Source organism: Castellaniella sp., from assembly GCF_049651205.1.
Taxonomy (GTDB): domain Bacteria; phylum Pseudomonadota; class Gammaproteobacteria; order Burkholderiales; family Burkholderiaceae_B; genus Castellaniella.
This window is the reverse complement of sequence record NZ_JBASBR010000018.1, coordinates 1-57,671: the sequence shown is the minus strand read 5'-3', so window position 1 is coordinate 57,671 and position 57,671 is coordinate 1. Positions and strand designations below refer to the sequence as shown.

49 protein-coding genes, 1 tRNA gene and 1 other RNA gene (1 of these 51 running past the window's edge) are annotated in these 57,671 nt (G+C 60.2%); 14 read left to right on the top strand and 37 right to left on the bottom strand.

Features of this window, described 5'->3' with window-relative positions:
- The 3 genes from WA928_RS11720 to WA928_RS11710 form a co-directional block, all read right to left on the bottom strand.
- Nucleotides 1-10, bottom strand: partial view of a sulfite exporter TauE/SafE family protein gene (locus tag WA928_RS11720; protein WP_417276284.1) — the 5' portion only. 782 nt of this gene lie to the left of the window's left edge; the window shows 10 of its 792 coding nt (coding positions 1-10); it begins with the start codon at nt 8-10; the stop codon falls past the left edge of the window.
- Between the two features lie 6 nt (nt 11-16).
- A complete protein-coding gene (gene cysI / locus WA928_RS11715; protein ID WP_417276283.1) occupies nt 17-1,732 on the bottom strand; it encodes an assimilatory sulfite reductase (NADPH) hemoprotein subunit in 1,716 nt (571 codons plus the stop codon).
- 68 nt (nt 1,733-1,800) lie between these two features.
- Nucleotides 1,801-3,654, bottom strand: a complete 1,854-nt coding sequence (locus tag WA928_RS11710) for an assimilatory sulfite reductase (NADPH) flavoprotein subunit (RefSeq protein WP_424303721.1) — start codon at nt 3,652-3,654, stop codon at nt 1,801-1,803.
- 374 nt (nt 3,655-4,028) lie between these two features.
- On the opposite strand from WA928_RS11710, the gene cysG reads away from it, so the two are divergent.
- The 4 genes from cysG to WA928_RS11690 are packed head-to-tail and all read left to right on the top strand — an operon-like array spanning nt 4,029 to nt 8,551.
- A complete protein-coding gene (gene cysG / locus WA928_RS11705) occupies nt 4,029-5,468 on the top strand; it encodes a siroheme synthase CysG (protein ID WP_424303718.1) in 1,440 nt (479 codons plus the stop codon).
- Nucleotides 5,469-5,503: 35 nt separating this feature from the next.
- Nucleotides 5,504-6,298 (top strand): phosphoadenylyl-sulfate reductase, encoded by a 795-nt coding sequence (locus WA928_RS11700; RefSeq protein ID WP_424304034.1) that lies wholly within the window; start codon nt 5,504-5,506, stop codon nt 6,296-6,298.
- Nucleotides 6,299-6,302: 4 nt separating this feature from the next.
- Complete coding sequence (gene cysD, locus WA928_RS11695) at nt 6,303-7,217, top strand: sulfate adenylyltransferase subunit CysD (protein WP_424303715.1); 915 nt, start codon at nt 6,303-6,305, stop codon at nt 7,215-7,217.
- Between the two features lie 2 nt (nt 7,218-7,219).
- The gene (locus WA928_RS11690; protein ID WP_417276278.1) at nt 7,220-8,551 is read left to right on the top strand and encodes a sulfate adenylyltransferase subunit 1; all 1,332 of its coding nucleotides are present in this window, start codon (nt 7,220-7,222) and stop codon (nt 8,549-8,551) included.
- A 61-nt stretch (nt 8,552-8,612) separates the two neighbouring features.
- On the opposite strand, the gene WA928_RS11685 is transcribed toward WA928_RS11690, so the two are convergent.
- Nucleotides 8,613-8,688, bottom strand: a tRNA-Lys gene (locus tag WA928_RS11685).
- A gap of 71 nt (nt 8,689-8,759) precedes the next feature.
- Here WA928_RS11685 and WA928_RS11680 point away from each other — a divergent pair.
- The gene (locus WA928_RS11680; protein ID WP_417276277.1) at nt 8,760-9,557 is read left to right on the top strand and encodes a metallophosphoesterase; all 798 of its coding nucleotides are present in this window, start codon (nt 8,760-8,762) and stop codon (nt 9,555-9,557) included.
- 3 nt (nt 9,558-9,560) lie between these two features.
- Here WA928_RS11680 and WA928_RS11675 read toward each other — a convergent pair whose 3' ends face one another.
- Nucleotides 9,561-11,750, bottom strand: a complete 2,190-nt coding sequence (locus WA928_RS11675) for a glycoside hydrolase family 31 protein (RefSeq protein WP_424303712.1) — start codon at nt 11,748-11,750, stop codon at nt 9,561-9,563.
- Nucleotides 11,751-11,885: 135 nt separating this feature from the next.
- Entirely contained in the window at nt 11,886-13,745 is a 1,860-nt protein-coding gene (gene mnmD, locus WA928_RS11670) for a tRNA (5-methylaminomethyl-2-thiouridine)(34)-methyltransferase MnmD (protein WP_424303709.1), read from the bottom strand.
- Between the two features lie 98 nt (nt 13,746-13,843).
- Here mnmD and WA928_RS11665 point away from each other — a divergent pair, with 98 nt between their 5' ends.
- From WA928_RS11665 to mgtE, 4 genes are all read left to right on the top strand, one after another.
- Complete coding sequence (locus tag WA928_RS11665; protein WP_424303706.1) at nt 13,844-14,683, top strand: inositol monophosphatase family protein; 840 nt, start codon at nt 13,844-13,846, stop codon at nt 14,681-14,683.
- Complete coding sequence (locus tag WA928_RS11660; RefSeq protein ID WP_424303703.1) at nt 14,680-15,879, top strand: M20 aminoacylase family protein; 1,200 nt, start codon at nt 14,680-14,682, stop codon at nt 15,877-15,879. Before WA928_RS11665 ends, WA928_RS11660 begins: the two co-directional genes overlap by 4 nt.
- 136 nt (nt 15,880-16,015) lie before the next feature.
- Nucleotides 16,016-16,408: an acyl-CoA thioesterase gene (locus WA928_RS11655; protein ID WP_417276272.1), complete on the top strand. Its 393-nt coding sequence runs from the start codon at nt 16,016-16,018 to the stop codon at nt 16,406-16,408.
- Between the two features lie 7 nt (nt 16,409-16,415).
- Nucleotides 16,416-17,900: a magnesium transporter gene (gene mgtE, locus WA928_RS11650; protein ID WP_417276271.1), complete on the top strand. Its 1,485-nt coding sequence runs from the start codon at nt 16,416-16,418 to the stop codon at nt 17,898-17,900.
- 19 nt (nt 17,901-17,919) lie between these two features.
- On the opposite strand, the gene WA928_RS11645 is transcribed toward mgtE, so the two are convergent.
- From WA928_RS11645 to WA928_RS11620, 6 genes are all read right to left on the bottom strand, one after another.
- Nucleotides 17,920-19,179 carry a TRAP transporter large permease gene (locus tag WA928_RS11645; RefSeq protein ID WP_424303698.1) on the bottom strand — a complete coding sequence of 420 codons (1,260 nt, stop codon included), beginning with the start codon at nt 19,177-19,179 and terminating at the stop codon, nt 17,920-17,922.
- A complete protein-coding gene (locus WA928_RS11640; RefSeq protein WP_350383638.1) occupies nt 19,176-19,760 on the bottom strand; it encodes a TRAP transporter small permease in 585 nt (194 codons plus the stop codon). Before WA928_RS11640 ends, WA928_RS11645 begins: the two co-directional genes overlap by 4 nt.
- An 11-nt stretch (nt 19,761-19,771) precedes the next feature.
- Nucleotides 19,772-20,770 carry a TRAP transporter substrate-binding protein gene (locus tag WA928_RS11635; RefSeq protein ID WP_424303694.1) on the bottom strand — a complete coding sequence of 333 codons (999 nt, stop codon included), beginning with the start codon at nt 20,768-20,770 and terminating at the stop codon, nt 19,772-19,774.
- Between the two features lie 86 nt (nt 20,771-20,856).
- Entirely contained in the window at nt 20,857-21,852 is a 996-nt protein-coding gene (locus WA928_RS11630; protein WP_350383641.1) for a transketolase family protein, read from the bottom strand.
- Nucleotides 21,849-22,724: a transketolase gene (locus WA928_RS11625; RefSeq protein ID WP_424303691.1), complete on the bottom strand. Its 876-nt coding sequence runs from the start codon at nt 22,722-22,724 to the stop codon at nt 21,849-21,851. The genes WA928_RS11630 and WA928_RS11625 overlap by 4 nt, the downstream gene beginning before the upstream one ends.
- A 12-nt stretch (nt 22,725-22,736) precedes the next feature.
- Nucleotides 22,737-23,489 (bottom strand): SDR family NAD(P)-dependent oxidoreductase, encoded by a 753-nt coding sequence (locus tag WA928_RS11620; protein ID WP_417276267.1) that lies wholly within the window; start codon nt 23,487-23,489, stop codon nt 22,737-22,739.
- A gap of 121 nt (nt 23,490-23,610) precedes the next feature.
- On the opposite strand from WA928_RS11620, the gene WA928_RS11615 reads away from it, so the two are divergent.
- On the top strand, nt 23,611-24,510 hold the full coding sequence (locus WA928_RS11615) for a LysR substrate-binding domain-containing protein (RefSeq protein ID WP_350383648.1): 900 nt from the start codon (nt 23,611-23,613) through the stop codon (nt 24,508-24,510).
- 339 nt (nt 24,511-24,849) lie between these two features.
- Here WA928_RS11615 and secA read toward each other — a convergent pair whose 3' ends face one another.
- A complete protein-coding gene (gene secA, locus WA928_RS11610) occupies nt 24,850-27,600 on the bottom strand; it encodes a preprotein translocase subunit SecA (protein ID WP_424303686.1) in 2,751 nt (916 codons plus the stop codon).
- Nucleotides 27,601-27,702: 102 nt separating this feature from the next.
- The gene (locus tag WA928_RS11605; RefSeq protein WP_424303683.1) at nt 27,703-28,749 is read right to left on the bottom strand and encodes a M23 family metallopeptidase; all 1,047 of its coding nucleotides are present in this window, start codon (nt 28,747-28,749) and stop codon (nt 27,703-27,705) included.
- Between the two features lie 15 nt (nt 28,750-28,764).
- Here WA928_RS11605 and WA928_RS11600 point away from each other — a divergent pair, with 15 nt between their 5' ends.
- Nucleotides 28,765-29,247 carry a DciA family protein gene (locus WA928_RS11600; protein ID WP_424303680.1) on the top strand — a complete coding sequence of 161 codons (483 nt, stop codon included), beginning with the start codon at nt 28,765-28,767 and terminating at the stop codon, nt 29,245-29,247.
- A 13-nt stretch (nt 29,248-29,260) separates the two neighbouring features.
- On the opposite strand, the gene lpxC is transcribed toward WA928_RS11600, so the two are convergent.
- From lpxC to WA928_RS11520, 16 genes are all read right to left on the bottom strand, one after another.
- On the bottom strand, nt 29,261-30,184 hold the full coding sequence (gene lpxC, locus WA928_RS11595) for a UDP-3-O-acyl-N-acetylglucosamine deacetylase (protein ID WP_424303677.1): 924 nt from the start codon (nt 30,182-30,184) through the stop codon (nt 29,261-29,263).
- A 222-nt stretch (nt 30,185-30,406) separates the two neighbouring features.
- Entirely contained in the window at nt 30,407-31,576 is a 1,170-nt protein-coding gene (ftsZ, locus tag WA928_RS11590) for a cell division protein FtsZ (protein ID WP_350383657.1), read from the bottom strand.
- Between the two features lie 69 nt (nt 31,577-31,645).
- The gene (ftsA, locus tag WA928_RS11585) at nt 31,646-32,872 is read right to left on the bottom strand and encodes a cell division protein FtsA (protein ID WP_424303674.1); all 1,227 of its coding nucleotides are present in this window, start codon (nt 32,870-32,872) and stop codon (nt 31,646-31,648) included.
- Nucleotides 32,869-33,672 (bottom strand): cell division protein FtsQ/DivIB, encoded by an 804-nt coding sequence (locus tag WA928_RS11580; RefSeq protein ID WP_424303671.1) that lies wholly within the window; start codon nt 33,670-33,672, stop codon nt 32,869-32,871. Before WA928_RS11580 ends, ftsA begins: the two co-directional genes overlap by 4 nt.
- Nucleotides 33,673-33,685: 13 nt before the next feature.
- Complete coding sequence (locus tag WA928_RS11575; RefSeq protein WP_424303668.1) at nt 33,686-34,636, bottom strand: D-alanine--D-alanine ligase; 951 nt, start codon at nt 34,634-34,636, stop codon at nt 33,686-33,688.
- The gene (murC, locus tag WA928_RS11570; protein ID WP_424303665.1) at nt 34,633-36,039 is read right to left on the bottom strand and encodes a UDP-N-acetylmuramate--L-alanine ligase; all 1,407 of its coding nucleotides are present in this window, start codon (nt 36,037-36,039) and stop codon (nt 34,633-34,635) included. Before murC ends, WA928_RS11575 begins: the two co-directional genes overlap by 4 nt.
- Entirely contained in the window at nt 36,036-37,109 is a 1,074-nt protein-coding gene (murG, locus tag WA928_RS11565; protein WP_424303662.1) for an undecaprenyldiphospho-muramoylpentapeptide beta-N-acetylglucosaminyltransferase, read from the bottom strand. The genes murC and murG overlap by 4 nt, the downstream gene beginning before the upstream one ends.
- A complete protein-coding gene (ftsW, locus tag WA928_RS11560; protein WP_424303659.1) occupies nt 37,106-38,299 on the bottom strand; it encodes a putative lipid II flippase FtsW in 1,194 nt (397 codons plus the stop codon). Before ftsW ends, murG begins: the two co-directional genes overlap by 4 nt.
- Nucleotides 38,296-39,822, bottom strand: coding sequence for a UDP-N-acetylmuramoyl-L-alanine--D-glutamate ligase (gene murD, locus WA928_RS11555; RefSeq protein WP_424303656.1), 1,527 nt, complete (start codon nt 39,820-39,822; stop codon nt 38,296-38,298). The genes ftsW and murD overlap by 4 nt, the downstream gene beginning before the upstream one ends.
- Nucleotides 39,819-40,991 (bottom strand): phospho-N-acetylmuramoyl-pentapeptide-transferase, encoded by a 1,173-nt coding sequence (gene mraY / locus WA928_RS11550; protein WP_424303653.1) that lies wholly within the window; start codon nt 40,989-40,991, stop codon nt 39,819-39,821. The genes murD and mraY overlap by 4 nt, the downstream gene beginning before the upstream one ends.
- Nucleotides 40,981-43,767, bottom strand: coding sequence for a bifunctional UDP-N-acetylmuramoyl-L-alanyl-D-glutamate--2,6-diaminopimelate ligase MurE/UDP-N-acetylmuramoyl-tripeptide--D-alanyl-D-alanine ligase MurF (murF, locus tag WA928_RS11545; protein WP_424303650.1), 2,787 nt, complete (start codon nt 43,765-43,767; stop codon nt 40,981-40,983). The genes mraY and murF overlap by 11 nt, the downstream gene beginning before the upstream one ends.
- Entirely contained in the window at nt 43,764-45,500 is a 1,737-nt protein-coding gene (locus tag WA928_RS11540; protein ID WP_424303647.1) for a peptidoglycan D,D-transpeptidase FtsI family protein, read from the bottom strand. The genes murF and WA928_RS11540 overlap by 4 nt, the downstream gene beginning before the upstream one ends.
- Nucleotides 45,497-45,796 (bottom strand): cell division protein FtsL, encoded by a 300-nt coding sequence (gene ftsL, locus WA928_RS11535; protein ID WP_424303644.1) that lies wholly within the window; start codon nt 45,794-45,796, stop codon nt 45,497-45,499. Before ftsL ends, WA928_RS11540 begins: the two co-directional genes overlap by 4 nt.
- Entirely contained in the window at nt 45,793-46,851 is a 1,059-nt protein-coding gene (gene rsmH, locus WA928_RS11530; RefSeq protein ID WP_424303641.1) for a 16S rRNA (cytosine(1402)-N(4))-methyltransferase RsmH, read from the bottom strand. Before rsmH ends, ftsL begins: the two co-directional genes overlap by 4 nt.
- A 9-nt stretch (nt 46,852-46,860) precedes the next feature.
- Nucleotides 46,861-47,289, bottom strand: a complete 429-nt coding sequence (gene mraZ / locus WA928_RS11525; RefSeq protein ID WP_350383683.1) for a division/cell wall cluster transcriptional repressor MraZ — start codon at nt 47,287-47,289, stop codon at nt 46,861-46,863.
- Nucleotides 47,290-47,478: 189 nt separating this feature from the next.
- Nucleotides 47,479-47,688: a hypothetical protein gene (locus WA928_RS11520; protein ID WP_424303638.1), complete on the bottom strand. Its 210-nt coding sequence runs from the start codon at nt 47,686-47,688 to the stop codon at nt 47,479-47,481.
- On the opposite strand from WA928_RS11520, the gene WA928_RS11515 reads away from it, so the two are divergent.
- Nucleotides 47,687-49,036 carry an ABC transporter substrate-binding protein gene (locus tag WA928_RS11515; RefSeq protein ID WP_424303635.1) on the top strand — a complete coding sequence of 450 codons (1,350 nt, stop codon included), beginning with the start codon at nt 47,687-47,689 and terminating at the stop codon, nt 49,034-49,036. The genes WA928_RS11520 and WA928_RS11515 overlap by 2 nt on opposite strands.
- A 114-nt stretch (nt 49,037-49,150) precedes the next feature.
- On the opposite strand, the gene WA928_RS11510 is transcribed toward WA928_RS11515, so the two are convergent.
- From WA928_RS11510 to rnpB, 5 genes are all read right to left on the bottom strand, one after another.
- A complete protein-coding gene (locus WA928_RS11510; protein WP_424303632.1) occupies nt 49,151-50,359 on the bottom strand; it encodes a branched-chain amino acid ABC transporter permease in 1,209 nt (402 codons plus the stop codon).
- 12 nt (nt 50,360-50,371) lie between these two features.
- Complete coding sequence (locus WA928_RS11505; RefSeq protein WP_424303629.1) at nt 50,372-51,445, bottom strand: branched-chain amino acid ABC transporter permease; 1,074 nt, start codon at nt 51,443-51,445, stop codon at nt 50,372-50,374.
- A gap of 1 nt (nt 51,446) precedes the next feature.
- Nucleotides 51,447-52,154, bottom strand: coding sequence for an ABC transporter ATP-binding protein (locus WA928_RS11500; protein WP_424303626.1), 708 nt, complete (start codon nt 52,152-52,154; stop codon nt 51,447-51,449).
- Nucleotides 52,135-52,965 (bottom strand): ABC transporter ATP-binding protein, encoded by an 831-nt coding sequence (locus WA928_RS11495; RefSeq protein WP_424303623.1) that lies wholly within the window; start codon nt 52,963-52,965, stop codon nt 52,135-52,137. The genes WA928_RS11500 and WA928_RS11495 overlap by 20 nt, the downstream gene beginning before the upstream one ends.
- A 153-nt stretch (nt 52,966-53,118) precedes the next feature.
- Nucleotides 53,119-53,518: RNase P RNA component class A (gene rnpB, locus WA928_RS11490), an RNA gene on the bottom strand.
- Nucleotides 53,519-53,657: 139 nt separating this feature from the next.
- On the opposite strand from rnpB, the gene WA928_RS11485 reads away from it, so the two are divergent.
- A complete protein-coding gene (locus tag WA928_RS11485) occupies nt 53,658-55,502 on the top strand; it encodes an ATP-binding cassette domain-containing protein (RefSeq protein WP_424303620.1) in 1,845 nt (614 codons plus the stop codon).
- Between the two features lie 30 nt (nt 55,503-55,532).
- Here the strand turns inward: WA928_RS11485 and pyrC are convergent, their stop codons facing one another.
- Nucleotides 55,533-56,666, bottom strand: coding sequence for a dihydroorotase (gene pyrC / locus WA928_RS11480; RefSeq protein WP_417276245.1), 1,134 nt, complete (start codon nt 56,664-56,666; stop codon nt 55,533-55,535).
- 115 nt (nt 56,667-56,781) lie between these two features.
- On the opposite strand from pyrC, the gene WA928_RS11475 reads away from it, so the two are divergent.
- On the top strand, nt 56,782-57,054 hold the full coding sequence (locus WA928_RS11475; RefSeq protein ID WP_350383697.1) for an SWIB/MDM2 domain-containing protein: 273 nt from the start codon (nt 56,782-56,784) through the stop codon (nt 57,052-57,054).
- Nucleotides 57,055-57,109: 55 nt separating this feature from the next.
- Here WA928_RS11475 and WA928_RS11470 read toward each other — a convergent pair whose 3' ends face one another.
- Entirely contained in the window at nt 57,110-57,481 is a 372-nt protein-coding gene (locus WA928_RS11470; RefSeq protein WP_417276244.1) for a DUF4870 family protein, read from the bottom strand.
- Between the last annotated feature and the right edge of the window lie 190 nt (nt 57,482-57,671).

Below are 57,671 nucleotides of genomic sequence, written 5' to 3'. Positions count from 1 at the left end.
CGGAGACCACTTGGGTTCAGCGATAGCGGATGGTGGGTCGGCGCTTCTGGGCGATCACGATGCCGGCACGCACCACGTAGTCCCCAAAGTGCTCGTCTTTGTTACGTTCCTGGGCAAAGCGTCCAAAGACGTCATCCAGAACACTCAGAATCTCGGCTTCGTCGACATTCTCGCGGCAGAGTGTGTTCAGGCGCTCGCCCACGTGGTCAGCGCCGATACGCAAGTCATACCTGCCAATCGCCCGCCCAACCAGGCCGATCTCGCCCATATAGGGGCGCGAGCAGCCGTTTGGGCAGCCCGACAGACGGAAGTGGATGGGTTCGTCAAGAAGCCCATGCCGATCGAGCAACACCTCGAGCTTATCCAGGATCTCCGGCAGATAGCGCTCGGACTCGGCCATGGCCAGCCCGCAGGTTGGCAGACCCACGCAAGCCAGGGCATGCAGGCGCAGTGCACTTCTGGCACGCCGATAGTCATCCAGCCCGTATTGGCTGACCAGCGCATCGATGGCAGCACGCGACTCGGGAGCTACGTTGGCAAGGATCAGGTTCTGATCGCAAGTCATGCGGATCTCGCCCTGGTGAATGCGGGCGATTTCCCGCATCCCTGTCTGGCGCGCATGATCTGCCACGTCGAAAATGCGACCACTGGGGATTTGCAACGTCAGGTGCCAGCGGCCATCGTTACCCTCGATCCAGCCATAGCGATCTCCGTTGTGCTCGAAATGATAGGGGCGTGGCGGCTCGATCTTGAAGCTCAGGCGCGACTGCAGCTCATCGTGAAACCACTGCAGGCCGCGGTCATCGATGGTGTATTTCAGGCGCGCATGCTTGCGCTCGCTTCGATCGCCAAAATCTCGCTGCACGGCCACTGCATGCCAGCAAGTTTCCAGCAGGTGATCCGGCGTGACAAAACCGATCAGGTCGGCAAGCGACGGATAGGTTTTGGGGTCGCCCGCCGTGGCGCCCATGCTGCCCCCCGGCGCCAGATTGAAGCCCACCAGCTGGTCATTTTCATCCAGGATAGCGATCAGGCCAAAATCCTGGGCAAAGACGTCGATATCGTTGTAGGGCGGGATGGCGATGCCAAACTTAAACTTGCGTGGCAGATAGGCAGGCCCAAGCAAAGGTTCCTCGTCGCCTGCCCCGTCGCTGGTCTCCTGGCGGCGGTCGATCCACAGTTCCTGGTAGGCCGTGGTGTGCGGCTTGACGTGCTCCATGATCTTCTGCGCCCAGTCGTAGATCTCGGCATGGCTGGAGGACAGCTGCGGATTGACCGAGCAGATAACGTTACGCACATCATCGCCACAGGCAGCCAGCGTAGACAGGCCTGCTGCGTTGATGCCACCGATCATGTCCCGCAGATTCTCCTTGCGGATCTCGTGAAACTGAAAGGTTTGACGCGTGGTGATACGCAGGCCACCCTTGGTATAGCGGCTGGCCAGATCATCCAGGGCAAGCCACTGCTGGGGCGTCAGCACGCCGCCTGGCAGGCGCACGCGCACCATGAAGCCGTAATCGGGCTCCAGCTTCTGGCGCCGGCGTTCGTCGCGCACATCGCGATTGTCCTGTTGGTAGCTGCCGTGAAATTTGAGCAGCTTGGTATCCGGTTCGCTGATGGAGCCCGTGGTGGGATCGGCCAGCCCGCGGGCAATGGTGCCGCGCAGGAACCGGCTGTCGGCCTTGATGTGTTCCAGCGCAGAGAGTGCGGCCGATTCGGTTGCTTGTGTCATGAAAATCCTGTTTCGTAAGAGGTGTGGAGCATCAATCAGCACCACGGGTCAGGGTGTCATCCAGGCGCTCAGTACACGTCGCGCACATAACGCCCTTCGGTCAGAAGGCCTTGCAGCCATGCCGTGGCGGCTTCGCGCGATTGATGGCCGTGTTCGACGGCAAGCTCAATCAGGGCGGCGTGAACATCGGGGGCCATGTGATCTGCATCACCACAGACGTACAGGTGGGCACCACCCTGCAGCCACGCCCAGACCTCGGCACCCTGCTCGTGCAGCCGGTGCTGCACATAGACCTTTTCAGCCTGATCGCGTGAAAAGGCGACATCAAGCCGTGTCAGGACGCCTTCCTTGCGAGCCTGCAGCCATTCAACCTGGTAGAGAAAATCGCTGTGCCGATGGGTATTGCCAAAAAACAGCCAGTTGCGGCCTGAGGCCGCTGCCGTCCGACGCTGCTGCAGGAACGCGCGAAATGGCGCCACCCCTGTGCCCGGTCCAATCATGATGATGTCCTGCGCCGGATCCTGCGGCAGGCGAAAGCGCTCATTGGGCTCGATGAACACAGACACCTGATCGCCTTCTTTCAAGGCGCACAGATGGTGGCTGCCCACGCCCCATCGCGCCTGCCCATCGTGTTCGAAGTCAACATGCGCCACCGTGATGTGCACTTCGTCGTCCACCTGATCCTGGCTGCTGGCGATGGAATACAGACGCGGTGCCAGTGGCCGAAGCGCAGCCACCAGCGCCTGTGCATCCCACTGCGCCGGGTATGCCTGCAGCAGGTCGATCAACTGCCAGTTCTTGAGCAGCTGCGCCAGCTGCCCCTTCGCATCCGGTTGCAACAGTGCAAGCAGCCCGGCATCACCACTGAGTTCAGCGTGCGCGGCGATAAAGGGCCGCGTAAGGATAGTCAGCTCGCGACGATGGCTGAGCCAATCTGACAAGGTCAGGCGCTCATCGCCCTGCACCACTTCCGCCTCCGCAGACAAGCCCAGTTGCGCCAGGATGTTGTCCACCAGCTCAGAGGCCTGGGTTGGCCAGATGCCCAGCGCATCGCCCGGCTGATAGCGCAGGCCGCTGCCCTCCAATGAGAGTTCAAGGTGGCGCACATCCTTGGCGCTGTCGCTGGCCACAATCGTCTGGCTGGATAGCACCTCGGCAGAAAACGGACGTTCACGGCTCCAGCCCGTTGGCACGGGCCGCAAAAAGGTTACCGGCGCATTGCCTCGTGCGGCAGTAGCCGCCGATGATGCCTGCAGGCGCTCCCGGGCTTGCTGCAGTGCGCGCTGTACCCAGGGGTCGGCAACCGGTTTGATATCGACATCCGCATCCGCCCGATCGAACAGGCGATGCGCGCCGAGTTCAGCCAGCCGCTCATCGATCTGGCGCCCGATGCCGCAGAAATCAGCATAGCTTGAGTCGCCCAAGGCGAGCACTGCGTAATGCAGATCGGGCAGCTTCGGTGCCCGGCGTCCGGCCAAAAACTCGAAAAAGCCACGTGAATCATCGGGCGGCTCAACCGTGTCACCCACGCTGTGCGTGCTGATCACAACGTACAGGAACTGCTCTTTCTTGAGTTCACTGGTGCGGTAGGTATCGGCGCGCACCAGACGCACATTCAAGCCCCCTGCTTCCACGTCAGCCGCCAGTTTCTCGGCAATCCGCTTGGCGTTACCCGTTTGGCTGCCATAGAGAATGGTGACAGCTTGCCCAAGTTCGGGCGAGGCGGCTGCCGATTTGTCCAATGCCGGAGCAAGCGTCAAGGCACCAGTAGCGGGCCGCAGTTGCGCGGCGGTGCCGGCCAGATAACCAGACAGCCACTGAAGCGCCTGATGATCCAGATCCTGAATCAGTTGGGCGACTGCCTGCACCTTGTCTGGCGGAATCGGCAACATGGTTTGTGCGAATTCGCTCGCTGGTGTCATTTGAAACTCCATTTTGGATAATAAAAACCGTGGTGAATGCGGCGAACCAAAATGATAGACAGATAATATGGATGCGATAAAAGAATGATTCGTAATAAAAAAATAAGTAATAACCTTCTGCTTTCCTTATCGCTATATAAGCGTGCCATCCATTACCCTTGATCTTGGTAATTTATATATTCTGCATAATGGAATAACGAAACAATTGTTTTGTGCCCATAAGGCTATCCGTAGAATTGTTTGACCTGATTACCCCGATTCATGGCAACGCATTGATAATCACAAAACATTTATATTTTGTTTCTGGATATTAACGATCCAAATGATATCGAGTGACTTTCCAGCTGAACAAAACCATATTGAGTCAAATAACGATGAATCTTTTTCCCCTGTTTCTGGATTTACATGACAAGGCGGTGCTGGTCATCGGAGCCGGCCTCGTGGCCGAGCGCAAGATCGAACTACTTTCGCAGGCCGGCGCCCGAATTACAGTGCTTGCACCCGAGGCATGTGCTGCGGTGCGCGCACGCGCCCAGGCTGGGCAGATCACCTGGCACGCCAAGGCCTTCGATCCGGCATGGCTCGACGCCGTCTGGATCGTGGTCGCGGCCACACCCGACCCTGATGTAAATCAGGCTGTGGCGGCCGCAGCAGCAGCACGCCGGATCTGGTGCAATGTGGTTGACGATGCGGCGCTCTCAAGCGCCCAGGTGCCCGCCATCGTAGATCGCTCTCCCGTAACGGTAGCCATTTCCTCGGGCGGCGCAGCACCCATCATCGCCCGGCGCCTGCGCGAACGCCTGGAAGCTCTGACAGAGCCCGCCATCGGCCCTCTGGCCACACTGGCACAACGCCACCGGCGCGCGATTCGCGCCGCCTACCCGGATCTCGGCGCCCGCCGCCGCTTCTACGAAGAGCTGCTGGATGGCCCGGTGATGGCCGCACTGCGCAGAAACCGGCCAGAACGTGCAGAACGTCTGCTGAACGAGGCGCTGCAAGACCAGCCGGCCGTTCGCCCCGGGCGGGTATTACTGGTGGGTGCCGGCCCCGGAGATGCAGGCTTATTGACGCTACGCGGGCTGCGCGCCCTGAACGAAGCCGACGTCATCCTGTACGACCGGCTGGTCAGCATGGATGTGCTGGCCCTTGCGCGCCGGGATGCACAGCGCATCCTGGTCGGCAAGGCACCCGGCGGTGATCACGAAAACACCCAGCAACGCATCCATGCCCTGCTCGTGCAGCACGCGCGGCAGGGGCGCTGCGTTGTGCGGCTGAAGGGAGGCGACCCACTGATCTACGGACGTGGCGGCGAGGAGCTGGAACATTTGCGTGCACATGGCATCGCCTACGAGGTGGTGCCGGGCATCACGGCAGCCTTGGCTTGTGCGGCGTATGCAGGCATCCCGCTGACCCACCGGGATCATGCAAGCACACTCGTGCTGGAAGCCGCCCATCATAAGCAAGGAGCGCAGCGCAATGAATGCGCTGCCGCGGGCCGGTCGACCCGGGTGTATTACATGGGGGTAAAAGAGCTGCCCACCTTATCCAGGGATTTGATCGCGCAGGGGCTGAAACACACCACGCCCTGCGCACTGATTGAGAACGGGTCGCGCACCAATCAGCGTGTCCTGCACGGCAATCTGGATGATATAGCCACAGCGGCGCAGCAACAGGCGATCACCTCACCCGCACTGCTTATTGTGGGCGCCGTGGCCGCATTGGGACGCCAGCTGAGCTGGTTTGGTGAAACGATTGCATCCGAACACAGGGTTGAGGCCGAGATCTGCCCGGAGCTGGAGGTGATGGCCGCATGAACCCGCCCGAAGATATCCGCCCGCGGCCCCCGCAGATGGGCACCAACACGACTGAAAATCATCAAACAGAACCCGCGGCCGGCAAGCTGGAGGGCCCTGTCGCCGCCCGCTGGGACGATTTGCTGCTGCACTTGCAGCAGATTGCAGACACCCATCCGGATGCACTGCTGGCTTCATCCATGGGCGTGGAAGATACGCTGCTTATCCACGGATTGATGCAATTGCCCCACCGGCTGGGTGTCTTCATGCTGGATACCGGAAAGCTGCACGCAGAAACCCTGGCCATGGTCGATACCTTGCAGGCACGTTACGGCCTGCAAGTGCAAGTCATGCATCCCCAGCCTGCAGCCGTCCAGACCTACGTTGATCAGCACGGTGAATACGCCTTCTACGAAAGCGCGGCGCTGCGCAAGGAATGCTGTGCGATTCGCAAGGTTGAGCCGCTGCGCCGCGCCATCGCCGGCCATTCAGCCTGGATCACCGGCCAGCGGCGCGAACAATCCATCACCCGTGTCGATTTGCCCGAGTCTCAATGGGATGAAGCCAACGGCCTGCAGAAATTCAACCCCTTGGCGTCATGGACGACAGAAGAAGTCTGGGCGGTGGTCCGCGCCCTGGGCGTGCCCTACAACCCGCTGCATGATCGCGGTTATCCGTCGATCGGGTGTGAATGCTGTACGCGCGCCGTACGCCCCGGCGAAGATCCACGCGCAGGGCGCTGGTGGTGGGAGCAACGCCAAAGCCGCGAATGTGGCCTGCACGTTGCACCAGAGGGCGCCGATCACACCCCCACCGTTGTCCCCCGATTTTCCACCCATTTGTCTGAGTAAATCCATGACCACCACTCTTACACTGCAACAGACCCATCTGGACTGGCTCGAATCCGAAGCCATCCACATCTTGCGTGAAGTCGCGGCCGAGTGCGAACGCCCTGTCCTGCTTTTTTCGGGCGGCAAAGACTCTTGCGTCCTGTTGCGACTGGCGGAAAAAGCCTTTCGACCCGGGAAATTTCCCTTTCCACTGCTGCATGTGGATACCGGCCACAATTTCCCTGAAGTCATTACGTTTCGCGATCAATACGTGGCAGACCTGGGCGAGACGCTGGTTGTGCGTCAAGTGGAGGACTCCATCGCACGCGGCACGGTTGTACTGCATCACGAGGACGCCTCACGCAATGCGGCACAGGCAACCACGCTGCTAGAGGCCATTGCCGAATTTCGCTTTGATGCCTGCATTGGCGGCGCACGACGCGACGAAGAAAAAGCGCGGGCCAAAGAGCGCATTTTCTCGTTTCGCGACGAGTTCGGGCAGTGGGATCCCAAGAACCAGCGCCCAGAACTCTGGAACCTATACAACACCCATGTTCATCCGGGCGAAAACATCCGCGTGTTTCCGATTTCGAACTGGACCGAGCTGGACGTCTGGCAGTACATCGAGCGCGAGGAGCTGGCGCTGGCGCCGCTGTATTACAGCCACGTACGTGATGTCGTGCGGCGCAACGGTCTGCTTGCACCAGTCACACCACTGACGCCGGCACGCGACGGCGAAAAGGTGGAGTCACTCAAGGTGCGCTTTCGCACAGTGGGCGATATCTCCTGCACCTGCCCTGTGGCATCCACCGCGGCAACCCCCGCCGACATCATCGCCGAAACAGCGGTCACCACCATCACCGAACGCGGCGCAACCCGCATGGACGATCAGGTCTCTGAGGCCTCCATGGAACGACGCAAGAAACGAGGATATTTCTGAATATGGACACTCTCAACCAATACCCGGCCATCGTCCCGGACACGGATGTTCTGCGTTTTGTTACAGCGGGCTCGGTGGATGACGGCAAATCCACCCTGATCGGACGCTTGCTGCTGGATAGCAAAGGGGTGTATGCCGACCAGCTGAAATCGATCTCAGGTTCGCGATATTCGCGGGCGCCCGATCAGGCACTGGATCTGGCCTTATTGACCGACGGCCTGGAAGCCGAACGCGAACAGGGCATCACGATTGATGTGGCCTACCGCTATTTTGCAACACCGCGGCGCAAGTTTATCGTGGCCGACGCGCCAGGTCATGAGCAATACACGCGCAATATGGTGACAGGCGCATCCACAGCCGACGCAGCCCTCCTCCTGATTGATGCCACCCGGGTTACAGACGGCCAGCTTCTGGCACAAACCACACGGCACGCCACAGTGGCCCGGCTGCTTGCGCTGCGCCATCTGGTGATTGTAGTGAACAAAATGGACCAGGTGGACTGGAGCCAGGCGGTCTTCACCCGCATTCAGGCCGCCTGCCAGCATCTGGCACAGGCCCTGGGACTACCCGCCGTACGCTGCCTTCCTGTGTCGGCACTCACGGGAGACAACGTGGTGCATCCCAGTGCGCACATGCCCTGGTACGACGGCCCGGCCCTGCTGCCGCTACTGGAGTCCCTGCCTCTGGATAAACCTGCACAGTCGCAGGCCACACGCATGTTCATTCAGTGGGTCATCCGCCACAACGGCAGCACACAGCAGGCGTTTCGTGGCTATGCAGGACAACTCCAGGGGGGTAGTTTGCGCCCGGGCGATACGATTCAAGTATGGCCATCTGGTGAAACAGCACAGATTCGTGAGATCAGACTGGGCAATGCAGCGCTAGAAATCGCACGCCCTGGCGACAGCATCACCCTTGTGCTGGATCGGGAGATCGACATCTCCCGCGGTGATCTGATTACAGATGCCCAATCGCAACCGGTCTTGTCACGCGAATTTCAAGCCGATGTGTGCTGGCTGGATCGCCAGGCGCTCAGCCCCATGCGGCGCTATTGGCTCAAGCAGGGATCGCGCCTGACGCAGGCCCGTATCACGGAGGTTATGAGCCGTCGCGATATCGCCGAACTGCAGGACGGGCTTTGGCGCGGCACCCTGGGGCTGAACGATATCGGGCGGGTGCAGATCCGTACCCGCGACACCTTGGCGCTGGACGAGTATGATCACCAGCCGGCGACCGGAGCCTTCATCCTGATTGACGACGCAAGCCATCAGACAGTTGCCGCGGGGATGGTCCGCCTGACAGATCTGCAAGGGGAAAAACCCCATAGCAAATAGGCGTCAGATAGCAGTAAAAAAGGGAAATCAGCTAGTTGACAGCTGATTTCCCTGAATGCTTTGGTGGGTCGTGCGCGGCTCGAACGCGCGACCAACGGATTAAAAGTCCGGTGCTCTACCAACTGAGCTAACGACCCAAAACAAGAACGAGATTTTGACATCTTAAAAAAAAAACGTCAAGCGACGCTGTTTCTGGAGACCTCCCACCATGTCTGACCCACAAGATGTCCCAGCAATGCGGCTTCATATCCTGTCCGACCTCCATCTCAGCATGCAGGGCCTGGCACTACCCGAAACCCACGCCGATGTCACCATATTGGCGGGCGACATCGCTCGCCCCCAGGCTGCCATGACATGGGCCGGCCAGATCCAGGGCCCGGTACTGTTTGTGCCGGGCAACCATGAGTTCTATGGGGGCGATATTGTCGGCGTACGGGCCCAACTGGCCGAGGCGGCTCAACAACACCACATCCAGCTTCTCGACCAGCGCGCAGTCGTGATCAACGGCGTGCGGTTTCTGGGCACCACGCTCTGGACAGACTTCGAACTCTTTGGCACCGACCAACGCCAGCAGGCCATGGAAAAAACCGGCCAGTTCATGCGCGATTTTCAGGTGATTCGCGGCGCTGACGACCAGCGTTTTACCCCCGAAGACTCCGCCCGACTATTTCGCCAGCAATACGACTGGCTGGATCACATGCTTGACGAGCCCTTTGACGGCCCCACGGTGGTGATTACTCATCACGCGCCCAGCCTGCGCAGTGTGCACCCTCGTTTTGAAGATTCTTTGATCAGCGCCGGGTTTGTGTCTGATTGCACCGGGTTGATGGGCCGCGCCTGTTTGTGGATACACGGCCACACACACGACAGCTTCGATTACACCGTCCGGGGCACCCGGGTAGTGTGCAATCCGCGCGGCTACTGCCGGGATGGCGTCAATGAAAATCCCGAGTTCGACCCCGGACTTTGCATTGACATCCCCGTAACGGAGTCATCCAGCTCCTAAACCCTAGCGGGCTCGTGAAATCCGTACCTCGGCACCCCGCCGTTTTACCTCAAGGCCCTCGGAGGGCAGGATCCGCAGACCCTCGAGGCCCTTGATGTAGCTGGAACCCTGCATCTGCATCACGCGGATCTTGTTGCGCATCACCACCGGGTTGTGCTCGGGCATGCCAAACATCCAGACTTCCTCGAGGATACGTGCCGAGTTGATTTCTCCGGTGTGCTGGGTAACAGGCCCCAGGCACAACATATGGCCTTCACGGCCAAACACAGGCAACGCATCCAGCCCAGCCCGCAGCGTCAGGCGCGTGCCGCCTTCGTAGCGCCAACCGGTACTGAGATCCCACCAGGCATCGCCTTGGGGCAGATAGATTTCTGTGGCCTGCCCGGGTTGCATCACAGGCGCCACCAGCAGGGCCGGGCCCAGCAGGTACTGCGTATCCCAGGCATGGGCTTCGGGGTCGGCCGGGTAGGCCTGCATCATCGAGCGCTGTACCGGCAATCCTGTACGCACGGCGTCATCAATAATGCCCGCAATATATGGCAGCAAACGGTAGCGCCATTGCAACCAGTGCTGCACCAAGGCCCGGGTATCTGCATCGAAGGCATCGGGCATCAGATCCGGCCGGCCCTGAAAACTGAAATTGGCCGAGAACACGCACATAGCCAGCCAGCGCAGATAAAGCTCTGCGTTTAAACCAGAGGCCGGACGGCTGGCGCAACCCAGCGTATGGGTTTGCACAGCCACGCCGCTGTTACCCACCGCCAACGCAGCGCGCAAGGTTTGTGCGAAACCATCCCAAGTGTTATCTACCTGAGGGCCCTGTTGCCAGGCAAACCGCTGCACCCCGGGGAACAGATCGCGGCTGAGCATCACGCCCTCTTGGGGGGTGCGCGGGCCGGCCACGGCATCAAATAGCGCCTGGCGAGCCAGATGCGGGTACGCCGTGCGCAGGATGGCACCGGATTCTCCGCCACGAGCCTCGACGTCGTCGGGGAAATCAAACTGGGCCTGACACACCGGCGCCTGCAGATTGTCTTCAAGGGCCTGTGCGTAGCGTTCTGTCCAGAGACGCGCGGCATCTTTATGGGTGAGATCCAGCAAGCCAAAGGGTTGTCCGCCAGATGCGGCCGTGCCCGGGCACACCCAGGCTGAGCCGGACTCGTCGCACAGCAGCCAGCCTCGGTCTTCCCACTCGTCGAACAGGGCCGTGCCCTGCATCACGCCAGGGATCAGGCTGCCGGCCAGATGCACGTTAAGGGTTTCGGCCTCGGCCACCAGCACGCGCCAGTCGGGCACGCGATCCGACCATTCGAACACAGGCTTATCGGCCTGAAAACCGATGATGGCGGGCTCGGCCAGACGCACGGCATCCAGCGCCAAGCCTTGCGCGCGCATGCTGCGCACCTGCTGCAGGCTGGCTTCGGGGGTTTGGCCATCGGCCTGATCCATCCACACACCCATGGGCCAGAGGTCTGGCTGCCCGGCACGCCCGGTAAGGGCTGTGTACTGGTTGAGGATTTCGGAGGGATCGCCCACAAACAGGAAAATATCCAGCCCGGCCCCCTGCACCTGCAACTGGTAGTGCTCTGGGGTATCCAGCGTGTGTACCACCTGGCTGAGCGTATTGGGATAGACGCCCCAGCCCAGCGGGCTCCAGGCCAGCGGCAAGCAGCGGCTGGCCGGTGCATCCGACACCAGTTGCGCACCACGCCGATCAAGATCGTGACAGGTTTCACCCAGGCCAAATATGCCTTCGGTATCCTGCAGCTGCCAGTTGACCTGCCACAGACGCGTGGTGTCTGTGGGTGCCCCTACGGGCAGTGTCAGGGAAGCGCGCGCGATGCAGGCATCCTGAGACAAAATTTGTACGCTGTGACCGGCGCCTTCCAGCACCAGGCTGGCTTCACCCTGATTGATGCGCCAGACGCCAGGCTGCACGGCAACGCATTCGAGCTCGCCCACAGCTTCTTCGCGGGCCAGCAGCATCGCTGCGTGACGCTGAGCGCGCGCGCTGGGCTTTGCCGGGTTTAGCCAGGCCTTAGGGCCACAACGCAGGCGAAACACGCCAGGCGAGTGGGCTTCGATGCGCAAACACCAGTCTTCTGAATGGTAGGCCCATTCGACGCAGGACGAAGTCTGGGTGACAGGGCCGGTCTCGAAGAGTTGGTCCGCCAATTCGATGGTGGGCGACACAGTGTGATCCTCTGGGCAGCTTGCCCACATAAGTCTTGTAAAAGACGTTATTCTGACGGATTTGCGCCATAAAATAAAATCCTGTTGCGCGACCAGGGGTTATCCCGGGCTGCACAGGCAATATTTAACGCCCGTTTAGCGCAAACGGATCCGGTGTTGAAGCTCTCGTTCTACCGGCCAGGGCTCACTATCCAGCCTTGCCGCGATCAGATCTCCAGCCAGGGCCGACCAACTTAAACCGCGCGACCCATATCCACACGCCAGCCACACGCCGGGCATCGCCGCCACGGCATCGATGATCGGCAGATGGTCGCGTGTGGCCGCACGCCAGCCCGCCCAGCCCTGAGGCTGGCCACGCCCCAGCCAAGGAACAGACCCGGCCGGCAGCCAGCGACGCAACTGCGCCAGGATCGCGCGATGACCGGTGTCATCCACCACCGTGCTACCCGCCCGTGGGCGATAGGTACTGCCAGCCACCCCCCACCCAGCGGCGGGCGGCAGGCAGTAGCCCTTGCCTGACAGGATACAGGCCGGTACAGAATTATCATATGTTGCGTACAAACTGATCTGTCCCGCAATCGGCCGTAAACCCGACAAGACCGGCCAGGCAGACAGCAACGGGTGCGAGGCCAATAGCGCCGGCGCATGCCGCGCATTGGCCAGCACAACTTCATCCACCCGATCCAGCACGCGCTGATCTTGATCCAGCAAGCACCAGCCACCGTCAGGGTGCGCCCGCAACGCAGCGGCATCGATCGCTCGCCGGGTGACGCCTGGCTGGCTTAACAAGGCGGCAATCAGCTCTCCAGGACACACACGCAAAGCCTGATCGAACCACAGACCACCTTGTGCCAGCGGCACACCCGCCTGCCGGCTGGCTGCGGCGTCATCCAGCCAGCGCACCCAGCCTGGCGGAAACTGCAGGCACTGCATGGCGGCCTGCTGTCGTTGTGCGTCGTCCTGATTGCCCGCACACACCAACGCACCGCACTGGTTTGGCTTGGCTGGCTCGGGCAAACCCATCCACCGTGATTGAGCACGCTGCAGACCCACCCGGGACAAGCGCGAGCGGGTATCGTCATCCAGGCTGAGCGCCGGGACGAGCGCAGCGGCCCCATATTGCCGCACCTCCGGTTTGATATCCAGGGCACAGTGGGAATCCCAAACCTGTACCTCATGGCCTCTGGCCGCCAGCGCCTGAGCCACACCGGCCCCCGCCAGCCCACCTCCAATCACGGCCACGCGGCGCCTTTGGGGATCTGGCAGGGCCTGCCCCAGGCCGGGGCGCAAGGTGGCCACCGTCATGTGCCGCTTGCCGGCAAAGCCGGGTACCCTGGACACCAGAAAGCCGGCACTTTGCAAATCGCGCCGCACCTGGCCGGCTGCACACCAGGTGGCCGCCGTCGCACCCGTGCAAGCCAGGCGCCGCATCTGGCCAAACACACCGGGCGACCACATCTCGGGATTGCGGTCGGGTGCGAAACCATCCAGATAAAACGCATCCACTGCGGCCTGCGCCTGGCGCACCGTGCGCCGGATATCGCCCCAGACCAGCGTCAGGCTGACCTTGCCACCCGCCAGATCGAGGCGCTGGACACCCGGCAGGAGGGCCGGCCAGGCGTGTGCCAGTTCGTCAGCCAGATCCTGCAAGGCAGCCGGCAGGCACCGCCACACGCGACGCAAGTCTTGCGCCTCAAAGGGATGCGCCTCGAAGGCCAGATAATGCAGCCGTTGGCTGCGTTGCGGGTCGCTGCGCCATGCCTGCCAACTGGCCAGAAAATTGTGCCCCAGGCCAAAGCCGGTTTCGCAGATGGTGAATGCGACACGCCCCTGCCAGCGTCCGGGCAGATGATTGCCCCGCAGAAACACCTGCTGCGCCTGGGCCAGCGGGCCTGCCTGGCCGTGATAGACATCCCCGTAGCGTTCACTATCGGGGATACCATCGGCGGTTTGGTGCCAGACAGCGGGGATCAGAGGTTGGTAGGGGCCGGACATGCAGGGATACTTGGGAGAGGTTGCTCACGTACAATGAACCACACGCCGCATGCGGCCGATTGGCGGCCCCACAGGCGCAGTACAGGACAGAGACTCACATGTTGACAACGCATCTCTTGTCGGCTGACTACCTGGACGCTGCTGTCACAGCCGCCCACGCAGCAGCAGCCATTTTACAAACTCACGCGCTGCACCGCTCTGATCTCGTCATTGACACCAAGCAACGCAACGATCTGGTGTCACAGGCCGACCGCGAGGCCGAGCAGGCGATCATCGCCGTGCTGCGCGAGCGCACCTCCGAGGCGGGCATCATCGCCGAAGAATCCGGCGGCCAACCCGGCGAGCACGTAACCTGGTGCATCGACCCCCTGGACGGCACCACCAATTTTCTCAGCGGCATCCCCCACTATGCCGTCTCCATTGCCCTGATCGGCCATGCAGGATGCTGCCCTGACGGCGGTCACCCGCTAGCCCAGGACACCCCACTCATCGGTGTCATCTACGACCCCAACCGCCAGGAGCTCTTTTCTGCGCTGCACGGCATCGGCGCCTGGCTGAACGGCCGACGCATCCAGTGCTCCAGCACCAGGACGCTCGATCAAGCTGTATTGGCCACCGGATTTCCTTTCCGCGACTTTTCCTTCGAATCGCAATACATGCCCGGATTCATCGATGCCATGCATCAGACCCGTGGCGTGCGCCGCCTGGGGGCGGCTTCGCTGGATCTGGCCTGGACGGCCTGCGGGCGCTACGATGGATACTGGGAAATGGGTCTGGCCCCCTGGGACGTGGCCGCTGGTTGCGCCATTGTGCGTGCCGCCGGGGGCGTCTGCGAAGACATCCATCGGCAAGATCCCTGGCCCAAGGGCGGCTACGTCATGGCAAGCAACACACATCTCGCCCTGGCCCTTGACACTCTGATCAGTAAACACCTATGAAACAAGCTCTTCTCGACACGCTGAATCACTGGTTGCCCGACATGACCGACATCCGACGGTCCATCCATGCCTGGCCAGAGCTCGCCTTCCAGGAAACCCGCACTGCCGGCACTGTGGCACAATTGCTCGAATCTTGGGGCATCGACACCCACACAGGTCTGGGCGACACCGGCGTGGTGGGGCGCATCACAGGCGATGCACCCGGCCCCTCCATCGGGCTGCGCGCCGATCTCGACGCCCTGCCCATGCCCGAGAGCAACACCTTTGCCCACGCCAGCCAAAACCCTGGCGTCATGCACGCCTGCGGCCACGATGGCCACACCGCCATGCTGCTGGCAGCTGCCCGCTATCTAGCCGAAAACCGTCATTTTCCAGGCTCCGTGCACGTGATTTTTCAACCTGCCGAAGAAGCCGGTGGCGGCGCCCAGCGCATGATCCAGGACGGCCTGTTCGAGCAATTTCCCATGGATGCCGTCTTTGGCATGCACAACTGGCCGGGGATCCCAGTGGGCAGCTTCGGGCTTACCGAAGGCCCCATCATGGCCTCCAGCAACCGCTTTGACATCACCTTGCAAGGCAAGGGCGCGCATGGCGCCATGCCGCACCTGGGCATCGACCCCGTCGTCGCCGCCGCACAGCTCACCCTGGCATTTCAAACCATTCTCACCCGCAACCAGGATCCCCTTGATGCGGGCGTCATCAGCGTCACGCAGATTCACACTGGCTCGGCCGACAACGTCATCCCCGACGAAGCTGTCTTGCGCGGCACCGTCCGCACACTCAGCACCCCCGTGCTTGATCTGATCGAATCACGCATGCGTGACATCACCCAGCACTTGGCCCAGGCCATGGGCTGCACGGCACAGTTTCATTTCAGCCGCGAATACCCGCCCACCATCAACCACCCGGCCGAAACAGCCCTTAGTACACGAGTTCTCACCGAACTCGTCGGTGCCGAGTGCGTGCTGGCCGACGTACGCCCCTCCATGGGTGCCGAGGACTTCGCCTTCATGCTCCTCGAAAAACCCGGTTGCTATATCTGGATCGGCAACGGCGACGGCGACCATCGCAGCGCGGGCCATGGGCTGGGGCCTTGCACCCTGCACAACGGCAGCTACGATTTCAACGACAGCCTCATCCCGCTGGGCGCAGCCTACTGGGTGATGCTGACACACCGATATCTCACAGGCAGCTGATCCCGGCATTGCCCCGTACACGGCACCCCCCACAGATCTGCACGCCGGCCACGGGCTTCACGTAAAATACGCGCGGCAGGCCTTCACCACCCACTCACCCGGCCTGCCTGTCACCCACGCTGATACCGAGGACACCATGTCAACGACCCTGCCTCCGCACGACCACCCGGCTGTTTTGCGTGTCATGCCCATGCCTGCCGACGCCAACATCCATGGCGACGTCTTTGGCGGCTGGATCATGTCCCAGGTAGATATTGCGGGCTCCATCCCGGCAACCCGCCGGGCAGCCGGCCGGGTCGCCACTGTGGCCGTCAATGCATTTTTATTCAAGAACCCGGTTTTTGTAGGCGATTTGCTGAGCTTTTACGCCACCATCCTTAAAACCGGACGCACCTCGATCACCGTTTCCGTCGAAGTCTATGCCGAGCGTCAACGTCTGGAGGCCGAAGTGGTCAAAGTCACCGAAGCCACACTCACCTACGTAGCCACCGACGAGCAACGCCACAGCCGGCCCCTTCCTCCAATCTGAGATTCCGATGGTCGATCCCCAGGTTGCCGAGACCCCAAACCCTGTCGTGATCCCGCGCCGGCTGGATCCCGAGGACGCCCAACTGGCCCTGCAGGAACTTCAGTCCATCCTGAAGCGCCAGGAGGTGGTGGACGTACTCGCCCAGCGCCAGCATGAAGGCGAGGACGAAGACGGCTCGAACCTGCTCGAAGGCATGTTGCAGCGCCAGCACGAAGACGAAATCCGCCAGATCGTCAACGCGTTGCATCCGGCCGATATCGCCTTCATCCTCGAATCCCTGCCCATCACCCAGCGCCAGGCCATCTGGCAACTGGTCAGCCAGGAATACGACGCCGACGTTCTACTGGAAGTCGAAGACTGGGTTCGCGAGTCGCTGATCGAGTCCATGGATCATGCCGACCTCATCGCGGCTACCGGCAACATGGACGCCGACGAGATCGCCGATCTCGCCCCCGATCTGCCACCGGACGTCATCGCCGAGGTTCAAAAAGGCCTTACCGACGCCGAACGTGCCCAGCTGATTGCGGCCATGGGCTACCCCGAAGACACCGTCGGGGCCATCATGGACTTCGACATGGTGCGCGTGCGTGAAGACGTTACCCTTGAGGTCGTTTTACGCTACTTGCGGCGCCTGCACGAGCTCCCCGACCACACCGACCAAATCTTTGTGGTGGATCGCGCCGACCAGCTGCGCGGCACCCTGTCGCTATCACGCCTGCTGCTGAGCGAGCCCGAGACGCTGGTCAACGCCGTCATGGAGCCCGACGTCCTGAGCCTCAACCCCACAGACTCAGATGCCGATGCCGCCAGTGCCTTCGAGCGCTATGACCTTGTGTCCGCCCCGGTTGTAGACGAACAAGGCCGCCTGATTGGCCGTGTCACCATCGACGAAGTCGTGGACGTGCTGCAGGAAGACTCCCAAGAGCAAGAACTCTCCCGGGCAGGCCTGCAAGAAGAAGACATCTTCGCACCCGTGCTCTCGGCCCTGCGCAACCGCGCCCCCTGGCTGCTGGTCAACTTATGCACTGCCTCGATTGCATCTTTGGTGGCCTCGCGCTTCGAGGACACCGTCAGCCACATCGTGATCCTGGCATTTCTGATGTCCATCGTCGCCGGTATCGGCGGAAACTCCGGCAACCAGACCATGACCATGATCATCCGTGCCATGGCCACCGGCCGCGTCACCGGTGCCAACATCTGGCAACTGGTCAAGCGTGAGCTGCAGGTTACCTTTTTAGTGGGCGCCTGTGGCAGCCTGGTAGCCGCCACCTTTGCCTGGGTGATCTCAGACTCCTACGCCATCGCCGCCGTGATGATGGCCGCCATGGTAGGCAACATGCTGATTGGCGCCACCCTGGGCGTGCTTATCCCACTACTGCGCGACCGTTTTGGCAAAGACCCCGCAGTGGGGTCATCCGTTTTACTCACTTTCGCCACTGACTCGCTGGGGTTCTTTCTGTTTCTGGGGCTGGCCACCATCTTTTTGCTGTAGCCGCCCCAGGCCTCATGCATCAATGCAGCGTCAAGTACGGCACGTAGCTGAACAAACCCAAAATCAGCAGGGTGGCCAAATAGAACGGGATAAGTTCCCGCGAGGCCGTGATAATGGACACACGCGCAATCGTGCTGGAAATAAACAGCGTGGTACCCACCGGCGGTGTAAACAGGCCGATACTTAAATTAAGTACCATCATCAAGCCCAGTTGCAGCGTATCCAGGCCAATGGTTTGCGCCAAAGGTACAAAGATAGGGCCCAACAGCAAGATGGCTGCCGGCAAATCGATGAACATGCCAACCACCAGCATGATGCCGTTCATGGCCAGGATAATCAGCCATGGATCTTGCAAGGTTTCTACACACCAAGCCGCAAAACTTTGCGGAATCTGGGCATATGTGGCCAGCCAACCCACGGCAGACGAGCCCATGATCACCAGCATCACCACGCCGGTTGAAACTCCGGCACTGCTCACTGCGACGCGAAAGCGAGCCCAGCTCATATCCCGGTAAACAAACACCCCCATCGCCAGGGCGTATAGCGTAGCCAGCACGGAGACCTCGGTGGGTGTTGCGATCCCAAAGCGCAGCAACACCAGAATCATCACCGGCAAGGCCAGGGCCGGCAAGGCCTGCCAAAAGAGGCGACGAAACCGTGGCCAATCAAATGCAGCCGGCTGATACGGGAATCCACGAAACCGTGCCGACAAATTGCAGACCAGGACAAACACAGCGGTCAGCATCAGCCCGGGCAAGACACCAGCAAAAAACAACGAACTGATGGATTCACCCGAAACCAGCGAGTAGAGAATCAATGGAATCGACGGCGGGATCAGGACAGCGATCATGGCCGATGCCGCATTGTTGGCCGCCGTAAAGCCGGCTGGATAGCCCTCTTTTTGCTGCCAGGGAATCAGCATGGACCCCAGTGCGGTCGCATCGGCCACAGCCGATCCTGAAACACCACCAAAAACAGCAGACCCAACAACCGAAACCGAACCCAGACCACCTCGATAACGTTGAACCAGCGAGGTCGCAAAGCCAATAAGATTTTGCCCCAACTCGCCACTCATCATCAAGCTACCAGCCAGAATAAAGAAGGGCAATGCCAGCATGGGAAATGATTGCGTGGGGGCAAACATCTGCTGGGCAATCACCATGAGCGGCGGGAAATCTGACGTACCCACTGCAATACCAGAGGCCACCACCAGCACATGGCCTACTGGCACGGCAAGAAATAGCAAGGCGAAAAACACCAGACTGAGTGTCATCATCATGTCGGACTCTCCTCAGGATTAGGCTGCGGCAGGGCTTGCGTGCCATACACTGCAACACGCAGCAGGATATTAAGGCTGGCCAGACTGGTGCCGGCAGCGGCAAACATCAGGGCGTAGTACCCCCAGCTGCCGGAAATGCCCAGCAGCGGGCTGCGTTCGATCGCAACAATGTCAGCCACCTGCCAGGCCACCACAAACAGCACCCCATAGGCCACGGACACCAAAGCCTGAATACTTATCGCCAGCCACCGCCCGCCACGATCACCCACCAACTTATAGGCAAAATCAACTGCAATATGGCCACCACGCTGAGTGGCCATCACAATGCCACCGGCGATCATCCACGGAAACAATTGGGCGGGCACCTCGCTGATCCACTCAATGCCACCCGCCTCAAATACATAGCGCACGGCCACATTAACGCCTAACAGTACTAGCAAAATTACCGTGGTTGCCATAACCAGAAGCTCGCAAACCTTGGCGATCCAGGCGTTGCAGGTGGCTGAAATACCCAAAAACCAGGGTTCACCCACCCGGCCACCCCGGGTGGACAGCCCCACAAGTGAGGACTCGCGCTTCATGGCCGCGCCCATTACCCGGCTGCGGTGATGAGTTTCTTGACGAAGTCACCAAACGGCTTGGCCTGCCATTCGGCCGCGACCGGCGCGGTTGCCTTTTTGAATGCGGCACGATCCACGGGATTGACCTTAATGCTGGGATCTGCCTCGAACTGCGCCAAGTATTTTTTATCTGCCTCTTGCATCAGTCCGCGCTGCAGATCCCCCGCTTCCCGGGCAGCTTCACGCACGGCCTGCCTCTCTGCATCCTTCAGGCGCCCCTGGGCCATCCGGGACATCAGAAACGGCGTGCTCTCCCATTTATGGGCTGACAGACTGATATAAGGCGTGACTTCGTAGATTTTCGAACTGGCAATATTGGCCAACGGATTTTCCTGACCATCCACCACACCTTGCTGCAAGGCAATGTACAGTTCACTGAACGCGATCTGTTCGGTGGCTGCGCCCAATGCCTTGAAAATATCGATGGTCATGGCATCTGCTGGCGTGCGGATCTTCATCCCCGACAAATCCTTGGGCTCATGAACGGGCCGCTGGCTGTTGCTGATCTGCCGCACACCGTTATCCCACCAATCCAGCAGAACCAGACCTTTCGCCTCCATCCGTGCGGCAAGATCAGCACCAATATCCGTTTGCAGGATCTGATAGGCATGGCTCGCGCTATCAAACAGGAAAGGCAGCCCCAGCGCATTAATCTCCGGAACAACCCCGCCTGTGGCGCCCTGACTATTGATGGTGAAATCCAGCACACCGGTGCGCAGGCTGGTCAGCATCGCCACGTCGTTGCCCAGCTGTTCTGAGCCGGCCACATTGATCTTGACGCTGCCGCCAGTTTTTTCCGCTACCAAGGCCGCAAATTTTTCGGCTCCGATCGACCGGGGATTACCGGGCGCTGCGCCGTGCCCCAAAGTAAGCGTGGTAGCTGCATGGGCTTGAGACATCCACAGAGGTGTCGCAGCAATGGTGGCTGCACCACCCAAGGTATGCATGAATTGGCGTCGTGAAATTCTCATGATTGTCTCCTCACGGGTAAATTACGAATGGCTATCAGCCAAATTAAAACGGTAAAAAAGAGGGCTGCATTAAAAAGAAACGCTGATTAAAGCCAGGACTGAATGGATTTTGCAAATGCCTGACTGGATATACCGTAACGATCATGGAGTGTCGGCAAAGCGCCGGCGTCCAGAAATTGATCGGGCAAACCAATCTGATGAAACGCAGGTGCCAAGCGAGCCTTTAACAGCAAACTGGCCACAGACTCTCCGAGCCCACCGACCACAGAGTGGTTTTCTGCGACGACAACCAGACGGTCACTGCGCCGCACCTCATGCAAAATGGTGGCTTCATCCAGCGGTTTGATCGTGGGCACATGCAACACAGCCACATCAACACTGCCTTGCAACTGCTGTGCCGTCTCCAGGGCCCGCATTGTCATGAGGCCGCTGGAAATCACCAGTACATCCCGGCCATCCCGCAACAACTTGGCTTTGCCCAGCTCGAATTTGTAGTCGTACTCATCCAGCACCACCGGAACATTGCCACGCAGGAGACGCATGTAAACCGGCCCCTTATGTGCAGAGATGGCGGGCACCGCCTGCTCGATATCCAGCGCATCGCAGGGGTCCACAATAGTCAGGCCGGGGATGGCTCGCATCATGGCGACGTCCTCTGTCGCCTGATGGCTGGGGCCATAGCCCGTGGTCAAGCCCGGCAGCGCGCAGCACAGCTTCACATCCAGGTGCTCCTCGGCAATGATCTGGTGGATGAAGTCGTAAGCACGCCGGGTGGCAAAAACCGCGTAAGAAGTCACAAAGGGCTGCAGGCCTTCCTTGGCCATACCACCCGCAGCAGCAACCAACAGTTGCTCAGCCATACCCATTTGATAAAAGCGCTCTGGAAATGCAGCGGCAAACACATGCAAATCCGTGTATTTGGCCAGATCACCTGTCAAACCGACAATTTCGGGCTTTTGCCGGGCAAGCTCGACCAGTGCATGCCCAAAGGGCGCAGACTTTGTGGCCTGTCCTTCTGAGGCAATCGAGGCGATCATCGCCGACGTTTTCAGACGCGTCGGGGGGGTGGCAGTTTGATTCATGCCTGCGCTCCTTGGTGTTGGGCATCCAGGTACTCAATCGCCTGCTGCCACTCGTGTTCATCAACCCGGATAAAGTGATTTTTTTCTCTGGCTTCCAGGAAATCCACGCCACATCCCATGTGAGTGCGCAGCAAAATTACCCTTGGCTGATCACCCTCCAGATGGCGCGCCCGATCAAAGGCATCAAGCACCGCCTCAAGATCGTTGCCGTCCACCTCTTGCACATGCCAACCAAAGGCCTGCCATTTATCCGCCAGCGGCTCGAAGCCCAAAACCTTTGATGAGGGCCCATCCGCCTGCTGATTATTGATATCCACCAGATTGATCAGCCGGCCAAGACCATGGTGTGCGGCCGACAGGGCTGCCTCCCAGACTGCCCCCTCATCCAGCTCTCCGTCGGACATCGACACATAAACAAAAGCCGGGTTCTCTTTGTGCCGTAAAGCCAAAGCCATCCCTACACCAATCGCCAAGCCGTGCCCCAGCGACCCGCCTGAAATCTCCATCCCCGGGGTGTAACTGGCCATGCCTGACATCGGTAAACGACTGTCATCCGAGCCATACGTCTCAAGCTCATCCTCCGGAAGAATGCCCGCCAGAATCAGGGCTGCATAAAACCCGATCGCATAGTGGCCATGTGACAGCAGAAAGCGATCCCGCCCCTCCCACTTGGGATCATCGCGCCGGTAACTCAGTGCATGCCCATAGGCCACTGCCAACATGTCCGCAATGCCCAGCGCCTGAGCAATATAGCCCTGCCCCTGAACCTCGCCCATGCGCAGTGCATAGCGTCGAATCTGGTAGGCATCCACCGCCAGCTTGCTTAAAAGCTGCTTCCGGCTCTCCACCGGTGACAGATCAAGAGTATGCATAAATAGTTTCCTTTAACCGTGAATCAGCATGCCGCCATTGACATCAATGACTGCACCCGTCACATAAGAGGACAGATCCGACGCCAGGAAGAGATAGGCCTTGGCCACATCCAGCGCATCTCCAAGCCGATTGAGAGGAATACCCTTCAGGATCTCGGTACGCATTTCATCAGTCAGCTTGCCGCCGGTAATATCCGTCTGGATCAAGCCCGGCGTCACACAATTCACCCGGATATTGTCCGGCCCAAGTTCGCGTGCCATCGCTTTGGCCAGGCCCAGTACCCCTGCCTTGGCGGCAGAGTAATGCGGGCCACCAAAGATCCCACCGCCACGCTGCGCCGACACGGAAGACATGCAGGCAATCGAACCCGACTGACGCCGGCGCATGCCCGGAATAACTGCCTGGCTCAGGTTCAGCACCCCGCGCAGATTCACATCCATGATGCGATCCCAGCTACCCGGATCGATCTCCATAATCTTCACAGGCTGCGTAATGCCAGCATTGTTGATCAGCACATCCACCGCACCCAGCTCTGCCGTCACCGTGTGCACCGCCGTCTGGCACGCCTGCGGGCTGACCACATTGCAGGCCAGGCCCAAATGCCCCTTGCCCAGCGAATTCGCCGCCGCCTGCGCTGCGGCCTGATCCAGATCCAGTATCGCGACACGTGCACCATTTTCAGCAAACAGTCGCGCCGTGGCGTAGCCAATACCACGCAAGCCTGCGGCACCTGAAATAATGACGGTCTTGTCTTTCAATAGCATGTTCTGCTCTCCTGATGTCCTGTACTGAAATGCTGGAATCATGGTAGAAGCACACCCACGCACCGACAAACGATATATCTGCAATAATTGATGAAATGAGTTCATCAATATCGAGAGCAAGATGTTTAAAACCATCCCATTATCTCTATTGCGCGCATTCGAGGCCGCAGCAAGAAACGGTTCTTTTCGTAATGCTGCCAACGAGTTATCGCTTTCTGCCAGCGCTATAAGCCACGCAATCCGCAAACTCGAATCCGGCATGGGAACCCGTCTTTTTGTGCGAAGCACAAGAGCAATTCACCTGACACCTGAGGGTGAATACCTATACCGGCACGTTAACCGGGCATTTGACGACCTGCGCTACGGCATCGAAACCGTCGCCGCCCGAGGCCCAACCGTGCTGCGCCTTCATTCCGCACCCAGTTTCGCTGCCCAATGGCTTGCCCCCCGCCTGGCGGGATTCCTTGCGGCCTACCCCATGATTGACCTGCGTATGGCCGCCAGCACAGACTACGTGCGCTTTGGCACCGATGAATTCGACATCGATATCACCTACGGCAAACCCAGATCCGAAAATGCCATGAGCATCCCCTTGGGCGAAGAACTGCTCACCCCCTTATGCAGCCCCGAAACCGCAAAACGTATCCGCACCCCGGCAGACCTCGCGCATGTCCCTCTGATTCAAAGCGAATACAAGCAGTTTCGCTGGCCGTCCTGGTTTGAGCTGAACGGCCTGCCCATACGCACCCCACAAGGTGCACGCTTCGACCGCAGCTTTCTGGCAATCGCCGCCGCCGCAGACGGACTTGGCGTCGCCCTGGAATCCACCCGCCTGGCCGAGCGCGAACTCCTGAGCAACCGTCTGGTACGCCCTCTTGCAGGACGCGAGCGAGAAATCCATTACACCGGCCACCACCTGGCCTACTCAAGCGCAGGCCAACAACGCCACACTATCGGCATCTTCCGCGACTGGCTCTTGAATGAACTCGGCCTGACCCAACCCTCTGAACAGGCAAACTGAACCGTTGCCCCCTCTCCGTACGTCAGACGGTGTGTTGGGCTGGCGGGTGGGGCAATTGGAGTTCGCCGTGCAGGAGGCCATCAGAGGGAGACAAGCGAGCCGCCGTTCAAGCGGGACGCTTGTGGTCAGTCCGGAGGACTGACCACCCCGCGCGTTTGGCGAGCGCCCTCTGATGACCTCCTGCACGGGCAGTTCCGGCGCAGCCGGAACCGAACGACTTGCCCCGCCTGCCAGCCCAACACACCGTCGAGCTCTCCGACAAGAGCAATGACGCAGTCGAGCGCCCCCTCCCCAGAAAACAAAAAAAGACCGGGAAACTTCCCGGTCTCTTTCAAAAAATCACGCCAACTTTCCGTGACAATGCTTGTATTTCTTGCCGCTGCCACAAGGACACGGATCATTGCGCCCCACCCGTGGCACAGCCCCGGCCGGAACACCACCCGCTTGCGCAGCAGACCCCTGATCCAGGCCCGGATCCTCGCCCCGCAGCGCCGCGTCATAATCCGCGTGGTGATAGCGCACATTCTCAAGCGCCGGCGATGCAGGTTCCTCGACCTCAACCTGCTCGGCAGACTGAATTCGCACCGTCATCAACACCCGGACCGTCTCATTGCGCACCCGATCCAGCATATCCGAAAACAGCTCGAATGCCTCCCGCTTGTACGCCTGCTTCGGATCCACCTGCGCATACCCCCGCAAATGAATCCCCTGACGCAAATGATCCAGCGACGCCAAATGCGCACGCCAGTTTGAATCCAGCGCCTGCAACAACACCGAGCGCTCGAAAGGCTCCCAGCCCTCGCGCCCAACCAACGTCACCTTTTCATCGTACAGACGCTTGGATTCCGCCAGCACTCGATCCAGCAAATCATCGTCCGTTAAATTGGGCTCTTTCTCCAGCATCTCTGCCAAAGCCATCGGCATCGCCCAATCGGACTCCAGCGCCGTCTGCAGACCTGGCACATCCCACTGCTCTTCCATCGTTTCCTCTGGAATATAGCGACGGAACACCGCGGTAATCTCAGCCTCGCGCAGATTCGCAATCGTATCGGCAACCGAAGAAGACTCCAGAACCTCGTTGCGCTGACCGTACAGCACCTTGCGCTGATCATTGGCCACATCATCGTACTCAAGCAACTGCTTGCGAATATCGAAGTTGCGGCCTTCTACCTTGCGCTGCGCGGATTCGATCGAGCGCGACACCATCCGTGCCTCGATTGGCTCACCCTCGGGCAAGCGCAGACGATCCATGATGGCACGGACACGATCGCCCGCAAAAATGCGCATCAGCGAATCATCCAGCGACAGATAGAACCGTGACGAGCCAGGATCGCCCTGGCGCCCAGCACGGCCTCGCAACTGATTGTCGATGCGCCGTGACTCATGACGCTCGGTGCCAATGATGCGCAGGCCGCCCGCAGCCTTCACGGCTTCGTTGGCCGGTGCCCACTCTGCGCGGATCTGTGCAATCCGTGCCTCTTTGTCTTCGGCCGACAAATCGGCATCAGCACGCACCAGATCAATCTGCTTGTCGACACTGCCGCCCAGCACAATATCCGTACCCCGGCCGGCCATATTAGTGGCAATCGTAATGTGTCCAGGCTTGCCCGCCTCGGCCACGATCTCCGCTTCGCGCGCGTGCTGCTTGGCATTCAGCACATCGTGCGGCAAACCATCCCTGCGCAAGGCATTGGACAGAAGCTCGGAATTCTCGATGCTGGTGGTGCCTACCAGCACCGGCTGACCGCGTTTATGGCAATCGACGATATCCGCCAGAATCGCCTGATACTTCTCGGCATCTGTCTTGAACACCTGATCGTTCTGATCATCGCGGGCCATCGGACGATTGGTGGGGATAATCACCGTTTCGAGGCCGTAAATCTCCTGGAACTCGTAGGCTTCAGTGTCGGCCGTACCCGTCATCCCCGACAGCTTCTCGTACATCCGGAAATAGTTCTGGAACGTAATCGAAGCCAGCGTCTGGTTCTCGTTTTGGATGCGCACACCCTCTTTGGCCTCAACGGCCTGGTGCAGGCCGTCAGACCAGCGGCGACCAGCCATCAGACGGCCGGTAAACTCGTCCACAATCACGACTTCGCCGTCTTGCACCACATATTGCTGATCAAGGTGGAACAAATTGTGCGCACGCAACGCCACCAACAGATGATGCATCAACGAAATATGACGCGGATCGTATAGCGACTCACCCTCGGGCAAGATGCCTTGCTGGACCATCACCTGCTCGGCCTTGACCTGCCCGGCCTCAGACAAATGCACCTGCTGGGCCTTTTCGTCCACCCAGAAATCACCCTCGGGCTCTGGCTCATGCGGCTTCGGTTCTTCGGCCATGCGCGTCAGCAGAGGCGGCACCGCATTCATCCGCACGTACAGCTCGGTGTTGTCGTCGGCCTGACCAGAAATAATCAGCGGCGTACGGGCTTCGTCGATAAGAATCGAATCCACCTCATCGACAATCGCAAACGACAGGCTGCGCTGACGGCGGTCGCCAGGGCGGAATTCCATGTTGTCGCGCAGATAATCGAAACCGTACTCGTTGTTGGTACCGTAGGTGATATCTGCCTGATAGGCCGCGCGCTTTTCTTCGTTTTCTTGCTGCGGCACCACCACGCCCGTGCTCAGGCCCAGAAACCCATACAGGCGGCCCATCCACTCGGCATCGCGCCGGGCAAGGTAATCATTGACCGTCACCACATGCACCCCGTTGCCGGGCAAAGCATTGAGGTACACCGCCAGGGTGGCCATCAACGTTTTGCCTTCACCCGTACGCATCTCAGCAATTTTGCCATTGTGCAGGGCAATCGCCCCCAGCATCTGTACATCGAAGTGGCGCATGCCAAACACCCGCTTGCTGGCCTCGCGGACCACCGCAAACGCTTCCGGCAGCAAAGAGTTTAGCGACTTGCCGTCGGCGATCCGCTGACGGAATTCGTCAGTTTTGGCTTGTAGCGCTTCGTCGGACAAAGCCTGCACAGAGGGCTCGAGCGCATTGATCTGTGCGACCTGCTTGCGGTACTGCTTGAGCAACCTGTCGTTGCGGCTGCCAATGAACTTTTTAAGCAGAGAAACCATAGTGTGTCGTCGCTGCGGGCCGGCGCTGTCAAAAACAGCCCCGGCAACCGGATGATTGTCAGGCACGGTCACTGAACAGTGACCGCAGGTAAACGATGCAGTTTAACGCAGCTGAGGGCCCGCCGCTTTGGCAGGCTGATCTGCGGCTGCTACCTGTAGTCCCGCCAAGGCCTGTACGGACGATCGGTTTGGCGCCTGCAGGAACAAGGTAGGATCCAGTGGGTAATCTGCCATGCGAATCTCGAAGTGCAGATGAGCCCCGGTGGAGCGGCCTGTGCTGCCCACCCGGGCAATCAGATCTCCCTGACGCACGAGGTCTCCCGTCTGGACCAGTATGCTGGACGCATGCGCATATCGGGTACGCAAACCATTGCCGTGGTCGATTTCAACCATCTTGCCATAGCCGTGCCAGGTGCCAGCGCGCACCACAATCCCGCCCGAGGCGGCACGGATGTCCGTGCCCCGCGGTGCTGCAAAATCCAGCCCCTCGTGCATCGTTTGCCGCCCGGTGACCGGATTGCGGCGCCAGCCAAAAGAAGAACTGAGTGCCGGGTAATCCACTGGCGACAAGGTAGGCAAACTGGCCTGAAACCCCGCCTGCTGAGACAAGGCTGCATCCACCAACGCGTAGGCGTCTTCCTGGCTGTCCAGACGCGCACCCAGCGCATCTACCCGTGCGCCCAGCTGTTCGGCCGATTCAAAGGACAAGGACATGGGTAAAGGGTCTGTGATGTCATCCAGCACCTGGGACGCATCAGCCTGGGGGATGTGCGACAAACTGTCCACATCAGCGGCCGTGGGAGCTGAACCACCGGCAATCTCTGGGGCGCTGTACTTGAGGCCGGCTGCCTGGGCGATACGGCTGCGCACGGCCTCCATGGCCAACACCCGCCCCTGGAGTTCTCCGACGCGACCTGCCAGATCGGCAAGGTTACCCTGCAGGGCCGCGGTTTGCTGTTGCATCCGGGCATCCAGCGATTGCCTTTGCTGCGTTTGCACCAGGGAGGCGCCCTGCCAGGACTGCCACTGCGCACCTGCCCATGCAGCAGCAAACAACAACAGGAGCAGCACGCCCAGGCGTGCCAGCCAGTGCACGGTAGAATGACTGAACCGCCGTGCGGTTGTTGCAACATCAACTTCTGACTTCATCCAGCTAATCCTTAAATGTCTCAGGCTTCTCGCCACCGCAGCCATGCCCCTGGGGCCCCAGCCCTGAGCTGGCTGCAGGCAAACCCGCAAGGGGCCCATCTGCTGCAAACAGCGCATACGCTGATGGCCCTGCAAAGCGCTTTACGCGCCACCTTGCCCGTTGCCCTGCAGCGCCGCGCACAGGTAGCCCGTATAGAGGGACAACAACTTACCGTATTGGTTCCCGGCCCTGCCTATGCCGCACGCCTGCGGCAACTGACGCACCAAGTGGCCAGCCAGCTGCAGCAACAGGGATGGCCGGTAGAAACCATTGTCGTGCGCATTGATGCCGCCATGAGGCAAGCCGGGACACAAAAGCCACTGCGTGAAACCCGACCACTGGACGAGCAGGCCTTGCACTGCTTCGAGACATTGGCCAAGGATCTAAGCCCCGGGCCCTTATCCGATGCAGTCAGCCGGTTATTGCGTCATCATCGGCCAGAAGGCACACAAAAATAGCGACCACCGTCTCTTAGGCCAGTTGCCAGTCGCGGGTGTAGGCAGCGGGTGCCAGTTGGGAGGATTCGTAGGTGACGGTTTCCCAGCAATCTTGCTGGGCCAGCAAGGCGCGTACCAGCTGGTTGTTAAGGCCATGGCCAGACTTGCAGGCCACGTACCGGGCCACCAGCGGCTGGCCGGCGAGATAAAGATCCCCGATGGCGTCGAGGATCTTGTGTTTTACGAATTCGTCGTCGTAGCGCAAGCCATCTGAATTAAGCACGCGGTATTCGTCCATGACGATCGCGTTATCCAGGCTGCCGCCCCGGGCCAGCCCCATGGAGCGCAACGCCTCGACCTCGGAGGCAAATCCGAAGGTACGCGCACGCGCAATGGTTTTGACGTAAGAATCAGTGGCGAAATCAACTTCGGCACGATTGGCGGTGGAGTTGATGGCCGGATGGCGAAAATCGATGGAAAACGACAACGCAAAGCCGTCGTGAGGCTCAAGGCGCGCCCATTTGGCTGCCGGGCCATCGCCCTCGCGGACTTCGACGGGCTTGAGCACCCGGATGAACCGCTTGGCTGCAGACTGCTCTTGCAGGCCGGCGCTACGCAGCAAATACACAAAGGTGCCGGCGCTGCCATCCATGATGGGCACTTCTTCGGCGTTGAGATCGACGTGCAGGTTATCCACCCCCAGACCAGCCAGGGCGGACATCAGGTGCTCGACGGTAGAGACGCGTACCGACCCTTGCTGCAATACGGAGGCCATACGGGTATCGCCCACCGCATCGGCACGCGCCGGCAGATCAACCACCTGGGGAAGATCCGTGCGATGGAAAACAATGCCCGTATTGGGCTGTGCGGGGCGCAATGTGATTTCAACCCGGCGGCCTGAATGCAGGCCCACGCCTTTGGTGGAAATCGCTTGCTTGATCGTGCGCTGTAAGAGCATGAGTATATCGGAATAGGCTACACGCACAAGGCACTACCGCCCTGGCGCAGAATGTCGAAGCATTGTAACCGCTCTACGGGTTTTCCACGACCTTTGTCATTGGATTTCACACTTGTTATGCGAAGGCACACCCTCCTCCAGGGGAAGAGAAGAGTGTGCCAGGCGCCGCGACCGGCGTGACAGCAGCCGCGATGTGAGGTCAGATCGACAGATCTTCAGAGATCAGTCGGCCTGTTTGCGCAAAAAGGCAGGGATATCAAAGTGATCCATCCCGGCGCCTTCCAGCGCCTGCACCTGTGCCGAAGCACTGGTACGGGGGCGGCGGATCACCGACGGTACATCCGTGCCGGCAAAATCATGGCCCAGATGCACGGGTTGATTGTCGGTGCCAGTGCGCTGGATTTCAGCATTGTTGGACACCAGTTGCGGACGGCTGTTGGCAGCGCCCAAACCCGTTGCCACCACGGTGACACGCAGACTTTCACCCATGGCATCGTCGTACGCCGTCCCGAAAATGACGGTGGCGTCTTCGGATGCATAGCTGCGGATGGTTTCCATGATTTCGCGGGTTTCACGCATTTTCAGCGAGCGGCTGGCCGTAATGTTGACCAGAATTCCACGGGCACCATGCAGATCGACACCCTCAAGCAAGGGGCAGGCAATGGCTTGCTCAGCGGCGGTACGGGCGCGATCGGCGCCGGCGGCAACCGCTGTGCCCATCATGGCCTGACCCTGCTCGCCCATGATGGTTTTCACGTCCTCGAAGTCGACGTTCACATTGCCTTCGACATTGATGATTTCAGCAATGCCTGCGCAGGCATTGTGCAACACGTCATCAGCCGCCTGGAAGCAGTCTTCCTGGGTGGCGTCTTCGTCCATCAGGTCGTACAGGTTTTCGTTGAGCACCACCACCAGAGAATGCACATGACGCGTCAGCTCGCGGATCCCCTCTTCGGCCAGGCGCATGCGTTTGTTGCCTTCGAAAATGAACGGCTTGGTGACCACACCGACGGTCAGGATGCCCAGTTCCTTGGCAACCTCGGCCACCACTGGGCCGGCCCCGGTGCCGGTACCACCGCCCATGCCGGCTGTGATAAACACCATGTGTGCCCCGTTCAGGGCAGCACGGATTTCCTCGCGAGCAGTCTCTGCCGCCGCACGACCCTGGTCGGGTTTGGCACCAGCACCCAAACCGGTGCGACCCAGGCGGATCTGCACAGGTGCTTCACTGGCCAGCAAGGCCTGCGAATCTGTGTTGGCGCAGATAAATTCCACTCCCTGTACTCCGGAGTGGATCATATGGGCCACCGCGTTACCCCCGGCGCCACCGACACCGACGACTTTGATCACGGTGCCGTTCCTGCTGGTATCCAGCATTTCGAAATTCATCATGGTTGACTCCCTCACATACGGAAAACAAAAAAACAATCCCCTGATAGCTCATGAGTGACCGACCATCGGTCAATTCATGAACCACTCCTTCATGCGCGTCAGAATGGATTTGACGGTTCCTTTCTGTTGCGCCACTTTGCGACCTCGTGCCCGCTGCATGCGGGCCTCGGTCAACAAACCCATCACCGTCGAGAAGCGCGGATTGCGCATCACGTCGGACAAACTCCCCTCATAGACCGGAATGGCCACTCGGACCGGCTTGAGGAACACGTCCTCAGCCAGTTCGACCATGCCGGGCATGAGCGCCGTCCCGCCGGTTAACACCACCCCGGAGGACAACAATTCTTCGTAGCCGGATTCACGCACCACCTGCTGCACAAATCCAAACAGCTCTTCCATGCGTGGCTCGATCACGGCACCCAGCGCCTGGCGCTTGACGTTACGGTTGGGGCGATCACCCAGCCCCGGCACCTCGATCATTTCGTCGGCACCCACCAATACCTGCTTGGCCACGCCATAGCGCAGCTTGATTTCCTCGGCGTCCGGAGTGGGCGTACGCAGCATGGCGGCAATGTCACTGGTGACCTGATCACCGGCAATCGGAATAACCGAGGTATGACGAATGGCTCCGCCGGTATAGATGGCGATATCGGTGGTGCCGCCACCAATATCCACCAGCACGACACCCAACTCTTTTTCATCAGCGGTGAGGCACGACAGGCTGGAAGCCAGCGGCTGCAAGGTCAGATCCTGAACCTCCAGCCCGCAGCGGCGCACACACTTGACGATGTTTTGTGCGGCACTGACTGCACCTGTGACGATGTGCACACGCACTTCCAGACGCATGCCGCTCATGCCGATCGGCTCACGGATGTCATCCTGGGCGTCCACGATGAATTCCTGCGTCAGGACGTGCAGCACTTTCTGATCAGTGGGGATATTGACGGCCTTGGCGGTTTCAATCACCCGCTCGACGTCTGTGGCGGTAACTTCCTTATCTTTGACCGCCACCATGCCACTGGAGTTGAAGCTGGTGATATGGCTGCCGGCGATGCCGGTGTATACCTCGCGGATCTTGCAATCGGCCATCAGCTCGGCTTCTTCAAGCGCACGCTGGATAGAGTTGACGGTAGATTCGATGTTGACGACAACACCCTTGCGCATACCGTCTGACTCGTGCTGGCCGAGGCCCAGCACTTCAAACCCGGCATCCGGCAAGATTTCAGCCACCACGGCAACCACTTTGCTGGTGCCGATGTCGAGTGCAACGATCAGGTCTTTGATGTCACGAGTCATGGTTTGGAGGGTCGATGAGTAGCATTGGTTTCAGGGGCCAGCGTGATTGCAAACCCATTGGGGTAACGCAAATCGGCACTGGCGATCATGCGGCTGCCCAAGCGTTGCGACAACGCGGGCCAAGCCTGGACAAAACGTTCGATGCGGGCGGCAAACGGCAACGCCCCTGGGCGGCCATGCGGGTCGGTGGCATCCGCCGCCGGGTCGCGCCCCAGGGCCAGATGTACACCGTCCGAGAGCGACACCTCCCACGCATAGCGGGGTGTCAGGGTGGCTTCCCGTACGCTCAGACCCAGCGGCGCAAACCAGCGGGCAATTTCGGCATAACGCTGCACGACCAGGCGCTCGGAGTTGACAGGCCCATTCAGCTGCGGCAAATGCAGGCCATCGGGCAACTCGCCCGGGTTGGCCGTAAAGGCTTCACCCCAGGTATTGATCATCTGGTTCTCATTCCATAGCGCCAGCGGTTGCTGTTCTTCGATACGCACCAGCAGCGTGGAGGGCCACACCCGGCGGATGGCTGCATGCCGCACCCAAGGTACGTTTTCGATGCGTTGACGTACCTTATCCAGATCCAGCAGGAAGAAATTGCCCCGCACCTGGCCGGCCAGTGCGGTCTGCAGGCTGCTGGGGCTGACATATTGCAAGGTGCTGCCTGCCACCGGCGCCAGCTGAATCTGCTGGATGGCAAAGTACGGCCGACGGATGATCCACGACAGCACGCCAGCCACCATAGCCAATACGGCCAGCAAAGCCAGCAGATTGGCGATCAGGTTGGTCAGGCGGGCGTCTGCAAACACCGTCGGCTCCTGTTCAGTACGCGTCCGGGCGCTGCACTTTGCAGCGCGCCGTGGCAAGGATGGCAACACACAACTCGCCATAGCTCATGCCGAGGGCTTTCGCACCCATGGGCACCAGCGAATGACTGGTCATGCCGGGAGAAGTATTCATTTCAAGCAACCAGGGCCGATTGTTCTGGTCCAGCATCAGATCGGCCCGGGCCCAGCCCTCGCATCCCAGGACGCGATAGGCTTGCACGCACAGCGACTGAATCTGTTGGGTCAGGGGCTCAGGCAGATCAGCCGGACACACGTACTGCGTGTCGTTGGATACATACTTGTGCTCGTAGTCGTAGTTTCCCTGGGGGGCAATGATTTCAATCACCGGCAGGGCATGTGCATCGGCGCCGGTACCCAGCAGCGGCACGGTAAGCTCCCGGCCCTCGATAAACTGCTCGGCCAGGGCGCACTCATCATGCGTATAGGCCAGCACCAAAGCGGCCGGCAGCTGCCCGGCAGAGAACACCCGGGTAAGACCCAGGGTCGAGCCCTCATGCGGAGGCTTCACAATCAGGGGCAAACCCAGCTCAGCCACAAGATCCGTCTGGCCGGCGGCCGCTTGCTCAAGCGCCACAAATCGTGGCGTGGGCAAACCGTGCTGCAGCCACAGGCGTTTGGTGGCGATCTTGTCCATGGACAGGCTGGAGGCCAGCGTACCGCTACCCGTATAGGGAATGCCCAGAAGCTCAAGCGCACCCTGAATCGTGCCATCCTCACCATATCGGCCATGCAAGGCAATAAACACACGATCAAAGCCGGCGGCGGACAGCTCAGCCAGACTTTGCCGCCCGGTATCAAACAGATGCGCATCTACACCAGCTTCCCGTAAAGCCGCACAGACACCGGTGCCCGACATCAGCGACACCTCGCGCTCGGAGGACAAACCACCGTACAGCACACCCACACGACCCCAGTCTTGCGTCATGACAGACCTCCCAATTGCGCAGGCACCCGACTGATTGAACCGGCGCCCATGATGATCACCACATCGCCGTCACGTACAAAATCCTGGATCGCCTGAGGCATCTCGGTGACGTTGTCCACAAAGACAGGCTCCACCTTGCCGGCTACCCGCAAGCCGCGCGCCAGTGCCCGGCCGTCCGCGGCAATCAGGGGTGCCTCACCGGCGGGATAGACTTCAGTAAGCAACACGGCATCAGCCGAGCTGAGCACGCGTACAAAATCTTCAAAGCAGTCCCGCGTACGGGTATAGCGATGAGGCTGGAACGCCAGCACCACGCGGCGATCAGGCCAGGCGCCACGAGCGGCAGCCAGCGTGGCCGCCATCTCCACGGGATGGTGGCCGTAATCATCCACCACCGAATACATCCCCCCTCCGTTGCGTGCCGACACAGGGAAGTCCCCCACTTGGGTAAAGCGCCGGCCCACGCCTCGAAACTGCGCCAATGCCTCGACAATGGCGCCATCAGGCACACCCAGCTCGGTAGCGACAGCGATGGTGGCCAAAGCATTCAGCACGTTGTGCCGGCCCGGCAGGTTCAGGCGTACATCCAGCGGCGGCATGGCGCCTTGCTGACCTTGGCGCTCCACCACAAACGCCATGGCGGTGCCCTCTGCCCGCAGATTCCGGGCACGTACCTGGGCAGGCATGTCGATGCCGTAGGTGGTCATGGGACGCGAGACAAAAGGCATGATTTCACGCACATTGGGATCGTCCAGGCACAACACTGCGCTGCCATAAAAAGGCAGGCGCTGGGTAAATTCGACAAAGGCGCTTTTCAGGCGCGCCACATCATGGCCATAGGTGTCCATGTGATCAAGATCGATGTTGGTGATGATTGCCATCACCGGCAGCAGGTTCAAAAACGAGGCATCGGATTCGTCGGCCTCGACCACGATGTACTCGCCCTGCCCCAGGCGCGCATTGGCATCGGCTGCATTCAGGCGTCCGCCGATCACAAAGGTGGGATCCAGCCCGCCCGCAGCCAACACGCTGGCCACCAAGCTGGTGGTAGTGGTCTTTCCGTGGGTGCCGGCCACCGCAATCCCGCGCTTCAAGCGCATCAATTCAGCCAGCATCAAAGCACGGGGTACCACCGGCACATGGGCGGCACGCGCGGCCAGTACCTCAGGGTTGTCTGCATGGATTGCCGTAGAAGTCACAATCGCACCCGCGCCCTTGATATGCGCGGCATCATGGCCAATGGAAATCCGGGCGCCCAAAGAGGCCAGGCGACGGGTAACGGCGGTTTCCTGCACATCCGAGCCGCTGATGGCATAGCCCAGATTCAGCAGCACCTCGGCGATCCCGCTCATGCCCGCGCCGCCAATCCCGACGAAATGAATATTATGTATACGGTGCTTCATACCGATTCCTTCTGGGTATGGACGCAAGCTTCAGCAATCAGCTGCGTAGCGTTCAGGCTGGAATGTTCGTGTGCGTGCGCCGCAACCGCCGCCAACTCGGGGCGCCGACGTTGGCCCAGCCAGTCGGCCAGCGTACGGGCACTTAATGTGGGCTGCGGCATCAGCCAGCCGCCGTCGCAGTCAGACAAATAGCGCGCGTTGGCGGTCTGGTGATCGTCAATGGCGTGCGGCAAGGGGATAAACGCGGCCGCTACCCCGACAGCTGCTACTTCGGCCACCGTCATCGCGCCGGCGCGGCAGATCACCAGATCAGCGTCGCCCAGGGCCTGCGCCATATCCTGGATAAACGGGCGCACATCCGCCTGCAGCCCCAGGCGCGCATAGTGCCCCTGGACAGTGTCTGCATGGCGTTCACCCGCCTGATGGCAGACGGTGGGACGCGTGTCCTCAGGCATCAAGGCCAGGGCTTCGGGCACCACGGCATTGATGCTGGCCGCACCCAGACTGCCACCCAGCACCAGCAGGCGCAGCGGCCCTTGCCGGTTTGCATAGCGGGCTTCCGCAGGCGTTACCGACAGCAAGGCTTCGCGCACGGGGTTGCCCACCATCACCGCATCGGGCAGCACACCGGGAAACCCGCTTAATACCCGGGTGGCCAAACGGGCCAGCAGGCGATTGGCCGTGCCGGCCACCGCATTTTGTTCGTGAATCACCAGCGGGATTTTGCTCAGGCGGGCCATCAGGCCACCAGGTACGGCAGCATACCCACCCATGCCCAACACCACATCGGGACGATGCTGACGCAGCAAGCGACGTACCTGCAGGCAGGCGGCCGCCAGGGTAAAGGGTAGTTTGAGCAGCGCCACCAGCCCCTTGCCACGCACCCCGCCAAACCGCAAGGGCAAAAGCGTGATGTGGTGCGCCGGCACCAGCCGGCCTTCCATGCGATCAGGATTGCCCAGCCACAGCACCTGCCAGCCCTGGGATTGCAGTGCCTCAGCCACTGCCAGGCCCGGCATGATATGCCCGCCTGTGCCACCGGCCATGATGAGAATGACGGGCTGCGTCATCGCCGCTTCCCCCTCATCATGCAACGTGTCTCGAAATCCACCCGCAGCAGCAAGGCAATGGCCACGAGATTCATGACAATGCCCGAACCGCCGTAGCTGACCAGCGGCAAGGTAAGCCCCTTGGTGGGCAACAAGCCCACACAGACACCAATATTGATAAAGGCCTGCACGCCGATCCACAGGGTCAGCCCCTGGGCCGCCAGACCATCAAACACCCGATCCATCACCATGGCTTTGCGGGCAATTTCAAAGCCGCGCAACACCACAAATCCGAACACGGCAACCAAACACATCACACCCACAAAGCCCAGCTCCTCGCCAATCACCGCAACAATGAAATCGGTGTGTGCCTCGGGCAAATAGTGCAGTTTTTCGACGCTGGCTCCTAGGCCCACGCCGAACCACTCTCCTCGCCCCAGGGCGATCAACGAATGGGACAGCTGGTACGCGCTGCCGTAGGCATTGTCGGGATTCCAGGGATCCAGATAAACGAACAAACGCTCGCGCCGCCACGGAGACAGCCAGATCAGTAGCAGGAAGCAGGACATCACACCCAGCAGAAGCGTCGAGAACAGCTTGAGATTGATGCCGCCAATAAACAGCACCCCAACGGCAATGGCACCGATGACGATGAATGCCCCAAGATCAGGCTCGAGCAACAACAGCATGCCCACCAGCATCAGCGCCACCGCCATGGGCACAAAGCCGCGCCAAAACCCTTGCAGATGCGCTTTTTTGCGCACCACGTAATCAGCGGCGTACAAGGCCACGACAAATTTCATGAGCTCGGACGGCTGAAAATTGATCAGTCCAAAAGGCAACCAGCGACGTGCACCGTTGACCTCGCGCCCAATACCGGGCACCAGCACCACCAGCAACAACACCAGAGCCAGCACAAACAAGGGAATGGACAGCTTTTGCCAGACCTTCATAGGCACACTGGCCGTCACCAATGCCGCCAGCAGGCCCACGACAATAAACGCAGCGTGCCGGCCAACAAAATAGAAGCGCCCATAGCTTTCGTAGCGCGGGCCATCCGCCAGCGCAATCGACGCCGAATACACCATCAACAGACCAAACAGCACCAGTGCGGCCACCGCCACCACCAGGCTGACGTCTACCATCGGCATGGTGGTGCGGCCTTGCCGCCCACCCTGAAAGCCCATGCTGAGGTCTGCCATCAGGCTCATGCCACTTCCCCCCTATCCGCCGCCAACTCGCGCACAGCCTCGACAAAACAGGCACTGCGATGGGCGTAATTGCGAAACATGTCCATGCTGGCGCACGCCGGCGAGAGCAACACGGCGTCTCCGGGCTGCGCCTGGCCCAGGCCCTGCTGAACAGCATCAGGCAAGGTGTCGCAAAAGATGAGGGGAACAGCACTGTCTTTCAGGGCCTGCGCGATGATGGCTGCATCCTGGCCAATCAACATGACGGCGCGCGCATGCGCCTGCACGGCGCTGGCCAACGGCGAAAAATCCTGTCCCTTGCCCAGACCACCGGCGATCAGCACCACCTGGCGCCCCAGCCCTTGCAACGCAGCCAGCGTGGCGCCGACATTGGTGCCTTTGCTGTCATCAATGAAATCCACTCCGGCGATGGTCTGGATGAATTCGGTTCGGTGAGCTTCGCCGCGATACTGGCGCAAAGCGTGCAACATGCCGGCCCAGTCCAGCCCAACAGCATCGCCCAGCGCCAGCGCAGCCAGGCTGTTGAGCGCATTGTGGCGCCCCCGGATCTGCAAGGCATCAACCGGCATCAGCGCGTGCGGCGTACCTGGCGCGCGCATGGCCGCCTCTGGCTGACGGCCTTTGCGCCGGCTATTGTCGGGCGCAGGGGCATCCATCTGCGGCACATAGGCCAGCCAGGACAAATCATGAGAGCTCTGCAGGCCGAGATCGCCCGACAGAACCGGCAGGCCGGCGCCAAAACTGCGAACATCCAGCGCTTCTGGCTGCTCTACCATGGCGGATACCCGCGCATCATCGCGGTTGATGATACGGATCCGGGCCATCTCCAGCAGACGTGCTTTGGCCGCGGCATAGTCCTGCATCGAGCCATGCCAGTCGAGGTGATCTTGTGTGATATTGAGCACCACGGCTGCGTCGGCCGCCAGCGAGTGCGTGGTTTCCAGCTGAAAACTGGAGAGCTCCAGCACCCAGAGTGCCGGCAGATCGTCTGTTTGCAGGGCATCCATCAGGCTGTGCAAGGCAGCAGGGCTGATATTCCCGGCCGCCCGGGCCGGGCGCCCACACCCCTGTGCCAGGTGGCGCACCAGGGCAGTGACGGTGGTTTTGCCATTGGTACCCGTGATCGCCAGCACGCCAGGCGTATAGCCCTGGTTACGCAAATCAGCCAGGGCCCGCGCAAACAGCTCGATCTCGCCGATGATTTCGATGCTGCGCTCGCGCGCCAGCTGCAAAAATCCGGCCACAGGTGCTTGATGAGGGTTGAGCCCAGGGCTGAGCACAATCGACACCACCCCATCCAGGGCCGCCGGCTGCAGCGCATCTGCACCCAAATGCACATCGGCCTCGATACCCTGATCCGTCAGCGCGACCAGTCCCGCTGGCGCATCCCGGGTGTCCAGCACACGCAAAGCCGCCCCCTGGCGCGCGCACCAGCGCGCCGCAGCCACGCCGGTTTCGCCCAAACCCAGAATCAGGGTCAGGCCGTCACGGCGCACAGAGGGAAACTCAAATACGGTACTCATCGCAATTTCAAACTCGCCAGGCCCACCAGGACCAGCATCATGGTGATGATCCAGAAACGCACCACCACCTGGGTTTCTTTCCAGCCGCTGACTTCAAAGTGATGATGCAGCGGTGCCATTCGAAAGATGCGCCGGCCCTCGCCATAGCGCTTTTTGGTGTACTTGAACCAGCTCACCTGCAACATCACCGAGAGGGTCTCCACCACAAACACCCCTCCCATGATGAACAGCACAATCTCCTGGCGCACAATCACGGCGATCGTGCCCAGTGCACCGCCCAACGCCAGGGCGCCCACATCGCCCATGAACACCTGGGCGGGATACGCGTTGAACCACAAAAACGCCAGGCCGGCGCCGGCAATCGCGGCGCATAGCACCATGAGCTCGGACGCACCCGGTATATAGGGAAACAGCAGATACTTGGAGTAATCGACGCGCCCGACGACATAGGCAAAAATGCCCAAGGCAGAACCAATCATCACCGTGGGCATGATGGCCAGGCCGTCCAGGCCGTCGGTAAGATTGACCGCGTTGCTGGTACCCACAATCACCAGCCAGGTCAGTGCAACAAAGCCAAACACACCCAAGGGATAACTGACAGACTTGAAAAACGGCACGATCAAATCAGCCCGCGCAGGCAAAGGCATGGTGAAGCCACTCAGCACCCAGTCGCGAAACAATGGCCAGAGCTCAGTGTTGGCCGGTGCCGACACCGCAAAACTGAGATAGACCGCCGCCACCAGGCCAATCATGGCTTGCCAGAAAAACTTCTGGCGTGCTGGCATGCCTTCGGGGTCGTGGTGCACTACCTTGCGGTAGTCATCCGCCCAACCGATCCAGCCAAAACCAAAAGTTACCAGCAGCACCACCCAGACAAAGCGGTTGGTCCAGTCGGCCCACAGCAGGGTGCTGATCCCAATCCCGATCAGGATCAGGGCGCCTCCCATGGTGGGTGTGCCATTTTTTTGCAAGTGCGTTTGCGGGCCGTAGCTGCGCACAGCCTGGCCAATTTTCAGGGCCGTCAAACGGCGAATCAGCCAGGGCCCCGCCAGCAAGCCAATGGCCAGCGCAGTGGCCGATGCCAGAACCGCCCGGAAAGTGATGTACTCGACCACTCCAAATGCCCGGAAATGGTGGTCGGCCAGCCAGCGTGCCAGTTCAAGCAGCATGATCACCCCCCTGGCCCGCGCCATTGGTTTGCAGGGCGTGCACCACGCGCTCCATCTGCATACTGCGCGAACCCTTGACCAGAATATGGGCGGGCCGGGCCGCCAGCAGTTGCGGCAGCAAGGCATCCAGCGAATCAAACGCTTGCGCGCCGTCACCAAAAGCACGGGCAGCTTCGACACTGGCGGTACCCAGGGTCAGCAGGCGCTGAATGCCGCACTGGCGGGCATAGGCGCCCACCTCGGCGTGCATGGCGGGCCCCTGGTCTCCGACCTCGGCCATATCGCCCAATACCAATACTTTTCGGCCATCCAGACCGGCCAGCACATCGATGGCGGCACGCACTGAATCAGGATTGGCGTTATAGGTATCGTCGATCAGATGAAAGCCATCTGCCAGCAGCTGGGGGCGCATGCGTCCGCCCACCGGCACAAAAGCAGCCAGGCCCGCGGCGATGGTAGACAAGGGTGCCCCAGCGGCATGGGCGCAAGCCGCCGCGGCCAGGGCATTGCGCAGATTGTGGCGGCCTGGCGCGTGCAAGGTAATGGGAATCACCTGCTGATCCACATGCAGGCGAAATTCGGTGTGATCTGTTCCTGCCTGAATCCGGGAGGCGTGTACCTGAGCACTTTCATCAAAGCCAAAGCGCAATGTTTTGCGCGGCGCAGCCAGTTGCTGCCACAAACCGGTAAAGGGTTCGTCGTCGGGGAACACGGCCACACCGTTGGCAGGCAGGGCCTGCAGCACAGCACCATTTTCCTGCGCAACGGCTTCTACCGAGCTCATGAACTCCTGGTGTTCGCGCTGCGCATTGTTCACCAGCGCCACTGTCGGCGCAGCAATCGCTGCCAGCACGGCAATTTCTTCAGGATGGTTCATGCCCAGTTCCAGCACCGCAGCGCGATGTGTCTTGCCCAGGCGCATCACCGTCAGCGGCACACCAATCTCGTTGTTGAAATTGCCCCAAGTGGCCAGGCGGGCAGCGTCGCCCCACCACGCGGCCAAAATGGCACTGATCATTTCTTTGGTCGTGGTCTTGCCGTTGCTGCCGGTGACGGCGATCACAGGCAGATCAAATTGCCGGCGCCACACGCTTGCCACCCGAATCAGCGCCTGATGGGTATCGCCCAGCACAATCTGCGCAATATCTGCCCCAGGCACAGCGTGCGACACAATCGCCGCCCGCGCGCCAGCCTTGGCAGCAGCATCCAGGTAGTCATGGCCATCAAAGTGTTCACCCCGCAGCGCCAGAAACATCATGTCCGCGCTGGCATGGCGCGTGTCAGTGGACAGCCCGGGGGCCTGCTGCCAGCTCAGTGCAAACCGCGCCCATTCGCGGTCATCAAACGCACTGCGTACATGCCGGACTTCCTGATAGGTTTCATGGCCCTTGCCTGCCAGCAACACAACGTCTTGTTCGCCGGCCCGCCAGACAGTATCGAGAATTGCAGTGGCGCGATCCGGCTCGATGTGCGGCCGGGCCGGCATGCCGGCCACAATATCTTCAATAATCGCGTCCGGGGATTCGGATCGGGGGTTATCGGTGGTAACGACGGGTTCGTCGGCCAGCCGGGCCGCGACTTCACCCATCATGGGGCGCTTGCCGACATCCCGATCGCCTCCGCAGCCAAACACGCACCACACACGCCCCCCACGCTCTGCCGCCACGGGCTGCAGCGCTGTCAGGACACGCTCGAGGGCATCTGGCGTATGGGCATAATCCACCACCACCAGAGGCTGCGGGCATGCTGCACTGGTACCACCAATGGCAGTCACCATCTGCAGCCGGCCGGGCACGGGATGCAGCACTGCCAGCGCCCGGGCCACACGGCTCATCCCCCAGCCCAGCTCGCGCAACACACCGGCCACCAGCAACAGATTGGAAATATTGTGCTCGCCGACCAGATGCGTAAAAATCTGCACCCGGCCATCAGGCCCAAGAAGCTTGAACACCAGGCCATCGGCGCCATGCTGCACGTCTTCGGCCCTGAATGCGGCGTCAGACGGCCGTTGCAAGCTGTAGCTCACCACATGCGAAGCTGATAAGGACATGCCCAGGAGCTCACCTCCTGCAGCATCATCGGCGTTGATCACCGCGCCCCGCAGCCCGGGCCGCGAAAACAGGGCAAACTTGGCCTGCTTGTAGCGTTCGAAAGTGCCGTGGTAATCCAGATGATCACGAGTGAGATTGGTGAAGCCGGCAATTTGCACGCGCACCCCATCCAGCCGCCCCTGCTCGATACCGATGGAAGAGGCCTCGATGGCAGCTGCCTGCCCACCTGAGCGCACAATCGCCGCCAGGCTGCGGTGCAAAGTCAACACATCCGGGGTTGTCAGGACACCGCCCAGATTGCTGCCATCGGCCAGCGTGACACCCAGCGTACCCACCGTCCCGCAGGGCATGCCCTCAGAATTCATGGCATCTGCGATCCAGCACACGGTGGACGTCTTGCCATTGGTACCGGTCACGGCAATTACCGCCAACGCATCCGAAGGCCGGCCGTACCACAGGTGGGCGATCTCACCGAGCAAAGGCGCCAGATCTTCCACCATTAGCACAGGTATGCCATCAGGCACTGGGTGTGCGGTGTCTGCGGCGCACACAATGGCCGCAGCCCCTGCGGCCTGTGCCTGACCCATATAGGCACGCCCATCGGTGGCGATACCGGGGCAGGCAAAGAAAACATCTCCCACCTGGATCTGGCGCGAGTCCAGACACAGGTGGGCGTGGCGCTGAACGCGCTCGTCAAGCCAAGCTAGGATATCAATCGTATTCATCGTGTGTGCGCCCCCTGCTCTGCCACGGCCACCAGTGAATCCACGGGCGCATCAGGCCGCACCCCCATTCGGCGCAGGGAGCTGGAAACAATATCGGAAAAAACCGGGGCGGCAACCGCGCCGCCGTAATAGCCACCGGTAGTGGGTTCGTCGATAGAGACAGCAACCACAATGCGGGGATCAGACACGGGCGCAAAACCTACAAACGAGCCCCGATATTTGGTTTTGCTGTACTGCCCGTTGACAATCTTGCGCGCCGTACCACTTTTGCCTGCCACGCGATACCCCTGTACCTGGGCCCGCCTGGCACCATCCGGCCCGGCAGCCGCTTCGAGCATGCTGCGCATCAGATGTGCCACCTTGGGCGAATACACCTGCACACTGGTAGGGCGCCCTTCACGGCGCAACAAAGACAAGGACACCATATCGCCATCGCGGGCAAATACGGTGTAGGCATGCGCAACCTGGATGAGAGAGACCGACAACCCATAGCCGTACGCCATCGTGGCCCGCTCGATGGGGCGCCAACGTTGCCAGGGGCGTAAACGCCCGGAGGCCATGCCCGGGAAATGCGTCTCGGGGACACGCCCAAAGCCCAGTTCAGAGAATTTTGTCCACATGGCCTGCGAGCTGAGCAGCTCGGAGATCATGGTCATGCCGACGTTGCTGGAGTGCTGGATGATGCCACCCACAGTAAGCACGCCATAATGGCCCACGTCGGAAATCAGGGAACCCTGATAGCGATAGCGGCCATTGCCTGTATCAAACTGGGTCCGCGTCGAGATCACACCCTCATCCAGCGCCAGCGAGGCCGTAAAGGGCTTCATGATGGAACCCGGCTCGAAGGTGTCGGTCATCACGCGGTTGCGCAAGGCCGGCCCCGTGCGCTGCGCAGTATCATTGGGATCATACGAAGGCAGGTTCACCATTGCCAGGATTTCACCCGTGTGGGCATCCACAACAATGGCCGCTCCCGCCCGTGCCTTGTGCTGCTCGATCGCAGCCTTGAGGGCGGTATAGGTATCAAACTGGATACCGGTATCGATGGACAGCTGCAGATTTTGTCCGTCCACCGGCGGCACCACCGCCTGGACATCCTCTACCACACGGCCCAACCTGTCCTTGATGACGCGGCGCGAACCAGGCTCACCCGAGAGGAGGTCGTTAAATGCCAGCTCGGTGCCTTCGATGCCGCGGTCTTCGATGTTGGTAAATCCCAGGATATGCGCCATGACCTCGCCCTCAGGGTAATAGCGCCTGGTTTCAGGCAACTGCTGCACCCCGGGGATTTTGAGCTGGCGGATCTTGTCGGCAATATCCATGCTTACCTGCCGTTGCAGGTAAACAAAATTCTTGTCTTCATCGCGTGTGCGCTGATGAATTTCTTTGACGGAAACACCCAGCAGCGTGGACAGCTGCTTCACCTGGCTGTCACTGGCTTTATGGAAGTCCTCAGGGATTACCCAGATGGCGCGCGCAGGCATGCTGGACGCCAGCACCACCGAGCCGCTGCGATCAAAGATCTTGCCGCGCGATGCGGGCAGCACCAGGGTGCGCTCGTAGCGGCGCTCGCCCTGACGCTGCAGAAATTCGTTGGACAGAATCTGCAGAGACAAGGCCTTGGCCACCAGCGCCACAAACGCCAGCATCAACACAATCACCACCAGCCGCGCCCGCCAGAAGACCGGACGGCTGGCCAATACAGGGCTTTCATGGAAACCAAAGCGCTTCATGGCTGCCCCCCGGGTGTGGAGACTGCAGCCGGCGCCGGTTCTTGCAGATAAATCGTGCGATCCGGCGTCACCGGAATCAAGTGCAACTCGGTGCGCGCCAGCGAATCGATACGCACGTTGCGGGCCAGTTCCGCCCGCTCAAGTTGTAAGCGGCGCCACTCGGTGTCGAGTTCGCGGGCTTGCGATTTGAGGCGCTCGGAAGCAACAAACAGCTCGCGTGTCTGAAAGCGCGCGGTCACCAGGGAAATGGCCGAGAGCATGAGGCAAAATGCCAGGAAAATGGCCACCCGGATCATCGATGCCCCCTTTTGCCCGGCCGCTTGGCCCCCGTCGCAGGCCGACCCGGCAGATGCACCAAAGCCGCTGCCTGCCCGGCGGACAGCGGCTCTGCCGTGCGCTGGGCCGCGCGCAGCACAGCCGAACGCGAACGGACATTGTCCTGAACCTCAGCCTCATCCGCTTGCACACGGCCAAGCAAGTTGACCCAGGGCTTGGGCATATCCTTCTCGGGGATTGGCAGGCGCGCCTGCTCCTGGCCCGGCCGCGCAGCCGCTGCCAGGCACTGTTTGACCATGCGGTCTTCCAGGGAGTGAAAGCTGATCACCGCCAGCCGCCCGCCGTCACGCAAGTGACTCAGGGCTGCCGGGAGGGCGTGCGCGAGCTCTTCGAGCTCCGCATTGATGTAAATCCGTATAGCTTGAAACGTCCGTGTGGCCGGATGCTGGCCTTTTTCGCGCGTGCGGACGACACCGGCGACGAGCTGGGCCAATTGGCCCGTGGTGCGCAGCACCCCGGATTGGCGGCCCGAAACAATCGCCTTTGCAATCTGGAAAGCAAACCGTTCTTCGCCATAATGAGCAATGACCTCCTTGATCTGATCTTGGTCGGCCTGCGCCAACCAGTCGGCGGCGGTCTGCCCCCGAGTTGTGTCCATACGCATGTCCAATGGGCCATCGCGCATAAATGAAAAACCACGGCTGGCATCGTCAATTTGTGGCGACGACACCCCGAGATCCATCAGTACCCCATCTACCTGCGCCAGCCCACGATCATCCAGCTGCTGACCAAGCGTCGCAAAGCCATCATGCACCACCTCGACGCGCGCATCTTCAGCCGCCAGCTGGCGGGCGATCGCAATGGCTTCTGGGTCTTTATCAAAAACCAGCAATCGGGCACCTGGCGCCAGGCGCTGCAGCAGCAGCCGGCTGTGACCGCCGCGGCCAAAGGTTGCGTCGACGTAAATACCGTTAAGATCGGGAGAAGAAGCGTGAGGCGCACCGCGGCCAAACGACGCATTCAACAATGCGTCGATCGCCGGTTCCAGCAGAACGGTACGGTGGGAATACGCCATGGACGGGGCTCAGAAAGAAATCTGCTCAAGAATGGAAGCATCCAGCTGGTTGACGTCCTGCAGACCACGGGCTTCCCACTGCTCGCGATTCCACAATTCAAAACCCGACCCCAACCCCAACAACATCACTTCTCGCTTTAAATCGGCTGCTTCACGCAACTCGGGTGATACTAGAATTCGTCCGGCCGAATCCATCTCGACATCCTGGGCACTACCCAGCACAAACCGCTGCAATGGCCGCGCAGCAGCCGTCAGCGCAGAGATCTGGGCACGTTTGATTTCCCATGTAGACCGCGGATACAGCATCAGACAACCGTCCGGATGACGCGTCAGGGTAAGACAGCCTTGTTCGTCAGACAGCAGCGCATCGCGGTACCGGGCCGGGATTGACATCCGGCCTTTGGCATCCAACGTTAGTGCACTGCTTCCTTGAAACACGGATCATGTCTCCCACTTCGTCACACAAAAATCTACTTTTCCCCACTCTACGGGATACCCGCAAGGCGGTCAAGGAGAAAATCAAGATTTATTCAATGACAACAAGCACTTACAACTGTTTTTAACAATTTCATAAAAAATAAATTCCTGCAAAATCAATAGACTGCAAAACAAACTGAATGTCCTTTATTAGGATAAATAGGCATAAATCACGATCCAGGCGTCTTCCGCACTCGTGCCAATCCCCGATTGACAGACCCGGGGCCAGCCTATGTAATGAATCCGTGCCTCAACCGAGGCTTCAACCCGGCGCCACCAGGCGCCAGACTCGAAAGCATCCGAGCCTCTTTTACGTTTGCCTGCGGTACCGTCAGCCACCAATAAAAGGAGACCCTCCATGTCGGATCAGACTTCCACCCCTAAATCACGTCGCCAATTCCTGCAATCTGTCGGGGCAACGGGCGGCATGATGATGATTGGCGGCATGTTGCCGTTGCATCGCGCACTTGCTGCCGGGGCCCCGCCTGCCATCAACCTTGGCCAGGTTCTGCCCATGACAGGTTCGGCGGCCGAGTTTGGCCCCTACTACCGGGACGCCGTGCGCCTGGCGGTGGACCAGATCAACACTGCCGCCAAAGAAGTCTTCGGCGGCCCGATCATCGCCAGCCATGTCACAGCCGATAGCGCCACATTGCCCACTGTGGGTGTGCAAGCGGCCCGCCAGATGGTCGACACCCAGCACACACCAGTCATCATCAACGGCTGGTCCAGCGGCGTAACAGTGGCCGTTGCCACCTCCGTCACGATCCCTTCCGGGGTTTTGCAAATTGGTAACGGCACCACATCACCGCTGGTCAGCGTACTTCCCGCTGATGCCAAGGCCGATCTCCTGTTCCGCACTAGTGCCTCAGACGCCATGCAAGGTGTGGTGGCTGCACAATTTGTCAACGGCGAAATCGACCCCAATTACAAGTTCAAGAAAGTCGCCACCATCTACATCAACAACCCCTATGGGCAGGGCTTGTCCAACGCCTTCGCCGCAGCTTTCAAAAAACGTGGCGGCACAGTGCTGGCTCAGGTGCCACACCCCGAAGAAGTCCAGCCTACGTACAAATCCATGCTGTCCCAGGCGCTCAAAGACAAACCCGACCTCCTGCTCATCGTCAGCTACCCGGCCCATACCATCGCCATTTGCAAAGAATCCCGCGATACCTTCAACTTCACCAATTGGCAGTTCACCGATGGCAACGCCAGCGTCGACATCATCAAAGAAGTGGGTGGCAAGGTTATGGATGGCCGCTACGGCACGGCTCCCGGCGAGGACACCACCACGCAGTCGTACAAAGACTTCGCCAAAACCTACATGGAAACCTACAAATACGACCACTTCCCGCCGTTTACCACCTGCTCCTACGACGCCGGCATGGTAGCGGGCTTGGCCATGGCAGCTGCGGTAGCAGCAGGGGCCACGGATGCCTCCAAGATCACCGGCACCGTCTTGCGCGATCACCTGCGTGAAATCGCCAACCCGCCGGGCGATCTGATCGATGGCGGCGATCAAGGCCGTATCACCGAGATGCTCAAGGCACTCAAGGCCAAAAAGAAAATCAACTACAACGGTGTTGCCGGCCCGTGCGACTTCGACAAAAACGGCGATGTCATCACCCCGGTCAATATCTGGAAATACTCCGGCGACCAAATCGAAACCATCAAGATGGTGGCTGCCAAGGATATTCCAGCGGCATAAGCCAGCCGCCGGATGCCCCGAAACGGGGTATCCGGCCAAACAAAATGGCCAGTTCACACTTGCGAACTGGCCTTTTTGTTTGGCTGCTGCCCTGGGGCAGCCCGCCGTGGCTACTTATTTTTTGGGACTATCCGGAATAAACCGCGAGACACGTTTTTTCTCGGGCAGGATACCCTGGGGCCGATACAGCACAATCAGTGCCAGCAACAGGCCAACAAACGCCCAGCGCAAGAACGACATGCGTGCTGCCATGTCGGGGGCCACATTTTGCAGCGCCACCTGCAGGTAATTTGTGACGAAGCCGGTGCCGCTCCAGACGGCCCAGATGACAAACGCCCCCAGGATGGCACCCTTGTTATTGCCACTGCCACCCAGCATCAGCATCACCCACACCAGGAAGGTGGCAAACAGGGGCTTGAAGTGGCTGTAGTCGATGGTGACCATATAAGGTGCGTACAGGGCGCCCGCCACGCCAATGATGACGGCCCCCAGCACAAAGGATTGCACCCGCAACGATTTGACCGGTTTGCCGTTCATGGCGGCGGATTCTTCTTCGTCGCGCACAGCCCTGAGGGCACGCCCCCAGGGAGAGCGCACCATGGTTTCGAGCAGCACATAAACGACTGCCAAACCCAGCGACACAATAACAAGATACAGATAGCTGTAATCGCGAGGCGCCATGGCCGACAGCGCCGGCTTGACGGCCTCGGGCAACCAGCTGCACGGATTGGCTGAATCCAGCAGGCAGGACAGTGGCTGCGTGATGCCCGACAGCGGCTGCGGCCCGTTGGCCAGCCAGCGCTCGTTTTGGAAGATCAGACGAATGATCTCGGCAATACCCAGGGTGGCGATGGCCAGAAAATCAGCCCTGAGGTGCAGAATCGGCTGGGCAATCAGGTAGGCCACTACTCCGGCCATGATGCCTGCGGCCACCACGCCCACCAGGTAAGGCGCGTTAAAACCAAACCATTGCTGGGCATAGGCAGCCATGGCACCAGCGGGCTCGGATGTGACAAACAGGGCCATGGTAAAGGCGCCCACGGCAAAAAACCCAGCCACGCCAAAATCGAGGTGCCCGTTATAACCCCACTGCGCATTAAGGCCCAGCGACAAGATGGAATAAATAATAGCCATAATGCTGAAGGACACCAGGTAATCCATGATACCCGGCAGCCAGGCAGCCACCCCAAAGGCCAGCACCACTGCCAGCACAATGGCCGCCGGCAGCCGCTTTGGCCAGCGCCAGCTGGAAAACACCAGGCAGCCCAATAAAAAGGCGGGAATCAGCAAGAAGCAGGCTTTAAGCAAATGCAGATGATCCATGACACGCGCCTCTTAGCGTTGAGCAAACAGCCCCTGAGGGCGCATGAGCAACACCAGCACCATCAGGACAAAAGCGACTGCCGGCCCATAAGCCGGGTTGAGGAAAGCAGAGGTAAGCTGCATGGCGACACCAATGATGATGGCCCCCACCAGCGCCCCCCAGGCACTACCGATGCCACCCATGATGACGGCGGCAAACAAGGGCAGCAGCAAAACAAAGCCCATGTCCGGACGCATTTGCGAAGCAAGGCCATACATCACCCCACCCACGGCAGCCATGCCGGCACCAATCGCCCACGTCCAGGCAATCACTTGCTCGGTGTTGATGCCGCGCACCTGTGCAAGATCGGGGTTATCCGCGGTGGCCCGCATGGCCTTGCCGATGCGCGTGTAATTAAGCATCCAGTACAGCAAGATCACCAGAATCAGGGCCAGGGCAAAGACAAAGAGTTGATCGGCTTGCAACCTTAAACCAAGTGGAAGCTCTAGGGCCGGGTTGGCACGCCCCGAATAGTAGAAGTGGAAATCGGATCCCCAGATGAGGTAGACGATACCGCGCAAAAGAAACTCCATGCCCAGTGACGCCATGGCCAGCAACACCAGAGGCGATTGATGCTTGCGCAAGGGGCGGTACAGCAGCCGATCGATGACGATGGCCACCACCGCCGTAATGATGGCGGCCAGCAACAAACCAACCAGGAGCTCCCAGCCAAATGAAAACCGCCAGATGGGATTACTTTGCGGCAGCACCAGCACCACGCCGTAGGTAACATAAGCCCCCAGGGTGACGAACTCGCCGTGCGCAAAGTTGGGAAACTTAAGCACCCCGTAGCACAGCGTCAGGCCGATGCCGCCCAGTGCGATGATCCCGCCCAGCATCACCCCCCAGGCCGTAAGGGAAAGCATATCCTGGGCACTGGTGCCGGACAGCCAGCCGGCCACCCACATCCCGATAAGCACAAGCAGCAGCACGCCACCTACAAAACGGGCACTGCGCACGCCGCCAGAATCCCGTGCATCCACCGAGCTGGACTCGGCCGACGTTTCAAGCGCATCGTCTGCCAGCGCATTTGCCGTTTCGGCCATATCAACCTCCGAGGTAGAGTCGTCCGACATTGGGATCATCCAGCAGGGCCTGGCCCGTGCCTTCCTGCCGGTTCTCGCCATTAGCCAGGACGTAACCGCGATGGGCCATCCCGAGCGACTGGCGGGCGTTTTGTTCGACCATCAACACACCGATACCGGATTCGTTGATGCGGGCAATGCGTTCGAAGATCTCGTCAACCAGCTTGGGCGACAGCGCGGCAGTGGGCTCGTCGAGCAACAGTAGCTTGGGATTCATCATCAGCGCACTGCCCATAGCCACCATTTGCCTTTCGCCGCCAGACATCTTGCCGGCCAGCTGCCGGCGCCGCTGACGCAGCTTGGGAAACATGTCGTAGACACGTTCTTTACTGGCGGTGAGATCGACTGCCCCCATGGGAAACGCACCCATCTCGAGGTTTTCTTCGACGGTGAGAGTGGTGAAGACATTGGCCACCTGAGGCACATAGCACATGCCGCGACGTACGATACGGTGAGGGGCGTCGTGGCTGATGTCGTGGTCATCAAACGTAACTGAGCCTTGGCGTGGATGCAACAGGCCAAAAATGGTTTTCATCAGGGTGGACTTGCCCGCCCCGTTGGGGCCAATGATGGAAACAACTTCATCAGCTTCGACGTAAATGGACAGGCCCCGCAGGATCTCGGTATCGCCGTAGCCCGCTGTGATGGAATCAACCTGCAGCAGTGGCATACTGACCTCCGAGATAGGCTTCGAGAACAGCCCGATTGTTACGCACCGCTTCGGGCTCACCCTCGGCGAGCTTGCGTCCTTCGCTCATGACAATGACGGGATTGCACAGACTCATCACCATGTTCATGTCGTGTTCGATCAGCAGGAAGGTAATGCCGCGGTCGCGCACCATGGTTTGAATATTTTTGATGATGCTTTGCAGCAGCGTGCGGTTGACCCCGGCGGCGGGCTCGTCGAGCAGCACCAATTGAGGGTCGGCCATCAGGGTGCGGCCCATTTCGAGGAGCTTCTTTTGCCCGCCCGACAGATTGGCCGCGTACTCGTGCTGCACATGGGTAAGCTGGAGGTACTCGAGAACCTCTTGTGCCTTGTGCAGATGGCGGGCTTCCTCGGATCTGACCTGGCCCGGACGCAGCAGGGCGTTCCACCAGAGTTCTCCGGTTTGCCCCCCAGGCACCAGCATGAGGTTTTCGAGCACGCTCATGGTGCCGTGCTCTCGCGGGATCTGAAAGGTGCGGCACATGCCCCGTGTGAAGATCTCGTCGGGCCGAAGGTGGCCGATATCCTGGCCATCCAGCAAAATGCGGCCGGAATCGGGCTTGATGAACCCGGTAATGAGATTGAACATGGTGGTTTTACCTGCACCATTGGGGCCTATCAGGCCCGTGATGGTGCCGCGTTCCACCTGAAATGAGCAATGGTCTACGGCCTTTAGGCCACCAAAGCGCTTCGCCAGATCACGGACTTCGAGCAGCGGATGTGCCTGCCCGGTTGCCGTCTCCGACAGAGATGATGCTGTCGAATCTGCCACCGATGTCTCCTGCTGGATATCCAGGGTTGGAATCCCGCCGGCGTATCTGCTGCAAGGATAGGCAGCAAACCGCTGGTTCGAAAAAGTGGTGACAGAGTATCACAGCTATTCTCATAGCCGTATGCGCATAATTCCCAATGCCCAAGATGAAAAATGCGGAACAGATCGATAGGCCGGATTTTGTACACCCGGTTTCCCGGGCGGGCAATCATTCCTCTGGACATGCCATTGCTGGCATGCTCTAGCCATCTACCCGCATGCTCGGGCGGGCCGCCCTGTCGGCACAAAGCCGGCGCATGCCTATTTGATGTTGCTCCGGATAGAGGTTGCCGCGTTTCACCCTGCCATGCCCGACAGGCAAAAGCCCGTCGGCAGTACGGAGTAGCCGTACCCGTGTGCATCCGAAAACACACCCGCATGGCAGACTCGTCTCTGTGGCCCTGTTCCTCGGCTTTCTCCTCAGAGATTGCCGGACGGCCGTTAGCCGCTATCCCGCCCGATGGAGTCCGGACCTTCCTCGGTGCCGTGGCACCGCGATTGCCTGATCTGCCCCGCACCGCGATTGTACGGCATACGCGGGGCTTCCCGGCACGCAAGGCACCAAACTGCGACAATAAGCAGTGGTGCCTGCAAACCATCCAGGATGCACGCCGGCAGCCCGCTCTTTTCACTCTCTGTTTTTCCGGTTTCCTATGCCCGATACAATTCTTGCCCTAAGCCAGGCCCAACTGGCCTATGGCCATCATCCGCTGCTCGACCATGCCGAGCTCGCCCTTCTGGCCGGCGAACGCATTGGTCTTATTGGTCGCAATGGCGCCGGCAAGTCGTCTTTGCTACGGGTACTGGATGGCCGCACCCAGCTGGACGACGGCGAAATCCGTCGTCAAAAGGGCTTGCGCGTGGCCACTGTCGAGCAAGAACCCGTCCTGCCCGAAGACCAGACCATCATGCAGGTGCTGTGCGGCGACCTGCTGGCTTCCGAAGACTGGTCGCGCAGCGCACGGGCCTCAACCCTGATTGACGCACTGGGCTTGAGCCCCGACAGCCTGGTCCGGGGCTTGTCGGGCGGCACCCGCAAACGGGTGGCGCTGGCCCGTGCACTGGTGCAAGAGCCCGATCTGTTGCTGCTGGATGAACCCACCAACCATCTGGACTTCGAAGGAATCACCTGGCTGGAAGAACTGCTGCAAAAAGCCCGCATGACGATCATCCTGATCACCCACGACCGGCGCTTCCTCGACTCAGTGGCCACCCGGATCATCGAGCTTGATCGCGGCCAGCTGCTGAGCTTCCCGGGCAATTTCTCGGCCTGGCAGGCACGCAAGGCGCAATGGCTGGAGGCTGAACAACAAGCCAACGCACGGTTTGACAAGCTGCTGTCGCAAGAAGAAGTATGGATTCGCAAAGGCATCGAAGCACGGCGCACCCGCAATGAGGGCCGTGTGCGACGCCTTGAGGCCTTGCGCCGCGAGCGCACCGCCCGAAGAGATCAACAAGGCCAGGTACGCTTTGCATTGGCCGACGGCCAGCGCTCTGGTAAACAGGTGGCCAAGCTGGAGCATGTCAGCCACGCGTTTGGTGGCAACACCCTGATCCAGGATTTCAGCACCCTGATCCTGCGCGGCGACCGCATCGGCATCATTGGCCCCAACGGGGCAGGCAAGACCACGCTTTTACGCATTTTGCTGGGAGAACTCCAGCCCAACGAAGGCAGCGTGCATTTGGGCACAAACCTGTCGATTGGCTACTTCGACCAAATGCGCGATCACCTCGACGAATCCGCCACATTGGCCGATACCATCAGCCCAGGCAGCGAATGGGTTGAAATCGGCAATCAGCGCAAGCACGTGATGAGTTACCTCGAGGATTTTCTGTTCCCGGCCGCCCGGGCACGTTCGCCCGTATCCAGTTTGTCGGGGGGCGAACGCGCCCGCCTGGCATTGGCCAGGATGTTTGCCCAGCCGCACAACATTCTGGTGCTGGACGAGCCCACCAACGACCTCGATATCGATACCCTGGAGCTGCTGGAAAGCCTGCTGCAAGACTACACCGGCACCGTACTGCTCGTCAGCCACGACCGCAGTTTTCTGGATAACGTCGTCACGCAGACCATCGTGGCCGAAGGCAATGGGCATTGGCAGGAATACGTGGGTGGCTACGCCGATTGGCTCATCCAGCGGCCCGCGCCACAGGTGGCCGAGGCATCCGGCACAGGCGACGCAGCGGCAAAGGCCGATGACAGCCCGCAGGGGCGGCAAGCAGTCACATCGCAGCCGGTAGAGGCACCAGAAGCCGCCAGATCTCGCAAGAACCGTCTGGCCCCCTGGGAAGCCGAGGAACTGGCCAAAATACCCGACCAGATCGCCGCTCTTGAGGCCAAGCAGTCTGAGCAGGCTGCTGCATTATCCGACCCTGATCTCTACCGGGACGGCCCCGAGCAGGCCGAGCGCCTCCAGGCAGCACTCAGTGAAATCGACACCCAGCTGAACACCCTGTTTGAGCGCTGGGAAGCACTGGAAGCCAAACGCAGCGAATAAAGCTCAACGCGCAATCAAGCCTGACGCCGATCAACCGGCCTGCACACGCCAGGCCAGTGTCTCACCTGCAGCCAGAGGTACCACTTCGGTATTGGCCAGGGGCAAGACATCCGGGACAGGCTGGGCAATACGCTCGAGCGTCAGGGTGTCTGCGTTAGGCGACAAACCATAAAAGGCCGGGCCATTAAGACTGGCGAATGCCTCGAGGTGCTGCAAGCGCCCCACCGACTCAAAGGCGGTGGCATACAGGGCCATCGCGTGGTGCGCGGTATAGCAACCCGCGCAGCCACAGTCTTGTTCTTTGGCACCCTTGGGGTGTGGCGCACTATCCGTACCCAGAAAGAATCGGCCGTCGCCGCTGGTGGCAGCCTCAAGCAGTGCCAGGCGATGGTGCTCGCGCTTGAGTACCGGCAGGCAATACCAGTGAGGCCGCAACCCACCCTTGAACAGCGCGTTACGGTTATACAGGAGATGGTGCGCGGTGATGGTGGCCGCCACCGGCCCGGGCGCCTCGCGCACATAGGCGACACCGTCGGCAGTCGTGATGTGCTCGAACACCACCTTGAGCGCAGGAAACGCCTGACGCAAGGGTTTCATCACCCGGTCAATGAACACCGCCTCGCGGTCGAACAGATCGATATCAGGATCAGTGACTTCTCCGTGCACCAGCAGGGGCATGCCACAGGCCTGCATGGCCTCGAGGGCTGCCCTGCAATACCCCAGCAAATCAGTGACGCCGGAATCGGAATTGGTGGTGGCGCCGGCAGGATAAAGTTTGACCCCATGCACGATGCCGGAATCGCGAGCACGGAGGATCTCATCGGCCGATGTATGGTCGGTGAGGTATAGGGTCATCAGCGGCTGAAAACGGCCCGTCGGCACACCTGCCTGCTGCAATGCCGCCAGTATGCGGCCGTGGTACGCCAGCGCATCAGCGGTGGTGGTAACGGGTGGTTTGAGGTTGGGCATGATGATGGCCCGGCCGAACTGGCGTGCCGAATCTCCCACCACGCTACGCAGCACCTCGCCATCACGCAGGTGCAAATGCCAGTCATCAGGTCGCACCAGGACAAGCGTTTCTTGCGTGTTCTCTTTGGCCGCAGTGCCCGTCTGACCAGCTGACAAGGGCGAGGGAGCCTCTGTGAAGGTATCTGAAATGCTCATGAATCGTCTCTTGAATTATTCTCTTAAGGATTTTTTGCGTAATCGCTTTGTCTTTGAGGGAAACACGCGGTAAGCTTCGGGGGCTAATCATTCAATCAAGTAGGAGCCTGTATTCATGGCAACCACCGAAAAGTCCGGGCGCAAACCCAATGCAGCCTTCATGAAGCCCCTGACGCCTAGCGCCACTCTGGCGGCCATTATCGGCAACGAAGCCGTGCCCCGCACTGAAGTTACCAAGCGCATCTGGGACTACATCAAGAAGCACGATCTGCAAGACCCGGCCAACCGCCGCAACATTAATGCGGATGCCAAGCTGCGCCCGTTGTTTGGCAAAGATCAGGTATCGATGTTTGAGCTGACCAAACTGGTAAGCCAGCACCTGAAATAAGCCAGTTTCCCCTGGTATTGCCATGCAGCCCCCGGCAGTGCCGGGGGCTTGCCTATTAAAGCCCCGGCAGCGGGGTTTCTCCGGCGAAATGGGCCAGCCAGCCTTTGGCCAAGCGGTAGATGATCCAGATCATCGCGACGATACCGGTAATAAACCCAACAAAGATTGTTGCCAGTGCGGCACTGATCACCAGCCACAGCAGGCCCCACCAGAAGGTGCGGATAATCCAGTCGATGTGTCCGGCATAAATGGTGCCCACCATGTCGCTGCGCTTGAGATACGCCAGCACCACAGCGGCAACCGCAGCGGCGCCCAGAAACCCTGCAGACAGGATCCCCACAGCGAATAAACCATACATCAGATGGATCAGTTGGCCTTGTGTCAGTCCTTTGTCGGCGGGAACAGGGGTGTCGTCATCCTGAATCATGAAATCTCCTGCGAAGGCACCAGGCGGTGCCAGTTAAACCGAAGTTTATTCTAACCCGAGTGAACGAAGCGAGCGCGCAAAACAAAGCCCCTGCAGAGAGACTCTGCAGGGGCTTTGAGCAATAAAAGCCTGACGATGACCTACTTTCACAGGTGTCCACCCACTATCATCGGCGCGAAGGCGTTTCACT

Bases quoted from the DNA above. Each gene is read 5' to 3' on its own strand.
- WA928_RS11605 (WP_424303683.1), bottom strand. From the start codon at position 28,749: ATGAAGTCAGAAGTTGATGTTGCAACAACCGCACGGCGGTTCAGTCAT.
- WA928_RS11505 (WP_424303629.1), bottom strand. From the start codon at position 51,445: ATGGCCGAAACGGCAAATGCGCTGGCAGACGATGCGCTTGAAACGTCG.
- WA928_RS11690 (WP_417276278.1), top strand. From the start codon at position 7,220: ATGGACACTCTCAACCAATACCCGGCCATCGTCCCGGACACGGATGTT.
- ftsA (WP_424303674.1), bottom strand. From the start codon at position 32,872: ATGACTCGTGACATCAAAGACCTGATCGTTGCACTCGACATCGGCACC.
- ftsW (WP_424303659.1), bottom strand. From the start codon at position 38,299: ATGAGCCTGATGGCAGACCTCAGCATGGGCTTTCAGGGTGGGCGGCAA.
- ftsL (WP_424303644.1), bottom strand. From the start codon at position 45,796: ATGATCCGGGTGGCCATTTTCCTGGCATTTTGCCTCATGCTCTCGGCC.
- pyrC (WP_417276245.1), bottom strand. From the start codon at position 56,666: ATGAGCATTTCAGATACCTTCACAGAGGCTCCCTCGCCCTTGTCAGCT.
- WA928_RS11515 (WP_424303635.1), top strand. From the start codon at position 47,687: ATGTCGGATCAGACTTCCACCCCTAAATCACGTCGCCAATTCCTGCAA.
- rsmH (WP_424303641.1), bottom strand. From the start codon at position 46,851: ATGGCGTATTCCCACCGTACCGTTCTGCTGGAACCGGCGATCGACGCA.
- lpxC (WP_424303677.1), bottom strand. From the start codon at position 30,184: ATGCTCTTACAGCGCACGATCAAGCAAGCGATTTCCACCAAAGGCGTG.
- WA928_RS11620 (WP_417276267.1), bottom strand. From the start codon at position 23,489: ATGCTATTGAAAGACAAGACCGTCATTATTTCAGGTGCCGCAGGCTTG.
- WA928_RS11475 (WP_350383697.1), top strand. From the start codon at position 56,782: ATGGCAACCACCGAAAAGTCCGGGCGCAAACCCAATGCAGCCTTCATG.
- WA928_RS11640 (WP_350383638.1), bottom strand. From the start codon at position 19,760: ATGAAGCGCGAGTCCTCACTTGTGGGGCTGTCCACCCGGGGTGGCCGG.
- WA928_RS11635 (WP_424303694.1), bottom strand. From the start codon at position 20,770: ATGAGAATTTCACGACGCCAATTCATGCATACCTTGGGTGGTGCAGCC.
- murF (WP_424303650.1), bottom strand. From the start codon at position 43,767: ATGAATACGATTGATATCCTAGCTTGGCTTGACGAGCGCGTTCAGCGC.
- mgtE (WP_417276271.1), top strand. From the start codon at position 16,416: ATGGTCGATCCCCAGGTTGCCGAGACCCCAAACCCTGTCGTGATCCCG.
- WA928_RS11645 (WP_424303698.1), bottom strand. From the start codon at position 19,179: ATGATGATGACACTCAGTCTGGTGTTTTTCGCCTTGCTATTTCTTGCC.
- WA928_RS11665 (WP_424303706.1), top strand. From the start codon at position 13,844: ATGTTGACAACGCATCTCTTGTCGGCTGACTACCTGGACGCTGCTGTC.
- WA928_RS11680 (WP_417276277.1), top strand. From the start codon at position 8,760: ATGTCTGACCCACAAGATGTCCCAGCAATGCGGCTTCATATCCTGTCC.
- cysI (WP_417276283.1), bottom strand. From the start codon at position 1,732: ATGACACAAGCAACCGAATCGGCCGCACTCTCTGCGCTGGAACACATC.
- WA928_RS11700 (WP_424304034.1), top strand. From the start codon at position 5,504: ATGGGCACCAACACGACTGAAAATCATCAAACAGAACCCGCGGCCGGC.
- WA928_RS11710 (WP_424303721.1), bottom strand. From the start codon at position 3,654: ATGACACCAGCGAGCGAATTCGCACAAACCATGTTGCCGATTCCGCCA.
- murD (WP_424303656.1), bottom strand. From the start codon at position 39,822: ATGAGTACCGTATTTGAGTTTCCCTCTGTGCGCCGTGACGGCCTGACC.
- WA928_RS11540 (WP_424303647.1), bottom strand. From the start codon at position 45,500: ATGAAGCGCTTTGGTTTCCATGAAAGCCCTGTATTGGCCAGCCGTCCG.
- ftsZ (WP_350383657.1), bottom strand. From the start codon at position 31,576: ATGATGAATTTCGAAATGCTGGATACCAGCAGGAACGGCACCGTGATC.
- murC (WP_424303665.1), bottom strand. From the start codon at position 36,039: ATGAAGCACCGTATACATAATATTCATTTCGTCGGGATTGGCGGCGCG.
- WA928_RS11575 (WP_424303668.1), bottom strand. From the start codon at position 34,636: ATGACGCAAGACTGGGGTCGTGTGGGTGTGCTGTACGGTGGTTTGTCC.
- WA928_RS11520 (WP_424303638.1), bottom strand. From the start codon at position 47,688: ATGGAGGGTCTCCTTTTATTGGTGGCTGACGGTACCGCAGGCAAACGT.
- cysG (WP_424303718.1), top strand. From the start codon at position 4,029: ATGAATCTTTTTCCCCTGTTTCTGGATTTACATGACAAGGCGGTGCTG.
- WA928_RS11510 (WP_424303632.1), bottom strand. From the start codon at position 50,359: ATGGATCATCTGCATTTGCTTAAAGCCTGCTTCTTGCTGATTCCCGCC.
- WA928_RS11660 (WP_424303703.1), top strand. From the start codon at position 14,680: ATGAAACAAGCTCTTCTCGACACGCTGAATCACTGGTTGCCCGACATG.
- WA928_RS11600 (WP_424303680.1), top strand. From the start codon at position 28,765: ATGTCTCAGGCTTCTCGCCACCGCAGCCATGCCCCTGGGGCCCCAGCC.
- WA928_RS11470 (WP_417276244.1), bottom strand. From the start codon at position 57,481: ATGATTCAGGATGACGACACCCCTGTTCCCGCCGACAAAGGACTGACA.
- mraY (WP_424303653.1), bottom strand. From the start codon at position 40,991: ATGCTGCTTGAACTGGCACGCTGGCTGGCCGACCACCATTTCCGGGCA.
- secA (WP_424303686.1), bottom strand. From the start codon at position 27,600: ATGGTTTCTCTGCTTAAAAAGTTCATTGGCAGCCGCAACGACAGGTTG.
- murG (WP_424303662.1), bottom strand. From the start codon at position 37,109: ATGACGCAGCCCGTCATTCTCATCATGGCCGGTGGCACAGGCGGGCAT.
- cysD (WP_424303715.1), top strand. From the start codon at position 6,303: ATGACCACCACTCTTACACTGCAACAGACCCATCTGGACTGGCTCGAA.
- WA928_RS11485 (WP_424303620.1), top strand. From the start codon at position 53,658: ATGCCCGATACAATTCTTGCCCTAAGCCAGGCCCAACTGGCCTATGGC.
- WA928_RS11625 (WP_424303691.1), bottom strand. From the start codon at position 22,724: ATGCATACTCTTGATCTGTCACCGGTGGAGAGCCGGAAGCAGCTTTTA.
- WA928_RS11615 (WP_350383648.1), top strand. From the start codon at position 23,611: ATGTTTAAAACCATCCCATTATCTCTATTGCGCGCATTCGAGGCCGCA.
- WA928_RS11630 (WP_350383641.1), bottom strand. From the start codon at position 21,852: ATGAATCAAACTGCCACCCCCCCGACGCGTCTGAAAACGTCGGCGATG.
- WA928_RS11655 (WP_417276272.1), top strand. From the start codon at position 16,016: ATGTCAACGACCCTGCCTCCGCACGACCACCCGGCTGTTTTGCGTGTC.
- mnmD (WP_424303709.1), bottom strand. From the start codon at position 13,745: ATGTCCGGCCCCTACCAACCTCTGATCCCCGCTGTCTGGCACCAAACC.
- WA928_RS11500 (WP_424303626.1), bottom strand. From the start codon at position 52,154: ATGCCACTGCTGCAGGTTGATTCCATCACAGCGGGCTACGGCGATACC.